This is a genomic window from Prevotella sp. tc2-28 (assembly GCF_900107705.1).
GTDB lineage: Bacteria > Bacteroidota > Bacteroidia > Bacteroidales > Bacteroidaceae > Prevotella.
Genome location: NZ_FNRE01000011.1, coordinates 1 through 57671 on the forward strand (window position 1 = coordinate 1; position 57671 = coordinate 57671).

49 protein-coding genes and 2 tRNA genes (1 of these 51 running past the window's edge) are annotated in these 57671 nt (G+C 49.9%); 24 read left to right on the top strand and 27 right to left on the bottom strand.

Translation table 11 applies throughout. The annotated features are described in order from the left end of the window. The 6 genes from BLU47_RS10310 to BLU47_RS14820 all read left to right on the top strand — a co-directional run. Positions 1 to 278: IS3 family transposase (locus tag BLU47_RS10310; RefSeq protein WP_143025518.1), on the top strand; the 278-nt coding region annotated here is incomplete at its 5' end. Positions 279 to 405: 127 nt separating this feature from the next. Further along, a tRNA-Leu gene (locus BLU47_RS10315) sits at positions 406 to 489 on the top strand. A gap of 504 nt (positions 490 to 993) precedes the next feature. Further along, positions 994 to 1950: a D-2-hydroxyacid dehydrogenase gene (locus BLU47_RS10325; protein ID WP_091962393.1), complete on the top strand. Its 957-nt coding sequence runs from the start codon at positions 994 to 996 to the stop codon at positions 1948 to 1950. A 53-nt stretch (positions 1951 to 2003) separates the two neighbouring features. Continuing rightward, positions 2004 to 3050 carry a TlpA disulfide reductase family protein gene (locus tag BLU47_RS10330; protein WP_091962144.1) on the top strand — a complete coding sequence of 349 codons (1047 nt, stop codon included), beginning with the start codon at positions 2004 to 2006 and terminating at the stop codon, positions 3048 to 3050. Between the two features lie 28 nt (positions 3051 to 3078). Continuing rightward, positions 3079 to 4467: an NAD(P)-dependent oxidoreductase gene (locus tag BLU47_RS10335; protein WP_091962146.1), complete on the top strand. Its 1389-nt coding sequence runs from the start codon at positions 3079 to 3081 to the stop codon at positions 4465 to 4467. Continuing rightward, the gene (locus BLU47_RS14820; RefSeq protein ID WP_176780547.1) at positions 4467 to 6587 is read left to right on the top strand and encodes an AsmA family protein; all 2121 of its coding nucleotides are present in this window, start codon (positions 4467 to 4469) and stop codon (positions 6585 to 6587) included. Before BLU47_RS10335 ends, BLU47_RS14820 begins: the two co-directional genes overlap by 1 nt. Here BLU47_RS14820 and BLU47_RS10345 read toward each other — a convergent pair. After that, positions 6584 to 8131: a YifB family Mg chelatase-like AAA ATPase gene (locus BLU47_RS10345; protein ID WP_091962148.1), complete on the bottom strand. Its 1548-nt coding sequence runs from the start codon at positions 8129 to 8131 to the stop codon at positions 6584 to 6586. The genes BLU47_RS14820 and BLU47_RS10345 overlap by 4 nt on opposite strands. An 87-nt stretch (positions 8132 to 8218) precedes the next feature. Here BLU47_RS10345 and BLU47_RS10350 point away from each other — a divergent pair, with 87 nt between their 5' ends. Together BLU47_RS10350 and BLU47_RS10355 are read left to right on the top strand one after the other, a co-directional pair. Continuing rightward, a complete protein-coding gene (locus BLU47_RS10350) occupies positions 8219 to 9526 on the top strand; it encodes an acetylxylan esterase (RefSeq protein WP_091962150.1) in 1308 nt (435 codons plus the stop codon). Beyond that, positions 9523 to 10236, top strand: a complete 714-nt coding sequence (locus BLU47_RS10355; RefSeq protein WP_369796977.1) for an HAD family hydrolase — start codon at positions 9523 to 9525, stop codon at positions 10234 to 10236. Before BLU47_RS10350 ends, BLU47_RS10355 begins: the two co-directional genes overlap by 4 nt. Here BLU47_RS10355 and BLU47_RS10360 read toward each other — a convergent pair. Beyond that, complete coding sequence (locus BLU47_RS10360) at positions 10195 to 11691, bottom strand: ComEC/Rec2 family competence protein (protein ID WP_091962152.1); 1497 nt, start codon at positions 11689 to 11691, stop codon at positions 10195 to 10197. The two genes, BLU47_RS10355 and BLU47_RS10360, sit on opposite strands and share 42 nt — an antisense overlap. Before the next feature lie 313 nt (positions 11692 to 12004). Between BLU47_RS10360 and rplM the strand changes: the two genes are divergently transcribed. The 4 genes from rplM (at position 12005) to tsf (ending at position 14851) form a co-directional block, all read left to right on the top strand. Further along, positions 12005 to 12472 (top strand): 50S ribosomal protein L13, encoded by a 468-nt coding sequence (gene rplM / locus BLU47_RS10365; RefSeq protein WP_091962154.1) that lies wholly within the window; start codon positions 12005 to 12007, stop codon positions 12470 to 12472. 10 nt (positions 12473 to 12482) lie between these two features. Further along, positions 12483 to 12869 (top strand): 30S ribosomal protein S9, encoded by a 387-nt coding sequence (gene rpsI / locus BLU47_RS10370; RefSeq protein ID WP_091962156.1) that lies wholly within the window; start codon positions 12483 to 12485, stop codon positions 12867 to 12869. A 120-nt stretch (positions 12870 to 12989) separates the two neighbouring features. Further along, a complete protein-coding gene (rpsB, locus tag BLU47_RS10375; RefSeq protein ID WP_091962157.1) occupies positions 12990 to 13814 on the top strand; it encodes a 30S ribosomal protein S2 in 825 nt (274 codons plus the stop codon). 41 nt (positions 13815 to 13855) lie between these two features. Then, entirely contained in the window at positions 13856 to 14851 is a 996-nt protein-coding gene (gene tsf / locus BLU47_RS10380; protein ID WP_091962159.1) for a translation elongation factor Ts, read from the top strand. Positions 14852 to 14943: 92 nt separating this feature from the next. Here the strand turns inward: tsf and BLU47_RS10385 are convergent, their stop codons facing one another. Together BLU47_RS10385 and BLU47_RS10390 are read right to left on the bottom strand one after the other, a co-directional pair. Further along, complete coding sequence (locus BLU47_RS10385; RefSeq protein ID WP_091962162.1) at positions 14944 to 16239, bottom strand: alpha/beta fold hydrolase; 1296 nt, start codon at positions 16237 to 16239, stop codon at positions 14944 to 14946. 26 nt (positions 16240 to 16265) lie between these two features. Continuing rightward, complete coding sequence (locus BLU47_RS10390) at positions 16266 to 17240, bottom strand: transporter (RefSeq protein ID WP_091962165.1); 975 nt, start codon at positions 17238 to 17240, stop codon at positions 16266 to 16268. Between the two features lie 85 nt (positions 17241 to 17325). On the opposite strand from BLU47_RS10390, the gene BLU47_RS10395 reads away from it, so the two are divergent. Further along, positions 17326 to 18225: a cation diffusion facilitator family transporter gene (locus tag BLU47_RS10395; RefSeq protein WP_369796979.1), complete on the top strand. Its 900-nt coding sequence runs from the start codon at positions 17326 to 17328 to the stop codon at positions 18223 to 18225. A 38-nt stretch (positions 18226 to 18263) separates the two neighbouring features. Here BLU47_RS10395 and alaS read toward each other — a convergent pair whose 3' ends face one another. From alaS to BLU47_RS10430, 7 genes are all read right to left on the bottom strand, one after another. Continuing rightward, positions 18264 to 20927 (bottom strand): alanine--tRNA ligase, encoded by a 2664-nt coding sequence (gene alaS / locus BLU47_RS10400; protein WP_091962171.1) that lies wholly within the window; start codon positions 20925 to 20927, stop codon positions 18264 to 18266. 3 nt (positions 20928 to 20930) lie between these two features. Further along, on the bottom strand, positions 20931 to 22661 hold the full coding sequence (locus BLU47_RS10405; RefSeq protein WP_091962175.1) for an acyl-CoA dehydrogenase family protein: 1731 nt from the start codon (positions 22659 to 22661) through the stop codon (positions 20931 to 20933). Positions 22662 to 22665: 4 nt separating this feature from the next. Continuing rightward, positions 22666 to 22854 (bottom strand): hypothetical protein, encoded by a 189-nt coding sequence (locus BLU47_RS10410; protein ID WP_072289292.1) that lies wholly within the window; start codon positions 22852 to 22854, stop codon positions 22666 to 22668. A gap of 1 nt (position 22855) precedes the next feature. Next, positions 22856 to 23878 (bottom strand): electron transfer flavoprotein subunit alpha/FixB family protein, encoded by a 1023-nt coding sequence (locus BLU47_RS10415; protein ID WP_091962178.1) that lies wholly within the window; start codon positions 23876 to 23878, stop codon positions 22856 to 22858. Positions 23879 to 23886: 8 nt separating this feature from the next. After that, positions 23887 to 24759, bottom strand: coding sequence for an electron transfer flavoprotein subunit beta/FixA family protein (locus BLU47_RS10420; RefSeq protein ID WP_091962181.1), 873 nt, complete (start codon positions 24757 to 24759; stop codon positions 23887 to 23889). A 190-nt stretch (positions 24760 to 24949) separates the two neighbouring features. After that, positions 24950 to 25486, bottom strand: a complete 537-nt coding sequence (locus BLU47_RS10425; protein ID WP_143025540.1) for a hypothetical protein — start codon at positions 25484 to 25486, stop codon at positions 24950 to 24952. Positions 25487 to 25515: 29 nt separating this feature from the next. Next, a complete protein-coding gene (locus tag BLU47_RS10430) occupies positions 25516 to 26409 on the bottom strand; it encodes a hypothetical protein (RefSeq protein ID WP_091962186.1) in 894 nt (297 codons plus the stop codon). Positions 26410 to 26630: 221 nt separating this feature from the next. On the opposite strand from BLU47_RS10430, the gene BLU47_RS10435 reads away from it, so the two are divergent. Then, entirely contained in the window at positions 26631 to 26981 is a 351-nt protein-coding gene (locus tag BLU47_RS10435; RefSeq protein ID WP_091962189.1) for a MerR family transcriptional regulator, read from the top strand. A gap of 11 nt (positions 26982 to 26992) precedes the next feature. On the opposite strand, the gene BLU47_RS10440 is transcribed toward BLU47_RS10435, so the two are convergent. The 8 genes from BLU47_RS10440 to BLU47_RS10475 form a co-directional block, all read right to left on the bottom strand. Further along, a complete protein-coding gene (locus BLU47_RS10440; RefSeq protein WP_091962191.1) occupies positions 26993 to 30220 on the bottom strand; it encodes a S41 family peptidase in 3228 nt (1075 codons plus the stop codon). Between the two features lie 10 nt (positions 30221 to 30230). After that, on the bottom strand, positions 30231 to 31217 hold the full coding sequence (locus BLU47_RS10445; RefSeq protein WP_091962194.1) for a pectinesterase family protein: 987 nt from the start codon (positions 31215 to 31217) through the stop codon (positions 30231 to 30233). Between the two features lie 30 nt (positions 31218 to 31247). Next, entirely contained in the window at positions 31248 to 33506 is a 2259-nt protein-coding gene (locus BLU47_RS10450; RefSeq protein ID WP_091962195.1) for a RelA/SpoT family protein, read from the bottom strand. Positions 33507 to 33543: 37 nt separating this feature from the next. Next, complete coding sequence (locus tag BLU47_RS10455) at positions 33544 to 34818, bottom strand: lytic transglycosylase domain-containing protein (protein WP_091962198.1); 1275 nt, start codon at positions 34816 to 34818, stop codon at positions 33544 to 33546. Positions 34819 to 34837: 19 nt separating this feature from the next. Continuing rightward, on the bottom strand, positions 34838 to 35545 hold the full coding sequence (locus BLU47_RS10460) for a DUF5683 domain-containing protein (protein WP_091962200.1): 708 nt from the start codon (positions 35543 to 35545) through the stop codon (positions 34838 to 34840). Continuing rightward, positions 35538 to 36458 carry a ParB/RepB/Spo0J family partition protein gene (locus tag BLU47_RS10465; protein WP_091962203.1) on the bottom strand — a complete coding sequence of 307 codons (921 nt, stop codon included), beginning with the start codon at positions 36456 to 36458 and terminating at the stop codon, positions 35538 to 35540. Before BLU47_RS10465 ends, BLU47_RS10460 begins: the two co-directional genes overlap by 8 nt. An 8-nt stretch (positions 36459 to 36466) precedes the next feature. After that, complete coding sequence (locus BLU47_RS10470) at positions 36467 to 37231, bottom strand: ParA family protein (protein WP_091962205.1); 765 nt, start codon at positions 37229 to 37231, stop codon at positions 36467 to 36469. 81 nt (positions 37232 to 37312) lie between these two features. Then, positions 37313 to 38764 carry an ATP-dependent DNA helicase gene (locus tag BLU47_RS10475; protein ID WP_091962208.1) on the bottom strand — a complete coding sequence of 484 codons (1452 nt, stop codon included), beginning with the start codon at positions 38762 to 38764 and terminating at the stop codon, positions 37313 to 37315. A gap of 856 nt (positions 38765 to 39620) precedes the next feature. Here BLU47_RS10475 and BLU47_RS10485 point away from each other — a divergent pair. Both BLU47_RS10485 and BLU47_RS10490 read left to right on the top strand, forming a co-directional pair. After that, entirely contained in the window at positions 39621 to 40421 is an 801-nt protein-coding gene (locus BLU47_RS10485) for a DUF3822 family protein (protein WP_091962213.1), read from the top strand. A 6-nt stretch (positions 40422 to 40427) separates the two neighbouring features. Further along, positions 40428 to 40979, top strand: a complete 552-nt coding sequence (locus tag BLU47_RS10490) for an RsmD family RNA methyltransferase (RefSeq protein ID WP_091962217.1) — start codon at positions 40428 to 40430, stop codon at positions 40977 to 40979. Here BLU47_RS10490 and cls read toward each other — a convergent pair. The 6 genes from cls to rsfS all read right to left on the bottom strand — a co-directional run bounded on the left by cls (position 40951) and on the right by rsfS (position 48641). Further along, the gene (gene cls / locus BLU47_RS10495) at positions 40951 to 42384 is read right to left on the bottom strand and encodes a cardiolipin synthase (protein ID WP_369796980.1); all 1434 of its coding nucleotides are present in this window, start codon (positions 42382 to 42384) and stop codon (positions 40951 to 40953) included. The genes BLU47_RS10490 and cls overlap by 29 nt on opposite strands. A 10-nt stretch (positions 42385 to 42394) precedes the next feature. Further along, positions 42395 to 44335: a DNA primase gene (gene dnaG, locus BLU47_RS10500; protein WP_091962222.1), complete on the bottom strand. Its 1941-nt coding sequence runs from the start codon at positions 44333 to 44335 to the stop codon at positions 42395 to 42397. Continuing rightward, positions 44336 to 45289 (bottom strand): glycoside hydrolase family 5 protein, encoded by a 954-nt coding sequence (locus tag BLU47_RS10505; protein WP_091962226.1) that lies wholly within the window; start codon positions 45287 to 45289, stop codon positions 44336 to 44338. Between the two features lie 10 nt (positions 45290 to 45299). Then, positions 45300 to 46148, bottom strand: a complete 849-nt coding sequence (locus tag BLU47_RS10510) for a phosphatidate cytidylyltransferase (RefSeq protein WP_091962229.1) — start codon at positions 46146 to 46148, stop codon at positions 45300 to 45302. A gap of 31 nt (positions 46149 to 46179) precedes the next feature. Beyond that, positions 46180 to 48216: an ATP-dependent zinc metalloprotease FtsH gene (gene ftsH / locus BLU47_RS10515; protein WP_176780551.1), complete on the bottom strand. Its 2037-nt coding sequence runs from the start codon at positions 48214 to 48216 to the stop codon at positions 46180 to 46182. A 65-nt stretch (positions 48217 to 48281) separates the two neighbouring features. Beyond that, positions 48282 to 48641 (bottom strand): ribosome silencing factor, encoded by a 360-nt coding sequence (gene rsfS, locus BLU47_RS10520; protein WP_091962234.1) that lies wholly within the window; start codon positions 48639 to 48641, stop codon positions 48282 to 48284. Positions 48642 to 48824: 183 nt separating this feature from the next. Here rsfS and BLU47_RS10525 point away from each other — a divergent pair. After that, positions 48825 to 48898: transfer RNA gene (locus BLU47_RS10525), tRNA-Gln, on the top strand. 35 nt (positions 48899 to 48933) lie between these two features. On the opposite strand, the gene BLU47_RS10530 is transcribed toward BLU47_RS10525, so the two are convergent. Both BLU47_RS10530 and BLU47_RS10535 read right to left on the bottom strand, forming a co-directional pair. After that, on the bottom strand, positions 48934 to 50757 hold the full coding sequence (locus tag BLU47_RS10530) for a DUF349 domain-containing protein (protein ID WP_369796978.1): 1824 nt from the start codon (positions 50755 to 50757) through the stop codon (positions 48934 to 48936). A gap of 101 nt (positions 50758 to 50858) precedes the next feature. Continuing rightward, on the bottom strand, positions 50859 to 51785 hold the full coding sequence (locus BLU47_RS10535) for a magnesium transporter CorA family protein (RefSeq protein ID WP_091962237.1): 927 nt from the start codon (positions 51783 to 51785) through the stop codon (positions 50859 to 50861). Positions 51786 to 52000: 215 nt separating this feature from the next. Between BLU47_RS10535 and BLU47_RS10540 the strand changes: the two genes are divergently transcribed. The 7 genes in view from BLU47_RS10540 to BLU47_RS10570 are tightly spaced (at most 48 nt apart) and all read left to right on the top strand, a layout consistent with a single transcriptional unit that may run on beyond the window. Further along, the gene (locus BLU47_RS10540) at positions 52001 to 53272 is read left to right on the top strand and encodes a DNA recombination protein RmuC (protein ID WP_091962241.1); all 1272 of its coding nucleotides are present in this window, start codon (positions 52001 to 52003) and stop codon (positions 53270 to 53272) included. Continuing rightward, positions 53253 to 53810, top strand: a complete 558-nt coding sequence (locus BLU47_RS10545) for a 4'-phosphopantetheinyl transferase family protein (protein WP_091962244.1) — start codon at positions 53253 to 53255, stop codon at positions 53808 to 53810. The genes BLU47_RS10540 and BLU47_RS10545 overlap by 20 nt, the downstream gene beginning before the upstream one ends. A gap of 48 nt (positions 53811 to 53858) precedes the next feature. Then, on the top strand, positions 53859 to 54731 hold the full coding sequence (locus tag BLU47_RS10550) for a KPN_02809 family neutral zinc metallopeptidase (protein ID WP_091962246.1): 873 nt from the start codon (positions 53859 to 53861) through the stop codon (positions 54729 to 54731). Further along, positions 54718 to 55485 (top strand): 5'/3'-nucleotidase SurE, encoded by a 768-nt coding sequence (surE, locus tag BLU47_RS10555; protein ID WP_091962249.1) that lies wholly within the window; start codon positions 54718 to 54720, stop codon positions 55483 to 55485. Before BLU47_RS10550 ends, surE begins: the two co-directional genes overlap by 14 nt. Then, positions 55482 to 56612: a lipid-A-disaccharide synthase gene (gene lpxB, locus BLU47_RS10560; RefSeq protein ID WP_091962252.1), complete on the top strand. Its 1131-nt coding sequence runs from the start codon at positions 55482 to 55484 to the stop codon at positions 56610 to 56612. Before surE ends, lpxB begins: the two co-directional genes overlap by 4 nt. A gap of 41 nt (positions 56613 to 56653) precedes the next feature. Beyond that, positions 56654 to 57388, top strand: a complete 735-nt coding sequence (locus BLU47_RS10565; protein ID WP_091962255.1) for a nucleoside-specific channel-forming Tsx family protein — start codon at positions 56654 to 56656, stop codon at positions 57386 to 57388. A 39-nt stretch (positions 57389 to 57427) separates the two neighbouring features. Next, positions 57428 to 57671: the 5' portion of a cytidylate kinase-like family protein gene (locus BLU47_RS10570; RefSeq protein ID WP_091962257.1), read on the top strand. Its footprint extends 377 nt past the window's final position; 244 of the gene's 621 nt are visible here — the first part of the coding sequence; its start codon is at positions 57428 to 57430; its stop codon lies off the right edge, out of view.

Below are 57671 nucleotides of genomic sequence, written 5' to 3' on the forward strand. Positions count from 1 at the left end.
GATGGCAGTACCAGCATTACGGATATTGCAGAAAACTACAAAGCCATGATATCATCCAAAGCATGTCAAGGAAAGGGAACTGCTTAGACAATGCTGTGGCTGAGAATTTCTTTGGGATAATGAAGTCGGAACTGCTATATGCAGAAAACTTTGATTCCCCAGAAGAATTTATCAAGGCTTTAGAAGAATATATTGACTATTATAACAATAAAAGAATAAAAATCAAGTTAAATGGTATGAGTCCAGTACAATACAGAATGACTCAATTAAATACGTAAATGTTTAACCCGTCCAACTTCTTGGGGTCACTTCAAAGGTACTTACGCTCGAAAAAATCAAAAAATAAATTTGGTTTTTTGCTCACTTATTCGTACCTTTGCACCCGCATTGTGCAAAGTCTACGTTGCCGCGATGGTGGAATGGTAGACACGAGGGACTTAAAATCCCTTGGCTATTGCAGCTGTGCGGGTTCGAGTCCCGCTCGCGGCACGTTAAGAAAAAAGGATTTGCTTTCGTGGCAAGTCCTTTTTCTTTGTCTTGAACAGGTTGTCATTCTCCTCTGTGTTGCAGTGTTGCAGTGTTGCAGTTCCAAAATAAGTTATATGAAAGTCAAAAATTAACTCTATATTTATATATAAATATAGAAGTATTTTTAGGGTATGGGAATAGCCTTGAGAGAACTGCAACACTGCAACACTGCAACAGCGAGAGCAAAATGAAAAAAATCTGGCAAGTATTCGTGAACCGCAATGAAAGATTCTTACCTTTGTAGTGTCAAATTGAAATAGCGGACAGGCGGTCTTTAAGGGTGAAAATTGCGAGGATTAAATCTAGAAATTGCGCGCATTAATGGTAGCAATAGTTTTCCTTAACAGCACCTTCTGAAAGCGAAACAAGGCGACAACGAGAGTGTTAATAAGATTATTAAGTATGTTTAGCCTATAATCTCGGAAATTTTGTTTATATTTGCAACGGAAACTAATAAGAATGAATATGAAGATAGTGATATTGGACGGGTTTACAGCTAACCCTGGCGACCTTTCATGGGAGCGGCTGGCAGCATTGGGCGAGCTGACGGTTTATGAACGGACAACGGCACAGCAGACCGTGGAAAGAGCTGCAGAGGCTGAGATTGTGCTGACAAACAAGGTATTGTTGAGGCGACAGGAAATAGAACAATTGCCCAAGTTGCGCTATATCGGGGTGTTGGCAACGGGATATAACGTGGTGGACATTGACGCCGCCTGCGAGTGTGGCATTGTGGTGACCAACGTGCCAGCCTACAGTACGGAGAGCGTGGCGCAGATGGTGTTTGCCCACCTGCTGACCGTTACCAACCGCACGGAGCACTATGCACGGCAGAACCGCGAGGGACGCTGGACGTCGAGTCCTGACTTCAGCTATTGGGACACACGGCTGACGGAGCTGGCAGGCAAGACATTCGGCATTGTGGGTCTGGGGAATATCGGCAGCCGTGTGGCTGCTATCGCCAACGCCTTTGGCATGAAGGTGATGGCCTATACCAGCAAGGAGGCCAGCCTGTTGCCACGCTATATCCACAAAGGCACGATGGCAGAAGTGCTGGAGCAGAGCGATGTGGTGAGCCTGCATTGTCCGCTGACTGACAACACCCACCACCTGATTTGTCGCGATACGCTGAAGCTGATGAAACCCACGGCCATCCTGATCAATACGGGGCGCGGTCCGCTGGTTTGCGAGGAAGATGTGGCTGAGGCTTTGAACACAGGCAGTCTCTATGCTTATTGCGCCGATGTGCTCAGCAAGGAGCCTGCCGAGGTGTCGAACCCCTTGCTGAAATGTCCTGCGGCCTACATCACTCCGCATATCGCGTGGGCTACTGAGGAAGCTCGCAGACGACTGGTCGATGTGGCTGTCGGCAATGTCTGCGCCTTCGTTGGCGGGATGCCTCAGAATGTAATTTCGGCTTAATTATTTGGCAATTAGGAAAAGTAGTCGTATCTTTGCAAGATAATTGTGAGGAAATGAGAATAAACGTTTATAGCTTCCGATATGTGGCTTTTCTGCTGGTGGCACTACTGCTGACCGCATGTGGCGCCGACAGTGGTAAGTTTAAGCTGGAAGGCCGTCTGCGCAACATGAACTTAGGCGAGTTCTGGGTGTATAGCACTGACGGAGCCTTATCCGGATTCGACACGATACCCGTGCGCAACGGCCGTTTCTCGTATGAGATAGAATTGCGCGAGCCTGCCACGCTGGTGGTGGTGTTCCCCAACTATTCAGAGCAGCCCGTGTTTGCAGAGCCAGGTGAGAAGGTACACATCAAGGGTGACGCCACTCACCTGAAGGAACTTATCATTGAGGGTACTGACGACAACGAACAAATGACTGAGTTGCGAATGGAACTGAACCAGACCACTCCGCCGGATGTCCCCAAGGTGGTGGGCGAGTTTATCCGTAGCCACTTGGAATCGCCCGCCAGCATCTATCTGCTGCAACGCTACTTTGTGATGTCGCAGACACCTGACTACCAGGAGGCCAGCAAATTGACCAAGCTGCTAATCAAGGAACAACCAGAGAGCGGACAACTGATACTGTTGGAAAAGAACCTGAAGGCATTGCAGGGGGGAGCGCTGAAAAGCAAACTGCCTGCGTTTACGGCAACTGACGTGAAAGGGCGCAAGGTGACGGAGAAAGACCTGAAGGGTAAGGTGAATGTGGTGTCCGTTTGGGCATCGTGGAGCTATAACAGCACAGACATGCAACGACGACTGGTAAATCTGAAGAAGAAATATGGCGACAAACTGGGCGTGGTGAGTATCTGTGTGGATGGAGGACCAAAAGACTGCAAACAGCGTGTGGAGCGCGACTCGGTGAAGTGGTCCACCATCTGCGACGGACGCATGTGGAACACACCGCTGCTGGCTAAGTTCGGACTGGCTGATGTGCCCGCCAACCTGATTGCTGACGAGAAAGGCACCATCGTGGAGCGAAACCTGCAGCCCCAGAAGATGGAGGAACAGATTGACCAACTGATGATGAAGTATAAGGTGAACAGCCTGTTGAAATAGTAAACAAACAAAAACTAAGATACTACCGATGAATCAGAATGAACGCAAGGCTTTCCAGGAAGTCAACGAGAGTTATACCATGGCTGAGGCCATAGCCGAGGCACAGCGATGCCTGCATTGCAAGGTGCCCCAGTGTAAGAAGGGATGTCCTATCAGCAATGATATCCCCGACTGGGTGCATGAGCTGTCAAAGGGCAACATGGGCAACGCCATCAGCATCATCCGCACCAAGAGCAACCTGCCTGCAGTCTGCGGACGCGTCTGTGCCCATGAGAAACAATGCGAGGGAAACTGCGTGCTGGGCAAGAAAGGTCAACCGCTGAACATCGGAAAACTGGAGCGATTCGTGGCAGACTTCGACTCGGAGAATGCGCTCACCCATGAGAATATCGTGGAGAAGACACGCGGTAAGGTGGCTGTCATCGGTGCCGGTCCTTCAGGTATCACGGTGGCTGGCGACCTGTCACGCATGGGCTTTGCCGTTGAGATTTTCGAGATGGAGGCTCAATGTGGCGGTGTGCTTCGCTATGGCATTCCGGAATACCGCCTGCCCAAGGAGGTCGTAGCCCGTGAGATCCGATATATTGAGAAAATGGGTGTTGTCATTCATCGCAAGACACATGTGGGTGTGGAGATTACCGTCGACACCCTCTTTGCCCAAGGCTTTGATGCCGTCTTTATCGGTACAGGACTGAGTAAGCCGAAGTCGTTGGAGATACCCATCTGGCAGAACGGACGCTGCATCTCAGAAGGCGAGGGTGCCACCAAGTGTGCCGACCTGAAGCGCATCCGTCTGGCTACCCACTTCCTGCGACGGGTAGAACTGATCTCCGAAGGATTTATGAAACGCGACGAACTGCCTGTAGACAAAGGTGCCCGTGTATTTGTCATCGGTTGTGGCAATACGGCGATGGACGCCTCACGCACAGCTCTGCGCATAGGAGCCTCCGAGGTTGACATCATCTACCATAAGGGCATTGACAGTATGTCGGCTCTGCGTGCTGAGTATGATGACGCCGTGAAGGAAGGTGTCCGCTTCAACTGGTGGAGTTCCATCCAGGAGATTCATGTGGACGACAACCTGGACATCACGGAAATCGTGCTTGAAACCAAGGAAACTGACAAGGAACCCGTTCGCAGAACGTTGCCTGCCAACAATATCATCATGGCTATTGGTGCCACACCAGCCACGAAGATTGTGCGCACGACTTCTGGATTGGATAACGATGAACATAACTTCCTGATAACCCGTGAGGTACCTTACGGAATGACTACACGCAAGGGCGTCTTTGCCGGTGGTGATGTGGTAGGCCGTCAGGCTACGGTGGTGCATGCTATGCAGGATGCCAAACTGGTGGCTGAGGGTATTGCCCAATATGTTGATGCTGTTAAACTAATTGCTGCCATAGAAGAATAATGAAAAAAGTGCTGATTCGTCTGTTGAAGTGGGTGGGTGGAACATTGCTCGCCGTTGTGCTGCTGTTCGCAGCGGTGGTTTTTGCGTTGAATACAGATATGATGCAGAACCATTTGCTGCAGGAGGCTGTTGTCTTGTTGAAGGAAAAGTTGCAGACGGAGGTCAGCATTGAAAAGATTCATGTGAACTTCTTCAGTCAGGATGTCAGTCTGCTTGGTGTGGAAGTGGAAGACCAGCAGCATCGCAAGATGTTGAAGTTGAATGAGTTGTCTGTTGACCTGGAAATCTGGCGATTGCTGGAGAATGTGGTCAGCGTGAACGACGTGAAGATAAAGGGCGTAGAGGCACGACTTTACAAACCGTCGCCCGACTCGGTAGCCAACTATCAGTTCGTGCTGGATGCCTTCAAATCGAAGAAAAAACATCGTGACAGTACGGCAAAGGATAGTGTGAAGAAACACCGGAAACTGCATGTCGACATCAGCAGGGTATGGCTGGAAAACATCAAGGTTATCTATAACAGCCAAGAGGCCGAACTGGGCTCCCTGTTTTATAAGAAAGGTGAAAATGGACGACAGGTGGCTGAGGTGAGAAACCTGAAGTCACTCTGGGTACAAAAGACCAAGAAGGGACCTGTCGATAACCAATTGCGCATCACTGCACTGAACGTTTTGGACAAGAAAGACTATATGCAACTGAGCGTTGAAGGTCTTAACTGGATGACCAATAACAACAAGCCACGTAAAAACTCCGGAAAGCCAAAGAGGGGATTCTTCGACGTAGGACACTTCAATGTGGATGCTAACATGAACATCCGTCTGGAACATCTGGCGAAAGACAGTATCGTGGCAGTCCTCACCAGTTGTCAAGCGAAAGACCCCATGTCGGGCATCGACATCACCAACCTGAAATTCAGGGTGGAGACAGACAAGAAGGTGGCACATATTAAGGATTTTTCCGTCAGTCTGCCTAACACCACACTGCGTTTTGACAATGCTACCATGCAGTTGCCCAGCAAGAAAGAAGGTCGTAGGTTGGCCTATCAGACCTCGCTCATCAAAGGCCAGACGCTGCTAAAGGATATCTCACGCGTCTTTGCACCCGTCCTGAAGAATTTCTCGGAACCTTTGCAGTTGCAGGTGGTCATGAGTGGCGACGATGAGGGTATGCAGTTCAGGGATGTCAGGGTTAACACGCTGAAGAAGGACCTGACTATCAAGGCAACGGGCTTCATCCGTGGACTGAAGGATAAATACAAGTTGCAAGTACATTTCGATGTCCAGCAGATGGTGGCACAGCGTGGCTCTAAAGAGCGCATTATCAGTCAGTTCCCTGTGAAGAAGTTCATGATGAAGCAATTGCATAACTTGGGTCGCATCGGCTATACGGGCAGCTTCGATGTGCTGTGGAAACGTGAGCAGTTCGCTGGCTTGCTGACCACGCAGACAGGTAATATCAACTTCGACTTCTTCCTCGATGAGAATACGAAATATGTACAAGGAAACGTCCGTACCGATTCCTTTGAGCTAGGCAAGGCAATGGATGTCCCTGGGTTGAAGAAGGTGGCTTGCAAGGCCAGTTTCAAGTTTGACATTTCCAAACCGCGTACAGCCATTATGCGTCGCAAGGTGGGCGGAAAACTGCCGATGGGTGAGGTGAATGCCGAGGTGTATGAGGCCAAGTATAAACTCTTGCATGTGCGGAATACCGTTGCCACCCTCAAGAGTAATGGTGCCATTGCTGAAGGCAACGTGGCTGTAAGGGGTAAGTTCGTCGATATCCTCTGCTCGTTCTCGTTTACCAATACCAATGAGATGCAGAAGATGAAGATTAAGCCTGGCATCAAGTTCCATAAGGCTTCTGACGAGGCGAAGGCTGCAAAGGCAGAACGTAAGGAACAGAAGAAACTGGAGAAGGCTGCTCGCGACTCTGTCAAACAGGTAGAGAAAGCGGCACGGAAAGCGGAGAAGGCTGCTCGTAAGGCAGAAAAAGATGCTGAAAAGGCTGCTCGTAAGGCAGAAAAAGATGCTGAAAAGGCTGCTAGGAAAGCAGCCAAAAAAGCCGAGAAGGAAGCCAGAAAGGCAGCCAAGCAAGCGGCAAAGGAAAATGCTGACGACTAAATGCCTCTTTCTGCCCAATCGCCTCTATCAAGATTACGGTAGCCGATAGCTTCAGCAATATGCTGACTTTGTACTTTCTCAGAACTGTCAAGGTCTGCTATGGTACGGGCCACCTTCAAGATGCGGCTATAAGCACGGGCTGAGAGTTTCAGACGCTCCATCGCCATACGTAGCATGTCGAGGCTTTCTGCGTCGGGTTCCGCAAATTCATGGAGCATCTTCTCACTCATCATCGCATTGCAATGGATGCCTTTGAATGGTTTGAAGCGCTCTTCTTGTATCTTCCGTGCAGCAATAACCCTTTCACGAACTTTCTCACTGGGTTCTCCTGGCTGCATCTGGCTGAGTTGAGCAAACGGCACGGCCTGTATCTCGCAGTGAATATCAATACGGTCGAGTAAGGGACCGGATATTTTATTCATGTAATGTTGTATCTGACCTGGCGTGCACACGCAGTTGTGCGTAGGATCACCATAATACCCACAAGGACAAGGGTTCATGGAAGCAATAAGCATGAACGAACACGGGTATTCCACATTATATTTGGCTCGGCTGATGGTAATTTTGCGGTCTTCCAGGGGTTGGCGCAAAACTTCCAGCACCGAGCGACTCAGCTCGGGCATCTCGTCGAGGAAGAGCACACCATTATGCGCCAGTGAAATCTCACCCGGTTGTGGGTTCGTACCACCTCCTACGAGTGCAACTTGCGAGATGGTATGGTGGGGTGCTCGGAAGGGACGCTGACTGATGAGGCTTGTCTCACGGTCCAACTTGCCTGCCACGCTATGTATCTGCGTGGTTTCCAGACTTTCTGCCAACGATAAAGGTGGAAGAATAGAAGGCAGACGCTTGGCCAGCATTGATTTGCCGCTTCCGGGAGGACCTATCATGATAAGGTTATGTCCGCCTGCTGCAGCTACCTCCAGCGCACGTTTTACGCTTTCTTGTCCGCGAACGTCACTGAAGTCTAATTCGTAGTGATTCTGCTGTTCGTAAAACTCCTTACGGGTATCGATGAATGTAGGCTCTTGCGTCTTTGCACCATTAAAAAACTGTACGACGTCCATCAGTGTGTCCATTCCATACACCTCTAGTTGGTTGACAACAGCTGCTTCGCGGATATTCTGATTTGGTACGATGAGTCCTTTGTATTTCTCTGCACGGGCACGGATTGCAATGGGGAGTGCGCCACGGACAGGCTGGAGGCGTCCGTCCAGTCCCAGTTCACCTACCATCATATATTTGTCAAGCATTTCGCTCTCTACCTTGCCGTTGGCGGCAAGGATTCCGATAGCCAGTGGAAGGTCGTAACTACTGCCTTCCTTCTTGATGTCTGCAGGCGACAGGTTAACGGTAATGTCCATTGTCGGCATCTTAAATCCGTTGTTTGTCAATGCCGCCCTGATGCGGTCGTAACTCTCCTTGACGGCAGTATCAGCCAGTCCTGTCAGGTGAAATTGTACGCCACGCGCCATGCTCACTTCTACTGTGACAGTGGTGACTTCCAGGCCGTTGACGGCAGCACAATAGGTCTTTACTAGCATATTCTTTTGTTGTTTTTCTGTACAAAGGTACAATATTTCCTTGAAAATGATTAACTTTGCAGCAATAAATTATCAAACTACTGAACGATGAAGCGAATATTGTTGTTTTTTGTGTTCCTGTTGTGTGTTGTATTGACACAGGCGGCAGAGAATTATCCTTATCGTAGTGATTATCTTTGGGTCACTGTCCCTGACCATGCCGACTGGCTGTATCAATGTGGTGAGAAGGCTACTGTAGAAGTACAGTTCTATAAGTATGGCGTCCCGCGTAATGGTGTGGTAGAGTGGGAGGTTGGTACGGACTTGCTTCCTGCAGACCAAAAAGGTACGGTCAACTTGAAGAACGGCCGTGCCAAGATTCAGATGGGGACAGCGAAGAAACCGTCGTTCCGAGACCTGAGATTGAAGATGACGCTGGACGGGGTGACCTACGAGCATCATGTAAAAGTAGGATTCTCGGCTGATAAGATCCAGCCGTTTACCAAGGAACCAAAGGATTTCTGGCAGTTCTGGCAACAAAATCTGGAAGAGGCCAAGAAGTTCCCCTTAAACTACACAAAGGAATATGTGAAGGAAATGTCGAACAGCAAAGTGGATGCATGGCGACTGAAAATCAGTCTGGACCGAGAGCGCCATTCGTTTTATGCCTATCTGCTGATGCCGAAAGGAGCCAAACCCGGATCTTGTCCTGTGGTGCTGACACCTCCAGGTGCTGGTGTTAAGCCCATCCGCGATGCAACGACGCGCCGCTTCTATCCCGAGAGTGGCTTTATTCGGATGGCGCTGGATATCCACGGTCTCAATCCGACGCTCAGCGAAGAGGTGTTTGCAGAGATTCGTGCGGCCTTCGACAATAAAGGCAATGCTTATCTGCGACAGGGATTGGAGGACCGTAACCTTTATTATATGAAACATGTCTATTTGGGATTGGTGCGTTGTATTGACCTGTTGACGTCGTTGCCTGAATGGGACGGACGTAATGTTATTATGCAAGGCGGTAGTCAAGGTGGTGCTTTGGCACTAATTGGAACGGCCCTTGACAGTCGTGTTACCCTCTGCGTGGCTAATCATCCGGCGCTTAGCGATATGGCTGCAGGCTCTGCCAACCTGACCAGTGGCTATCCTCATTTTACCAAGGAGAGTGGTGCTTATAGTGATGCTTGCATGAAAACGCTTCCTTATTATGATGTGGTCAACTTTGCCCGCCATATCAAGGTGCCTGTATACATGACGTGGGGATATAACGACAATACGTGTCCGCCAACAACGTCGTATGCCGTATGGAATGTACTCGCAGGTCCCAAAGAATCTCTGCTTACCCCCATCAACGAACATTGGACGAGCGATGCGACGGACCGTGGACAGATGGAATGGATGCGAAAACATTTGAAATGATGAGATTGACCGATAAGGAAATCAAAGTGGTAGCTTTTGATGCTGACGATACACTTTGGGATTGTCAGTCGTGGTTCGACGATGTCGAACGTGAATGTGGCGAATTGTTAAAACCATGGGCTACGCAAGAGGAGGTGACGAAGGGGCTTTTCGCCACTGAGCGCGGTAATATGGAACTGCTCGGTTATGGCACTAAGGCTTTTACCATCTCCTTGGTGGAGAATGCGGTAAAGATGACACATGGAGAAATTACGGGCGACATCGTGTTGAGGCTGATAGAACTGGGGAAGAGTCTGCTGCGTTTTCCTACCAATCCACTACCGGAGGTCAAAGAGACGCTGAAAAGGTTGTATGACGACGGACGTTACCGTCTGGTCGTATTCACAAAAGGAGAGCTGCTCGATCAGGAAAGCAAGTTGAAACGCTCAGGCCTTGCAGGTTTCTTTGAGTATATGGAGACAGTGTCAAATAAGGGTATGGATGAGTATGTCGCTTTGTGTGAACATCTGGGTGTCAGCCCTAACGAGATGGTGATGGTTGGCAACTCCTTCCGTTCTGATATTGCACCGGCGCTGGCCGTTGGTTGCTTCACTATTCATATTCCCTATCATGTGGTGTGGGAGTTGGAAAAGTCAGAAGAATATCCACATGAGCACTTGCAAAAGATATCAGCATTTAGTGAGATTTTGGACATTCTTTCTGTAAAGTGAGCCTATAACCCACATACAGCCTATAAATATATATATAAGGTATAGTTGCAGCGTGGTGAGATGGATGTTTTCTATGCTACTATGTGGTAATATGGCAATATGGCTTAGCAATAGGTTCATTAGCGAGACAATAGTTGATAGAGACATGACTAGCAGTTGTTGCAGACTGCTCCACCAAAATACCACCATACAGGTCAGTGTCAAATAAAGGATGATGGTTGTCAGGGGGACAACTAGGTAGTTGCTGAGTAGGAAGTACGTGGAAAAGCGGCCGAAGTAGTAGGCGACAAGCGGTGCAGTTCCTATTTGTGCAGCTAACGAAACGGTAGTCAACCCCCAGAAGATATTCAGCCACCGGTGACGTTGCAGGACAGGAAGGGGAATAATCGTGGTAAATAACGGGTTAATCAGCACGATTGCCAATACGGCCGCGAAGGAAAGCTGAAATCCAATGTCATAGAGTGCGAAGGGGTTGATGACTAGCATGATAATTGCCGTAAAGGCTAATGTGTTGACTGACATGCGTTCGCGATAGCCCAATGAAAGCAGCGCATAAACTGTTATCATAAAAGCAGCTCGCATAATGCTTGGTGACAAACCGGTGAGAAAGGCAAAAAACCAGATGGCTAGTACGGTTATCATCTGTGACAAAGTACGAAAGCGCCACCATCCAACAAACAACGTGACGACAACATAGATGATCATCAGGTGCATTCCGCTGAGAGCCAGTACATGAGTTGCTCCTACACGGGAGTATATGTCTCTCAGTTCGGTGCCTATCTGTGATTTGTCGCCTAATGTCATAGCTGCAATGATGCCATATACTTGACTGCCTAATTCCCATTGTTGATAGTGTAGCAGTAGTCGATGGCGTAGACGAAGTAGGCGAAGCCTGGCTTTCTCAATCAGGGGAAATCCTTCCAGCGATACAGCTCTTGGCTGCCAATATCCTTTCCGGATAAATGTCTCGCCGGCAAAGTTATGGCATTGCATATAGCGTTGGTAGTCGAAATGGTTTTGTCGCCATTGGTGGATGGGCGTGACCTTCGACAAAATCTGTATGCCCTCTCCGATTGTGATGTGCTCACTGGCCTCGTCTCTGACAATGCGACACTTAATCTTTCGATGATGCTGTGCTGTCAGTGCATCGAATGTAACCACTTTTTCCTTAATGACAGGCTCACTAGTCACCACAACCTCTTGGTAGATAAGCTCTTGGGGCCATTTTGTCTTTAGTTGCTGTCCTCTCATGCTGCTGAGCATCGCTCCTAACACAAGTGTGCAGCCCCATATGCCAACAGTTTGGCAGCGTGGGAATCGGCGTAAAAGACAACTGATGAGCAACAAGGGAGTCAAATAATAGAATCCCTTGCTCCAATTGTCTAAATATCCTCCCAATGTGATACCAATGATGAGGGAGATAGCCAGCGGAAGAAGTGGCGCATGAAGTTTCATGGATGCAAAGGTACAGTTTTTTGATAGATATTTTAGTTAAATAATCATAAAAGTTTTAATTTAAGATATTCTAGTGCACATTATTAAATTGAAAAGCAGTACCTTTGCAGTCCGATTATTGGGGGAGAGACTTAGAATCCTCCGTGGGCCGTGTGTAAATAGTAGTGTCTTTGGCCGGGCATTGCGGTTTGTGAATCATGGTTCAGCACAGACGTTAGACTGCGAGCAGGGCATTAGACTCCCTGTGCGTGGTAAGTGTGTGCATAATAGTGAAAAGAAAATTGTTTTTTAGTAGTAAAATTTAAAAAGAGAAATGAACACTTTAAGTTACAAGACCGTTTCCGTATCAAAGGAAGCTGCTCGTGAGCAGAAGGAATGGGTGGTCATCGATGCTACCGATCAGGTAGTTGGTCGCCTCGCTTCTAAAGTAGCTAAGATTATTCGCGGAAAGTACAAGCCCACCTTCACTCCTAATCAGGATTGTGGTGACAATGTAATCATCATCAATGCCGCTAAGGTGGTTTTCACTGGTAAGAAAGAGACTGATAAGGTTTACACCCGTTACACTGGTTATCCCGGTGGTCAGCGCTTCAATACACCTGCAGAGCTCCGCAAGAAGCCGTTTGGTGTTGAGCGTATCATCAAACACGCCGTTAAGGGTATGCTCCCCAAGGGCCCCCTCGGACGGAGCCTGCTGAACAACCTCTTCATTTATGAGGGTACCGAACACAAGCACGAGGCTCAGAAGCCAAAGGCTATTGATATTAACCAGTATAAATAAATAAGGAACGATGGAACAGATCAATGCAATAGGTCGTCGTAAGAGCTCTGTAGCTCGCGTTTACCTCACCGAAGGAACGGGTAAAATCACGATCAACAAGAAAGACTTGGAAGTATACTTCCCCTCTGCCATCCTGCAGTATGTTGTTAAGCAGCCGCTGAACCTGCTGGAGGTCGCTGAGAAATATGACATCAAGGCCAACCTCGACGGTGGTGGTTTCACTGGACAAAGCCAGGCTCTTCGCCTCGCTATCGCCCGTGCCCTCGTTAAGGTAAATGCCGAAGATAAGAAGAACCTGAAGGATCACGGCTTCTTGACTCGCGACTCTCGTGAGGTTGAGCGTAAGAAGCCCGGACAGCCCAAGGCTCGTCGCCGCTTCCAGTTCAGTAAGCGTTAATCATACTGAACAAGGTTTAGTATCTAAACTGACGGGACTCTGGCTAGTACAACTAGACTACCCGCCGGTTGATCTAACAAAGGATTAAAAAGAAAGTAAACAACAAAAAGAAAAAGAAAAATGGCAAGAACTAATTTTGATCAATTGCTGCAGGCTGGCTGCCACTTTGGCCACCTGAAGCGTAAGTGGAACCCAGCAATGGCTCCCTACATCTATACCGAGCGTAACGGTATTCACATCATTGACCTGCATAAGACTGTAGCAAAGATTGACGAGGCTGCAGACGCACTGAAGCAGATTGCCAAGAGCGGCAAGAAAGTGTTGTTCGTCGCTACTAAAAAACAGACTAAGGAAATCATCGCCGAGAAAGCTCAGAGCGTTGGTATGCCTTACGTCATTGAGCGCTGGCCGGGTGGTATGTTGACCAACTTCCCGACTATCCGCAAGGCCGTTAAGAAAATGGCGAACATAGACAAACTGATGCAGGATGGTACTTACAGCAACCTTTCAAAGCGTGAGTTGCTGCAGGTAACCCGTCAGCGCGCCAAGTTGGAGAAGAACCTCGGTTCTATTGCTGACCTGACCCGTCTGCCTTCAGCCCTTTTCGTTGTTGACGTGATGAAGGAGCAGATTGCCGTTAAGGAAGCTAACCGTCTTGGTATCCCCGTATTTGGTATCGTTGACACCAACTCTGATCCCAAGAATATCGACTTTGTTATCCCCGCTAATGACGATGCCAAGGACAGTGTAGAGGCTATCCTTACCGCTTGCTGCAACGCCATCAACGAAGGTGTTGAGGAACGTAAGGTAGAGAAGGCCGACGAGAAGGCTGCTGACGCTCAGGTTGAGGCAGAGGCTGAAGAGGCAAAGCCCAAGCGCCAGGCTCGCAAGACCCGCAAGGCTGCTGAAGAGGGAACTCCTGTTGCTGAAGAGGCTGCAGAGTAAGATAAGAATTAAAGATTATAGATTAAAAGTTAAAGAATAAAATGGCTATTTCAATTGATGATATCAAGAAGCTTCGCGCTATGACTGGTGCAGGTCTGGCTGATGTAAAGAAGGCTCTGACCGAGGCTGAGGGCGACTTCGATAAGGCAAAAGAACTGCTCCGTGAGCGTGGTCTCGCTATCGCTGCAAAGCGTTCTGACCGTGAGACATCTAATGGTTGTGTTCTCGTAAAGGCTGTTGATGGCTTTGCTGCTATGATTGCCTTGAAGTGTGAGACAGACTTTGTTGCCAACGGTGCTGACTTTATCGCCCTGACTCAGAGCATTCTGGATGCCGCTATTGCCAACAAGTGCAAGGATATTGAGGCTGTTAAGGCTCTCAACATCAATGGCCAGACTGCTCAGGAGGCTGTTACACAGCGTTCTGGTATCACTGGCGAGAAGATGGAACTCGACGGCTACCTCGTGCTCGAGGGAGAGAATATTGAGGTTTACAACCACATGGGCAAGAACACCCTGTGCACCATGGTACAGCTCAACAAGAACGCTGCTGAGGTAGGTCACAAGCTGGCTATGCAGGTTGCTGCCATGAAGCCCGTTGCGCTGAATGCAGAGAGCGTTGACCAGAAGATTCTCGACGAGGAGTACAAGACCGCTGTTGAGAAGACCAAGCTCGAGCAGGTTGAGAAGTACGTAGAGGTTGTTCTGAAGAAGGCTGGCATCAACCCCAACCTCGTTGACTCTGAGGACCATATTGAGAGCAACATGGCTAAGGGCTGGCTCACTCAGGAGCAGGCTGACGAGGCCCGCAAGCTGAAGGAGAGCGCTGCTGCCGAGAAGGCTGCTTCGCTGAACCAGAACATGATAGAGAACATTGCCAAGGGCCGTGTTCAGAAGTTCTTAAAGGAGAACTGCCTGGTTGACCAGGAGTTCCAGTTCGGTGACGGCGACAAGGCTACCGTTTCTCAGTGGCTTGCCCAGCAGGACAAGGAGCTGAAGATTGTAGACTTCAAGCGCTTCACACTGGTTGCTGAGTAATCACATTCAGTAGATAATTATCCAAGCATCCCGATTCACAACAGCGTGAGTCGGGATGCTTTTTTATGCTCGTCATGTGGTGGCACGTTGAACTATTTCAATGCTCGAATCAGGAAGTCGCTCGCGTAGTCGGTGGTGCGGTAGACGTTCTGTCCGAATCCGTGGTCGAAATACTCCTGCAACACGTATTCCGAGCCTTTCCAAAGCTGATGGTAGCGCTCGCCATAGGTGTAAGGAACTACGCGATCGGCATTCCCGTGGATAATTAGGGCTGGCCCCTGGTAATGGGCTGCCGTCTCATAGATAGGCAGTGAGAAGGCTGTCTTGATGTATTTCGCACCGAGTTTCTGACCTGGCCAAAGTTCTACAAACTCTGGAGGGTCCAAGGGGTTGAACTGCTTTCCGAAGACAGAACCGCGGATGGCGTCGTCACGCAGTACGGCAGCAGGCGCCATCAGCACCACGGCACTGATGTCCGTATTCAGTTCTCCAGCCGTCATTGAGGCAACCACTCCACCCTGTGAATGACCAACTAAAGCGATTTTGCCGACGTATGGTAGACGCTTGACAAAGGCAACAACCTTCTTGGCATCTTCTATCTCGTTGGGCACGGTCATGTCCTGGAACTTTCCTTCGCTCTCTCCGTGTCCGTTGAAATCAAAACGGATGCTGGCAATGCCATGCTTCTGAAGAGAATCGGCAACCAACTCAAACAGCGGGCCCTCCTTGCGCCCCCCGAAGCCGTGGCAGAAGACAACCATCGGGCAATGCTCACCCTGCTTCAGGGCAGGCTTCTGAACGATGGCAGCCAGTTTGCCGTGGTCACCGTCTATTGTCACGCGCGTTTTCGTAGGAACAAACCCTGTAGGGCGCAATTCCTTCAGGTACTTGTCCACCTTGTAGGGCAACACCGTAGAAAGCGCCACCTTGCCATCCTTGTCAATGACAACCATTGAGGGAATCCACTTCACCCCATAAGCCTTGGCAATGTCCGTCTCACGGAATTTCTTCAGTTCTGATACCTGCGTATATGTTATGCCAAATAGCTGACACGCTTTCTTCCACGCTGCTACGTCGGTGTCCATGGATATTCCGATGAACTCGACTCCCTGCGGTCCGTATTCCTGATGCATGCGGACTACCTCAGGGGCGTCCTTACGGCAATCCGGGCACCATGAGGCCCAAAAGTCAAGGACAACGGTCTTACCCTTCAGTTTTGATAGTTGGAATGTTTTTCCGTCAATGGTTTTCATCTTAAAGTCTGGCGCCATCGTACCGGGCTTAATCAGGTCGGTGGCATACTTGCCGTCAAAGTCTGGCTCGCCAAACTGAGCGTTAGCAGAAAGGGTTGCAATGAGCAACACCATGCTTAGGAATAGTTTTTTCATCCGTTATAAGTGATTAATTAGACATGTCATGATTGCGCCTTTCGCTGCTCGTAGATTTCAAGGCTGTTGATGATATTCTGCCATAGCACGTAACAGCCGGCACCCACCGAGGCTACAGGATTCAGATACATATAGGCCACCCAGATACTGAGTGCTGTATTCTTCTGGAACAGCGCCTGACCGGCGTTGATTTCCTCGCCCAGCCAACGGCCTATGCCACGACCGATGGCAAATTGTACGAAGCAAAGCAGAAAGGTGGCTATGGCAATGAGCAGGAGCAGCAGGATGGTTGCTTCGCTGTGCACGATATTCTTAACCGTGATGCCCGTAGTGATGCTAAGTGATATCGCCCAGAAATAGAAACTGAGATTGGGCATTGATACTATGCGACGATGTAATCCATAAAGATAGTGCTGAATAAACCATCCTAATACAAGAGGCAGTAGTAACACGATAGATACTTTCTGAAGGATGACAAGAAAAGCTGATAGAAAATCAACGTGAATCACCTGTTCTAGGATGGGGAACACTAAAGGGATAAGTACTGCGGAAACCATTGACGATAATAAGGTGTAGGTGGTCATCGTAGATATGTTGCCTCCTAACTTGCCTGCCACTACAGGAGCGGCAGAAGCTGAAGGCCCAATGATACATGTCAGCACAGCCTCCCATAATAACTTAGAGGTAATTGGGGAAGAGTGGTCGGGGAGAGACTCTACCCAGAAGATGATGCCGATGTTGACCGCTACCATCAACAGCTGAGCGGCTAATATACCAACGTGCCAGCGATGAGGGCGCATTTGGTGATAGTCCACTTTGCAGAATGTAACCAGCAAGGTTAGGAAGACGAACAGCGGGAATATCAAGTCGAATACAGGCCCCAGTGCATCACCTGCTGCATCAAGTCCAGGAACCCAGTAAAACAGCAGGTAGCACGTCGACCCAATGGCAATCGCCACGGGCAGTGTCCAGTCTTTGATAAATTGAATCAATTGTTTCATTTCTTTTCAAGTGCAAAGGTATGAATTATTTTCTAAAACGATATTGTTTTTATGGAAAAAGCAGTATCTTTGCATGACTATATGACTGTTTTCGCATGACATGAATAGGGAAAGAGAAATCTATAAGGTGACGCTGGTTGGCAGCGTTGGCAATGCGATCCTGCTGACGTTTAAGTTTGTTGCGGGTATTGTTGGTAACAGTTCTGCCATGATTGCCGATGCAGTGCATTCTTTGTCCGACTTTGTGACAGATATCTTAGTATTGGTGTTTGTAAGCATCAGCGCCAAGCCTCAGGACCAGTCACATGACTATGGACATGGTAAATTTGAAACCATTGCATCGTTTTTGATAGCCTTGGCATTAATGGCGGCAGCAACGGGCATCGTGGTATCAGGATTCCAGAAGTCCCTGTCGTGGTTAGACGGAAATGAACTTAAGGCTCCTGGTTGGATAGCTTTGTGGGCAGCCTTGCTGTCAATTGCCATTAAAGAATTGCTCTATCAATACACTATGCATAGAGCCCGGAAACTTGACTCACAAGTAATGGTCGCTAATGCCTGGCATCACCGCAGTGACTCCCTTTCATCGATTGGTGCAGCAATTGGTATCGGACTGGCTATTTGGTTGGGACAGCGTTGGACAGTACTTGACCCATTAGCTTCCATAGTTGTGGGACTGATGTTGGTCAAGGTGGCTTATGAACTACTTAAGACGAGTATGGGGGAACTGACAGAGTGTTCGTTGCCCGAAGAAACGGAAAACGAAATAATAGAGATTATTCTGTCGTTCAACGATGTTGGGCAACTGCATAATTTGCGTACTCGTCGTATTGGCAACCGTATCGCTATTGAAGCTCATGTGCGAATGGATGGACAACTCCCTTTATATGTTGTCCATGAACGAGCAACAACGATTGAGCAAAAGTTGAAGGAGCGCTTCGGTCCAACGACGCATGTATCACTCCATATGGAGCCTGTGAAATAAAAAAGCGAGTCATTATGTGGCTCGCTTTTTTGTTCATGTTATAGATTTGCTAATGCTATCACTTTGTCAACGGCTGTGCTAAGACCATCAACATTCTTTCCGCCTGCCTGGGCAAAGTGAGGCTGTCCGCCTCCGCCACCCTGAATCAGTTTGGCAGCCTCGCGTACCATCTGGCCGGCATTCAATCCATGGTCGCTGACCATATCGTCGCTCATCATGATGGAGAGCTGTGGCTTATTGTTCTCGTGCGAACCGATGACGCAGAGCAGTGAGCCGTCGACTGCGGCGCGAATCTTAAAGGTCAGGTCCTTGGCAGCAGCAGGTGACATGGGTAGTACGCTGGTAATGACCTTGACGCCATTCACCTCGCGAGCCTTCTCAACCAGTCGTTGGGCAGCGCGCTCAACAGCCTGAGTCTGGAAACCTTCAATCTCCTTCTTCATGTGATCGTGCTCTTCGATATACTTCTGAATGACACCTTGCAGGTCTTTGGCATTGTTGAAGAATGACTTGATGTTCTTCAGAATGTCCTCCATCTGGTAGAGGCGCTCCTCGCAGTCGCGCCCTGTCGTAGCTTCTATTCGACGTATACCGGCTGCTACACTGCTCTCAGAGAGAATCTTGAAGAATCCGATACGGCCAGTAGAAGTGGCGTGAATACCTCCGCAGAACTCGCATGAAGGACCGAAGCGAACCACGCGAACCTTGTCACCATATTTTTCACCGAAGAGGGCGATGGCGCCGAGTTTTTTAGCTTCATCAAAAGGCACGTCACGGTGTTCGTCGATGTGGATGTCCTGACGAATCATGTCGTTGACCATCCGCTCTACCTGACGTAGTTGTTCGTCAGTGACTTTCTCAAAGTGAGAGAAGTCGAAACGAAGGGTATCGGGACTAACGAATGAACCCTTCTGTTCCACATGGTCGCCCAAGATTTGCTTCAATGAGTAGTCAAGCAGGTGGGTAGCCGTATGGTTGGCAGCTGATGCATTGCGCTTGTCTGTGTCGACGCAGGCCATGAATTCAGCCGCAGGGTCCTTGGGCAGTTGCTTGACGATGTGGACGCTCTGATTGTTCTCACGCTTGGTGTCTACAATCTCCACGGTCTCGTTCTCGTTGACGAGCACACCACAGTCACCTACCTGTCCACCCATTTCACCATAGAAGGGAGTGGCATCGAGCACAAGCTCGTAGAACTCATTCTTCTTTTGGGTTACCTTTCGGTAGCGGAGAATATGACAGTTGTATTCGGTATAGTCGTAGCCTACAAACTGTTGTTCGCCCTGTTCCAGTTCTACCCAATCGCTGTTCTCCACAGCAGCGGCATTACGGGCACGGTCTTTCTGTTTCTGCATCTCTACATTGAACTGCTCCTCGTCGACGGTAAAGCCATTCTCACGACAAATCAGTTCTGTGAGGTCGAGTGGGAAACCATAGGTGTCGAACATACGGAAAGCCTGAACACCATCCAACTGGTCCTTGCCCTGAGCCTTCAGCTCTTCCATTGCCTTATCGAGCAGCGAGATACCTTTGTCGAGGGTGCGAAGGAAGGAATCTTCCTCTTCCTTGATGACCTTGGTAATCAACTGCTGTTGAGCCTTCAGCTCGGGGAAGGCATCGCCCATCTCATGAACGAGGGTGGGGATGAGCTTATAGAGGAAACCGTCTTTCTGACCAAGGAAAGTGTAAGCATAGCGAACGGCACGGCGAAGGATGCGACGAATCACATAACCGGCCTTTGCATTGGAAGGCAACTGTCCGTCGGCAATCGAGAAAGCTACGGCACGCAGATGGTCTGCACAGACACGCATGGCTACGTTGATGTCGTCCTGTTCTTTGCTGATAGGATTCTCTGTTTCTTCCTCAAAGGTGAAATATTTCAGACCAGTGATGTCCTGCTCGGCCTTGATAATAGGTTGGAATACATCGGTATCGTAGTTGGAGTGCTTGCCCTGCATCATGCGAACCAAGCGCTCAAAGCCCATACCGGTATCAATAACGTTCATAGAAAGCTTCTCCAGCGAGCCGTCTGCTTTTCGATTGAACTGCATGAACACCAAATTCCATATCTCAATGACCTGAGGATCATCCTTATTCACGAGTTCACGGCCAGACTTGCCTGAGCCAGCTTTCTGCTCAGGGGTACGGCTGTCAACGTGAATCTCGGAGCAAGGACCGCAGGGACCTGTATCACCCATTTCCCAGAAGTTGTCGTGCTTGTTGCCGTTGATGATATGATCCTCGGGAACATGCTTAGCCCAATATTTGGCAGCCTCGTCATCACGCGGGATATTTTCTTCTGGAGAGCCCTCGAATACGGTGACATACAGGTCGGCAGGATTCAGTTTGAGCACATCAACTAGATACTCCCAAGCCATATCAATGGCACCTTCCTTGAAATAATCGCCGAAACTCCAGTTGCCCAGCATCTCGAACATGGTGTGGTGGTAGGTGTCGTGGCCTACCTCTTCCAAGTCGTTGTGCTTACCGCTGACACGCAGACACTTTTGGGTGTCAGCACGACGACGGGGCTCTGGGTCGCGCGTTCCTAATATGATGTCCTTCCACTGGTTCATACCAGCGTTGGTGAACATCAGCGTGGGGTCGTCCTTGATGACCATCGGTGCAGAAGGCACGATAGCATGCTGCTTCGACTCGAAGAACTTCTTGTACGAGTCGCGAATCTCATTAGCTGTCATCATGGCTTACTCCTCGTTTGCACTTGATTCAGAACGGAAACTCTCAAGGTCTTCTACCTGGAAGACCTTGATATATGCACTCTTTCCGAGAACATCTTCCTCTGTCATGCGGACATAGACGTTGGCACTCTTCTTGAAGAGCTCGGGAGCCTTGCTGGCATCACGGATAATAAGCAGACTCATCACAAGCTCGGCAGTCATATCGTATAGACGACGGGCTAGGAAGTCTTGAGCATCCTGATTCTCCAGTGCCTTCACGTTAGCAAGAGCCTCTTCATAAACGGGGATGAGTTTTTCAACGCGAGCTTTCAGTCCTGCCATACAATCGCAAGTCTGGAGGTTTGCAGCCATCTCCTTGATATTAGCCAACATAGTACCGTTGGTGATATAGCGGATAGCAGCAACCACCTGCAACTGAGTGGTACCTTCGTAGATAGAGAAGATACGAGCATCGCGGAACAGGCGTTGGCTCTTGTACTCCATGATGAAGCCAGAACCACCGTGAATAGAGATGGCGTCGTAGGCATTCTGGTTGGCATACTCAGAGTTCATACCCTTAGCCAGTGGCGTGAAGGCATCAGCTAAGCGCTGATACTTCTTCAACTCCTGCTTCTCCTCGGGAGTGAGTTTGCGGTCGCGCTCGATGTCTTCGAGGCACTTGTAAACATCCACGTAGCAAGCGGTCTCATACAACAGAGAACGACCGGCATCGAGCTTGGCCTTCATGCGAGAGAGCATATCGTAGACAGCAGGGAAGTTGATGATTGCTTCACCAAACTGCTGGCGCTCCTTAGCGTAGGTCAGTCCCTCGTTGTAAGCCTCCTGCTCAACACCTACCGACTGTGCAGCAATACCCAGACGGGCACCGTTCATAAGGGCCATCACATATTTAATCAGACCTAGACGAGTGCTACCGCAGAGTTCTGCTTTTGCATTCTTATAGGTCAGCTCACAGGTGGGTGAGCCGTGAATACCGAGTTTGTGCTCGATGTGACGCACGTCAACACCACCCTGGCGCTTGTCGTAGATGAACATCGACAGACCACGGCCGTCCTTGGTGCCTTCCTCAGAACGAGCCAGCACGAGGTGGATGTCGCTATCACCATTGGTGATGAAACGCTTCACACCATTCAGACGCCAGCAGTTCTCTTTCTCGTCGAAGGTGGCCTTCAGCATCACGCGCTGCAGGTCTGAACCGGCATCGGGCTCAGTGAGGTCCATCGACATGCCCTCACCAGCGCAAACACGGGGGATATACTTCTGGCGCTGCTCCTCTGAACCGAACTCATAGAGCGTATCGATACAGCTCTGCAGGCTCCAGATGTTCTGGAAACCGGCATCGGCAGCCGAAATCATCTCGCTCAGCATAGAGAACACTGCGTTAGGCAGATTCAGACCGCCGTAACGGCGAGGCATCGAGACACCCCAAAGACCAGCCTTACGGGTGGCATCGAGGTTCTCGTAGGTCTTAGAGGCGTAGATCATACGACCGTTCTCAAGGTGCGGACCTTCCAGGTCAACAGCCTCAGAGTTTGGCTCGATGATGTTGGCTGCCACGTCGCCAGTGATGTCGAGAATCTGCTTGTAGTTCTCGATGGCATCGCCCAGATCAACGGGGGCGTAGTCATATTCTTTCGCATCAGCGAAACCCTTTTCTTTCAGCTCAACGATACGAGCCATCAGGGGGTGGTTCAAGTAGAACCCGATCTCAGGATGATCGCTATAATAATTAGCCATAATATTATTCTTTGTTTTCTTGATTCTTCTTATAAATTCTTCCTCCTATTCTTGTGCCGGCTACTGTACCACAAATAAAAGCACAGAAGTTCACTAAAGCAGCAACTTTAAAATTGCCTTCCGTACTAAGGTAATAGGATACAGCAAGCAGTACAATAGCACAAAAAAGAAGGAAATATTCTAATGCTTTCATCTTACTTCGAGTTCTGCTTATAGTACTTAATCAGCTTCGGTACGACCTCTTCAACTGTGCCAACAATCACGTAGTCAGCAATACGATTGATAGGTGCATCGGGGTCACTGTTTACACTGATGATGATACCAGAGTCCTGCATACCGGCGATGTGCTGAATCTGTCCAGAGATACCGCAGGCGATGTACACCTTCGGATGAACGGTGACACCCGTCTGACCAATCTGACGATCGTGGTCGAGCCAGCCTGCATCAACGGCAGCACGAGAACCGCCAACCTCACCATGAAGCACCTTTGCCAACTGGAACAGCATGTCAAAATTCTCTTTCGAACCCATACCGTAACCACCAGCCACCACGATGGGCGCACCCTTCAGGTTGTGCTTAGCAGCCTCTACGTGGTGGTCGAGTACCTTCACGACGAAAGCCTCAGGACTAACATACTTAGAAACCTCGGGGTAAACAACCTCCTTCTTGCACTCGCCCTCATAGAGAGCCTTCTGCATCACACCACTACGAACGGTTGCCATCTGTGGACGATGGTCGGGGTTCACGATGGTAGCTACGATGTTACCACCGAAAGCCGGACGAATCTGATAGAGCAGGTTCTCATATACCTTATTATTCTTTTTGTCTTCGAAAGGTCCAATCTCCAGCTCAGTGCAGTCAGCAGTCAGACCAGAAGTCAGCGATGATGACACACGAGGACCAAGGTCGCGACCGATGACAGTAGCACCCATCAGACAGATCTGTGGCTGCTCCTCCTTGAAGAGGTTAACCAAGATATCGGTGTGGGGAGCTGAGGTGTAAGGGAACAGGTCCTTAGCGTCGAAAACAAACAGCTTGTCAACACCGTAAGGCAGAATCTGATCCTCCACCTTGCCCTTAATGCCTGTTCCAGCAACAATGGCGTGGAGCTCTACCTTCAGTTCATTGGCGAGCTTGCGACCTTTGGTCAGCAGCTCCTGAGATACTTCTTGTACCTGAGTACCTTCTATTTCGCAATATACAAATACGTTGTTCATATCTCTTTTTAACCAATAATCTTCTCGTCCAACAATTCTTTGATCATTCCCTCGATATCAGCATCAGAAGCCGTCAAAGTCTTCGACTCCTTAGCCTGGAACACGATGTTCTTGATGGCCTTCACCTTGGTGGGTGAGCCACTAAGACCACACTGGTTCACATCGCCGTCCACATCAGCCACGCTCCACTGGTTCAGATTCAGTTCGGGGCGCTCCTCATACAAATAGTCGTATGGCGTACCCTCAGCAGGACGTTCCATCGGACAGGTAGCACGCTTGTACTTCATCACCAGTTTCGCGTTCTGGGGACGACAGGGAACTGCACTACCATTCACGGTAATCACTACTGGCAGAGGAGCCTCTACAGTCTCCACACCACCGTCGATGACACGCTTGATAGTAGCCTTTCCATCCTTGACTGAGAGTACTTCCTCAGCGTATGTTACCTGGTTAAGACCTAACTTCTGAGCTACCTGAGGACCTACTTGAGCAGTGTCACCGTCAATAGCTTGGCGACCTCCTATCACGATATCTACATCGCCAATCTTCTTGATGGCAGTAGCTAGTGCGTAGGAGGTTGCAAGGGTATCAGCACCGGCAAACAAACGGTCGGTGAGCAACCAGCCTGTATCTGCGCCACGATAAAGTCCCTGACGGATGATTTCACCTGCACGTGGAGGACCCATCGTGAGGATTCCTACTGTTGAGCCTGGATTCTGCTCCTTCAAGCGAAGAGCCTGTTCCAGGGCGTTCAAATCTTCTGGATTGAAGATAGCGGGTAGAGCAGCACGATTTACCGTTCCTTCGGCAGTCATAGCATCCTTACCCACATTACGGGTGTCTGGCACTTGCTTGGCCAACACAACAATCTTTAAAGCCATAATTATTAATTAAATAATGTGTATTCTTTTCTGAAAAGCGGTGCAAAGGTACGTTTTTTTGCGCACACAGCCAAACAAAATGCACAAAAACAACATGTTTGTGCACAAAACATGCGGTTTGTGCAAAAAAATACTGTCCACTCTGAAAACATCAGTATGAACAGTATTTAGTAAACAGTTATATACGAGCTTATGCAGCTTTCTTAGTCTTTTTGGTTGTTTCTGCTTTCTTGATAAAGCGTCCTTTCTCATCACGAGCTGGGGTGGCCTTCTTGGTTTCTACCTTTTTAGTGTCAGCCTTTTTGATGAAACGACCTTTTTCGTCTCGAGCAGGAGTGGTCTTTTTAGCCTCAGTCTTCTTTGCCTCGGTCTTCTTCGTTGCAGTCTTCTTGCTTTCAGTCTTCTTAGCCTCTACCTTCTTAGTATCAGTCTTCTTAATGAAGCGTCCCTTCTCGTCACGTGCAGGTGTATTCGTCTTCTTAGTAGTAGTTGTTGCCTTCTTGGTAGCAGCTGCAGTGCCGTAGCAGCGCGTACACTCGTGGCGTCCCATCTTCTTGGCTTCTGCAGGGGTAGTACTCTTGACGTCTTTTGAATTGGTCAGATAGCTACATGACTTACTCTTGTGATAGGCTACGGCTCCGTCACCAGTTGAAATGTAAACGGTCTGTGCACTGGCAGAAACAGCCATTGCAACTAGAGCAATGAGTGATAACAGAATTTTTTTCATAACTTGTAAAATTAATGGTTATAAATAATCTATTTTACTGTAAAATCAAATCCGAAGGGATGTTCCTTAAACGATTCACTGCCCAGGCCGCCTTTGTAGAAGAAGCAGTATTCGCCTGGTTCCAGTTCCTTGGGGAAGGTTACCTCGAAGGTGTTGTTGTTAATCTCGTTGATTTCGAAATCAATGATGTTGCGGTTTGAAGCGTTTGTGCCTTCAAATCCTAAAACACTGTACGACATCTTGTCGGGGAATAGACGGCGTCCGCCCTTACCGTTTTTCTTAGGCTCTTTCACCTGCATCTTGATGCACTGGAACTCGTTGGGGTTCTGTATCGAACTCATCACAATTTGGTACCAGTTGTCGGCGCCCTGTTGGAAGCTCTCATTTTCTTTCTTGGGGAAGAAGAAACGGAATACCGGATGACGTCCGTTCTCGCCTTCCATTTGTAGCTTTGAAGTGGCACCAGGCAGCATCAGCTTTTGGACGTCCTTTCCTGATGACATCAATGCAACGGCACCAGCTGCAGTAGCAGCGGCAACACCATCTGAAGGCTTGTTTCCTGATATGGCAGAACCAGCAATCAGTGCACCTGCTCCCATCAAGGCTATAGTACCCAGGTTAAAGCCCTTCGATTCCTTCTCAAACTGCGTGCGGAACATTTTCTTAGGCTTTCCTCCTCCTGTCGGGTTCCACCAAAGTATACCCTCATAGCCAAAGTCGGTCTTGGCAACCTTTTGGATGAATGTGGTAAGTGAAGGTTCTGCACCAGCCGCTTTCAGTTGGCGCATGAAGTCTATGCTATAGGTGATTTTCCGTTCGGTACTATTCTCAATGGCACCAATGATTTCTTCTGAAGAAAATCCTTCCTTAAGCAGTTCCAGAACTGTTTCGTTAGTCATCGCCTCGTTTTGAGCTGAAGCCATTAGCGCTATTACTGCCATGCAGGCAGTCATTAAAATTCTTTTGATTCTGAGTTTCATTGTTCTATTAGTTTAGGTAATAATATTATTTGTTTGTTTGCAAAAGTACAAATAGTTTCCCGATTCTCCAAATGTAGAAAGTAATTTTTTTGCAAAATATGTTTTTTTATTTTGTTTTTTCCGTTCTTCTTTGTATCTTTGCAGCCATAAGATGTATTTGTACTATGGCATTGAATCTGAATAAGAATCTCAAGCTCTATTATTCCATCAAGGAAGTTGCTGACATGTTTGGGGTCAACGAGAGCACATTGCGTTATTGGGAGCAGGAGTTTCCTTACTTGAAACCCAAGACCAGCGGACCCTCCAAGATACGTCAGTATCAGGAGAAAGACATTGAGCAGATTCGCCTGATACATAATCTTGTGAAGGTACGGGGCTTTAAGTTGGCTGCTGCAAAGAAGATTATCAACAGCAACAGGGATGGAGCCGACAAGAAAGCAGAAGTGCTTACCAAGTTGATAAGCATACGCGCAGAGCTTCAAGCCTTAAAAAAACAAATGGACTACCTTGAGTAGCCCATTTGTTTTTATTTCGCCTTCATCATCTCCTTGATAGCAGCTTCTAACTGGCGGTCATGTCCGTTGATGTAATCTTCTGGAGTGTTAAAGACCTCGATGTCTGGGAACAACTCTTGGTTTTCCATGAACTGGTTGTTCTTGTCCCATTTACCGACTTGCGGGATACCGAAGACCAAAGTGCGGTCCATCAGCGTCTCCCACCAAACAGAGGTCGCCGTACCGGCAACGGGTGTACCGATTAGTTTGCCGATGCCCAGTTCACGGTATACCCAGGGGAATCCGGAACCGTTGCTGTAGCAGTCTTCATTCATTAGCACGCATGAGGGCTTTACCCACTTGTTGAACGGGTCACGTCCTACATATTTGTTATTAGGTACGAAGCGGTGGTATTCGCGTCCGCTCAGCAAGGTACACAAGTCATCGTGCAGCCATCCGCCACCATTGCCACGCTCATCCACGATGACGGCGTCCCTGTTGCGGTTTTCGTCGCTCAGCAGTTCGCTGTATACATTGCGGAAGTTCTCACTATTCATCGCCTTTACGTGAACATAAGCCAATCGTCCGCCAGACAGACTGTCAACCAGTTTGCGGTTTCGGTCTACCCAACGCTTGTACAGCAACTCGTCAAGATTAGTCTGTGATACCGGTTTGATGACGATGTCGTTGCGTTTCCCGTCCTTGGGATTGTATACTGTGACGTGGATACGCTTTCCTGCCTTGCCGTCAAGCATATAGTAGTAGTCCTTGCCTTTCTTGATGTCCTGACCATCAATTTTCTCGATGATGCATCCTGCGGTGACACCGGTGTTACGCACGGCAAATGGTCCACGTTTGATGACCTCTTCGATACGCAGGCCATCACCCTCGTAGGCTTGGTCGATAAACACGCCAAGGTGGGCAGTCTTAAGTGCAGCTCCAGTGGGATAGTAGCGGGCACCAGTGTGAGAACCATTCAGTTCACCCAGCATTTCGCTCAGCATGTCGCGGAAGTCGTAATTATTGTTGATGTAAGGCAAGAAACGCTCATAATTCTTACGGTAGCCTACCCAGTCGATGCCATGTATCGTGGAATCGTAGAATTTCTCCTTAACCTGTCTCCATACGTGGTCGAATAGGTATTGGCGCTCCTGATAAGGACGACGGTCGAAGGGTGCTTCGAACACAATCGCTTCCGACTTGTTCTTTGCGAGGTCTATTTTTTTGATACCTCTTGAGCAGAGGTAGAGCGTTTTGAACTTGCTATCCGTCTGCATGGTACTGTTTCCGACGTTTTTCAGCACCAATTCTGTTTTGTCCTCTAGCAGGTCGTGTTTCCAAAGGTCGTATCCGTCTTCGAACGAAGCCTGATAGTAAAGTGTGTCGCCCTTGGGACTCAGTACTGCATCTCCTAGATGACTAGAGTTAACCGTCAGGCGTACGATGCGGTCTCGGCAGTTATCCAGGTCGAACACCAATTTTGCAGGTTCCTTCTTGGCGGGTTCTGTTTTCTTTTTCTTCTTGTCGGCAGACTTTTTGTCCTTGTTTTCTGTGTCCTTTGCTTTCTTCGCCTCTTTGGCTGCCTCGTCGTATAAAGCCTTTTCCTCCTTGTTCATTTGGAAACGCTCGTAGGCATCCAGGTCGAAGAACATGAGGTAGACATCTTCCTCGGCACCCCAGCTACCATGACTGCGATAACCTGCACGGTCGCTGGTAAAGAGCATGCCCTTGCCGCCCAAGGCCCATTTGCCGTAACCGTTGCTGTAACCGCTGTTTGTCAGATTGTAAGGTGCTTTCTTCCCTGATGCGTCAACCAGTGCGATGTCAGGGCTGTGCCAACCGCCGTTGCCGATATAGCTCGACAACAGCCAATGACTGTCAGGACTCCATTCAAACCAGAGGTCGCCGTCGCTGTATGAATAGTTGTACTTCCCGTCCAGTACGGTGCGTACCTGTTTGGTGGCGACATTGAGAATACGCAGGTCTGCACGGTTCTCGAAGAAGGCAATCTCCTTGCCGTCTGGACTGTATTTAGGTTGCATCGACACACGGTCCGTCTTTGTCAGCTGTTCCTCTTTTAGGTCGGTAGCATATGCAAACTGTTTCTCACCCTTGTTCTGGATGGTCGTCTGATACAGTTGCCAAACTCCGTTACGCTCAGAGGCGTATGCCAGAGTGCGTCCGTTGGGTGCGAAACTGAGGTTACGCTCCTGCTCTGGTGTGTTGGTGACACGCTTGGTTGTCTTGTAGTCGAGTGAGGTAACATAGACGTCGCCGTGCATGATGAAAGCAATCTCCTTGCCATTTGGCGACAGGCATATCTCGGTGGCACCTGTCGTTTCCACTAGACGTATGAGGTCCTTGTCGCTACGGTCAGCTGTTATTGTGATGCTGACCTTCTGCTCCTTTCCGTTCGTCAACGTGTATATTTCACCATTATATCCGTAGCAAAGCGTCCCGTTCTTGGCAGCAGTCAGATAGCGGACGGGGTTTTGCTGATGGTGTGTCAGCTGTTGTGCTCCCGAACCGTCGATGTTGCGTTTCCATACGTTGAAGGTGCCGTCCTGTTCACTTAGGTAGTAGAACGACTGGCCGTCGGCAGCCCATACCGGGTTACGGTCCTCACCGCGGAACTTGGTCAGTTGTGTAAACTGTTCACCTCTCTTCAGCCAGATATCACGTGTGATAGCCGACTGGTGGTGCTTGCGGAACGGATCCTCATAGCCTTTGTAATCGTGGTAGAGCACATCTCCACGACTGTTGATGCTAATGTCCTCCATGGTGATAACCGAGAACAGCCGTGGGCGTTCTCCCTTGGTGCTGACTTCATAAACTTGGGGGAAGCTGCGTGGGATAACGATAGCTTGTGCCGTAGGTATCAGCTTCGTTTTGAACAACACATGTTCATTATCCTTGAAGGCCAAAGGCAGTTCGTCGTTGCTGTGGGTGGTCAGTCGGGTCGGGTTTCCTCCATTCCGGTTTATCAGGTAGACGTCAAAGCTTCCTTCGCGCGTAGAAGCGAAGGCGATGTTTTGGCCGTCAGGGCTCCAGATAGGGTAGGCATCATAAGCGGGGTTGGTTGTTAACTGCCGAGCTTCGCCTCCCGAGGCAGCTACGGTATAGATGTCTCCTTGATAGGAGAACGCAATGGTCTGTCCGTCAGGTGAGATGGCACTGAAGCGCATCCATAATGGGTTCTCCTGTGCGCTGACGTTTAATAAGGCAACACATGCAAGTGCGGTCAATAGTTGTTTTCTCATATGTTAGTTTTTATGGGTTCCATGTGTCATTGATGCTGAACACAGCCTCTCGTGTAATCTTCATAGCCTCCTTCTTGGTTAGTTGTCGGCCCCATGCTACGCGCTTGCTGGTGTCTGCGCCTTCGCCGCGGTTGTTGTACTCCATATAGCGACAAGTCTTGTCAGCGCCCTCGCGCCATTTGTGCCATCCCTCTGGAGCGATGCCGCGAGGCAGTTCGCAGTTCATGAACAGTGTGTATCCGTAGTCGCGCCAGGGACGTCCGAGGAAAACCTTGTTCACCTTTTGGTTGATGGTGATGCGGCAGTTGTTGAAGATGTATCCGTAAGGCACATCCTTGGGCGTTGAGGCTGCTGTGATGTATGAATTCGCCTTACAAAAGATGTCACAGTTCTCAAACCATGCCGTCGAGGGTCCGAATATGAAGTCGGTTGTTCCTTCGATGTAGCAATGGTCGAAGAATAGACGTGTCTTGGCATTGCCAGTATAGATGGTATCCTGATGTCCTAGGAATCGGCAGTTGATGAATGTCAGCCTGTCGCCTTCGGTGTGTAATGCAACAGCCTGTCCTAGTCGTGCTGAGTTGTTTTCTATGGTGATGTTCTTCAGGGTGATCTTGCTTCCTTCTATCTTCAGTGTGAAGGTGCGGAAGGTTCCTATCTTCTGAGAAGGTCCTTGCGCGGTGAGTGGTGAGATGTCCGCCTTGATATTGGCGTGATCGTCCCATGTGATGATGGTGTTGTCACGGTCTTCACCGCATATCTCTATATTGGTGAGCCACTGTGGTATGATGAGTTTCTCCTTGTAGGTGCCTTTCTTGACATAGATGACCTTATGGTACTCCATAAAGGCGCGGCATACCTCGATGGCGTCGCTGATGTTACGGAATTGTCCGGTGCCGTCTCGGCTGACCACAAGGGTATCCGGGTTGTCGTAGCTAGCGGCTTGTGCGCTCACAAATCCCATGAGGGCACAAATAAAGCAGATAAGATTTTTCATTGTAGGTAGTTTGTCGTTTTTATAATTGGATTACATAATCTGTGTTACATCCTGTAGTCCGTCGACACCCTTCAGTTGGTTGATAATCTCCTTGACATCCTCGCGGTCGTGAACGCGAAGTTCGATGGTTCCGTCGAAGACGCCGTCCTCACTGTCGATGGTCAGTTTGTGGATGTTGACATTCATCTGCTTCGAGATGATGCGCGACAAGTCGAGTAGCATGCCTACGCGGTCGATGCCTTGCAGACGGATGGTAGCGTCGAAGTATAGTTTCTTGTGCATGTCCCATTTGGCATCGAGGATGCGGTTGCCGAAACTAGCCTTTAGCTTGGCGGCTACGGGACAGCTGCGCTTGTGTATTTCTATCTGGTGCTTGCCGTCAATGAATCCCAGGACGTCGTCGCCGGGGATGGGGTGACAGCAGTGTTTGAACTTATATTGTCTGATGTTCTCGTCACTGATGTAGATAGGTTTCTTACGATTGAACTTCTCCGGTACGACGAACAACTCCTGTTGTTCCGGTTCTTTCTTTTGCTTGTTTCGACCAAGGAAGGGAACAAGTTTGCGCCATCCGCCATTCTTCGTGTTCTTGCCCTGCAACTCGTCGATATCCTTTTCGCCCAGCAGGATGGTTTTCTCAGCCAGTCCGATGAAGAAGTCCTCCCGGTTACGACTCTCATGGAATTCCGTCAGCTGGTCGGCCGCATTGATTTGGTCGGCGATGTTGTTCTTCTTCAGGAATTCATCGAGCATCTCCTCGCCTTTCTTCTGAAGTTCCCGGCTGTTTTTGCGCAGGATGGCCTGTATCTTCGCTTTTGCCTTTGCCGTGCTCACGAAATTAATCCATGAGGGCTGTACGTGTTGCGAGTTTGAAGTCAGGATTTCCACCTGGTCGCCACTTTGCAGCTTATGGCTCAGCGGAACCAGCTTATGGTTCACCTTGGCTCCGATACAGTGGGAGCCCAGGAAAGTGTGTATGCTAAAGGCGAAGTCGAGTGCCGTACATCCGGTAGGCATTGTCTTGATTTCGCCCTTGGGGGTGAATACAAAGATTTCCGAGGCGAAGAGGTTCAGCTTGATGGCATCCAGGAAGTCCATTGCGTCCGGCTGTGGGTCGTCCAGAATCTCCTTGATGGTGCGCAGCCAATCGTTCAGTTCGTTCTCGTCCTCCGTATATTCTACGTCCTCGCCTTCCTTATATTTCCAATGGGCGGCAAAACCCTGTTCGGCTATCTCGTCCATTCGGTCTGAGCGTATCTGCACCTCTATCCAACGTCCTTGTTTTGACATGAGGGTGACGTGCAGGGCCTGGTATCCGTTGGCTTTCGGGTGGTTCAGCCAGTCGCGCAGCCGGTCAGGATGGCTCTTGTATATCTTCGAGATGGCGACGTAGATATTGAAGCATTCGTTGACCTCCTCCTCGCGTTTCTCTGGTGTGAAGATGATGCGTACGGCCAGTATGTCGTATATCTCGTCGAAAGTGACGTGCTTGTTTTGCATCTTGTTCCAGATGGAATAAGGTGTTTTCACGCGCTCCTTGATTTCGTATTTGATGCCCATCTGCTTCAGCGACTCCTCGATGGGTGCGGTGAACTGGTCGAACAGTTCATGACGTGACGCCTCCGTGTCTGCCAGCTTGGCTTTAATGCTGGCATATTCCTCAGGATGCTCGTAGTGGAAACTTAGGTTCTCCAGCTCCGACTTAATCTTGTAGAGTCCTAGTCGGTTGGCGAGTGGTGCATAAATATATAAGGTCTCACCGGCTATCTTATATTGCTTGTTAGCAGGCTGCGACTGGAGCGTGCGCATGTTGTGCAGGCGGTCGCAAATCTTGATGAGGATGACGCGAATGTCGTCGCTCATAGTAAGCAGCAGTTTCTTGAAATTCTCTGCTTGTGCTGAGGCTTGCTCACCGAAGATGCCACCACTGATTTTGGTTAGTCCATCGACAATCTGTGCCACTTTCGGACCGAATATGTTGCTGATGTCCTCGGTGGTGTAGTCGGTGTCTTCCACTACGTCGTGCAACAGGGCTGCACAAATACTTGTAGAGCCCAGTCCTACCTCTTCGCAAGCAATCTGGGCGACGGCGATGGGGTGCATGATATAGGGCTCGCCCGAAAGACGGCGCACACCTTTGTGTGCCTGTTTGGCAAAGTTGAACGCCTTGGTAATGATGTCAACTTTCTTGCGGTGGCGTGATGCCATATAGTTGTCCAACAGGCGCTGGAAGGCGTCGTTTATCAGTTTCTCATCATCTGCTTCGTGCATCATCTGCTCGTCGTCCATAGTCTTTTCTCCTATACCTTTATATATAATGGTGTCCTTATCTGCGTCTTCTCGAGCGGCGTCCCTTGCTGCGACGCTTACTCGTCGTGGCGCGTTTCTTGCTGGCGCGTGTTGCCCGGCGCTTGCTGGCTCGTGATCCTCGCTTGCCTTTCTTATAGCTGCGTTTGCTCTTGTGGTAGTAGGTGGGTACGTCGTCATTCACTTCCACCTCGGTACGCTTGTTCAGCAGTTCGTCAACCTTGTATGTGTAGACAGAGTCTTCCGCATCGATGAATTTCCCGACCTCCGACTGAGGGAGTCTCAGTGGTGACGGTTCGGTGGCACCCGGTATGATGTCGCGTCGGTACATAGGGTTCAACGACCGCAGCAGATCAATGTTGATGCCCACCACATTGGCAACCTGTTCCAGATGCATGGTCCTGTTCACCATCACGGTGTCGGTCTTGGCAGGCAGACGTGTGGTCATCGGACAGATGTTATGCATGGAGTAGTAGGTCATGATGTAGTTGGCTGCGATGAAGGCGGGTACATAGCCACGTGTCTCCTTGGGCAAGTAGGGGTAAATCTGCCAATAGTCCTTCTCGCCGTTGGTGCGATGGATGGCCTTGTTGATATTTTCTGGTCCGCAGTTATAGGCAGCAATGACCAAGTTCCAGTCGCCGAATATTCTATAGAGGTCTTTCAGGTAGCGTGCTGCGGCGTATGAAGCCTTTACGGGGTCCCTTCTTTCGTCGACCAGCGAGTTGACTTGCAGGCCATACTGCTTGCCGGTTGTCAGCATGAACTGCCACAGTCCAGTGGCCCCCACGCGGCTGACTGCCTTTGGGTTCAGTGCCGACTCGATGATAGGCAGGTATTTCAGTTCCAGTGGCAACTGATAAGCCTCCAGCGCCTCCTCGAAGATGGGCATGTAGAAGTTGGATGCTCCCAGCATATAGCTGATGGAGTGGCGCAGGCGTCCGCTGTATCGGTCGATGAATTTCTGTACGACTTCGTTATAGGCCATCTCCATCATGTTGGGCAGACGGCTCAGTCGGTCGATGTATTCCTCTTTCGTGTAGACGGGGTTTACGTCGCGCATGTTGCAGTCGCTGGGCTCGTCCAGATAGGTCTTTGCCATATAGAGGTTCAGCAGGCTGTCAAGGTCGTAGGTCATGGCCTCCGGGAATTCGATGACTTCCTGTCGGCCTTTCTGGTCGGTCACGGTAATCTCGTCGTCTATTGTCTCGTCCTCTTCGGCAGTGTTCACCTGAGCTGTTGTGCTGACGGTGAGCATCAGGGCGATAATCGTGCTGATAGTCTTTATCTTCATTTTTCTACTTTACTTGTGTTTAGAAATTCAGGCTGCAGTTGAAACCCAGTGACTGGGCTTGCAGCGGGTTTCCTCCACCGTGGTTTGGAATGACCGCGGGTGATATTTTCAGGCTGAGGTCCTTCGAGATGTCAAATACCGACAGTTCGGCATCCACGTAGGCGTCGATAACGGAAAGTGCGTAGACGCCAATCATGACGAAGAAGCTCAGGTCGCGCCATCTGCGGTATTTGTCCTTTCGGCTTTTGAAGATTTGCTTATAGCGTTCTTCGTTGCTTTCGTCGATTTTCACGCCCAGGTGCAGGAATCTGTTGTAGCTGGCGGTGTTGGGGTCGTCGTCCATGATGTCGATATAGGCCTGCGAGTAGTCTTTGTACATCATGTTGTTCCACGTCAGTGCGTAGATACATCCCACGAATCCGCCGTAGATGATGGGCAGTTTCCAGTATTTCCTGTTGTATATCTGTCCGGCTCCGGGCAGTACCAGTGCGAGCCATAGTGCACGCTGTGGATTAGGTTTCCAGGTGTTCCAGTCGCGTTTGGGTTTGATTTTTTTTCCTTTCATGACGACCACCGACGCCGAGTCACCCTCAGTTATCACGGTGTCACCGAGGAGTTGCTTGGAGTCGGCTTTGGCTAACGAGTCCATTACGGCCAAGTCTTCCGTCTGCGCCTGACAACAGGTGGCAACCAGAAACATGATGATGCTGATGATCCACTTACCCATTCGCTCCGTCCAGCGCGTTCATGATGCGCTCCAGTTGTTCCTCGTTGTCAAATTGAATACTGATTTTTCCCTTCCCTTTAGGTGAGCAGGTCATCTGGACCTTAGCCTGGAAGAACTGAGCCAGCCGGTCGCGCAACAGGTTGTATTCCTCGGGCAGTTTGTCTTTGACGGATATCTTGCCGGTGGCGGTTTTCACTTCCTCGCCGTTCTTCAGTGCCTGTACCAGTTCCTCCACCTTGCGGACGGAGTATTGGTTCTGCAGGATTTCCTTGAACAGCTTGATTTGCTGCGAGGGACTGTCGATGGCCAGCAGTGCCCGGGCGTGTCCCATCTCTATCTCGTGGTTCTTCAGGGCTATCTGAACTTGTGCGGGCAACTTCAGCAGTCGCATGTAGTTGGTCACGGCGGCGCGGCTTTTTCCCACACGTTCTGATATCTTGGCCTGTGTCATGCCGGTCTCGTCTGCCAGGTGTTGGTAGGCGAGTGCTATCTCGATGGCGTTCAGGTCCTCACGCTGTATGTTCTCCACGAGTGCCATCTCCATCACGCCTTGGTCTTCAACGGTGACGATGTAGGCGGGGATCTTGGTCAGTCCGGCAATCTGTGAGGCTCTCCATCGGCGCTCACCGGCTATGATCTGGTATTTCTGTCCGTCCACCTTGCGGAGGGTGATGGGCTGTATGATGCCCAGTTCGCGGATGCTGGTGGCCAGTTCCTGCAGGGCCTCGGCGTCAAACTCACGGCGTGGCTGGTTGGGGTTGGGCTCTATCTGTGCGATGTCTATCTCGTTCAGGTTCGACGAGCCTTCGGTCTTCACCTCGCTGTGGGTGTCGATGAGTGCGTCGAGTCCGCGTCCGATGTCGTCGAGTCCGCGTCCCAGCACGCTGCGGTCGTATTTCTTCTTTACTGCCATTTGTTTTCTTAGCTGTTCTTGTTGATGATTTCCTTGGCGAGAGCCAGGTGGTTCTTTGAACCCGTAGAGTCGGCGTCATACAGGATGACGGGCAGTCCGTGCGAGGGGCTTTCCGACAGTTTGACGTTGCGCTGGATGACGGTTTTGAAGACGAGTTCCTGGAAGTGTCGTTTCACCTCGTCGTAGATTTGGTTGGCCAGTCTGAGGCGCGAGTCGTACATGGTCAGCAGGAAACCTTCTATCTCCAGCTTGGGGTTCAGTTTTGTCTTGATGATTTTGATGGTGTTGAGCAACTTCGAGATGCCTTCAAGTGCAAAGTATTCGCACTGCACGGGGATGATGACGGAGTCGGAAGCCGTCAGTGCGTTGACCGTGATGAGGCCCAGCGAGGGCGAGCAGTCGATGAGAATGTAGTCGTATTCGTCGCGCAGTGGCTTTAGAATCTCGGCTAATACCTGTTCGCGCTTGTCCAGGTTCAGCATTTCTATCTCGGCGCCTACCAGGTCGATGTGGCTGGGTATGATGTCCAGTCCGTCAATGTCGGTAGTGTATATGGCATCGTGAACGTCGGCTTTATCAATAATACACTCGTATAGCGAGCATTCTACCTCCTGGATGTTGACGCCCAGTCCGCTCGAAGCGTTGGCTTGCGGGTCGGCATCAATGACCAGCACCGTCTTCTCGAGTGTGGCCAGCGATGCAGCCAGGTTGATGGTCGTCGTCGTCTTGCCGACGCCTCCCTTCTGGTTTGCTAAAGCTATAATCTTTCCCATAATCTATCCTTGTTTGCTTATATAATAGGTTGCAAAGGTACGGATAAAATATGAGAACGGGGCATAAATTAAGAAATATTATCATTTGGTAGGCCAGTTGACCAGGTAGAGCTGTTCGGTGGCTCGGGTGAAGGCGGTGTAGAGCCAGTGGATGTAGTCAGCTGACAGCATGTCGTCGGTCATGTATCCCTGGTCTACGTATACGTGTGCCCACTGTCCGCCCTGCGCCTTGTGGCAGGTGGCAGCGTATCCGAACTTGATCTGCAGGGCATTGTAGTGTCGGTCTTCGCGCAGTTTCTTCAGCCGGTCGGGCTTCAGGGGAATGTCCGCATAATCTTCCATCACCTGGTTGTACAGCTGCGTCTGCTGCTGGTGCGTGAGTGCGGGTGCCTCTGAGGTCAGCGTGTCCAGCAGCACGGTGGCGGTCAGTTCGTAGTCGTCGTAGTCGGGGAAGGTCATGGTGACCTCGGCGAATCGGAAGCCGTAGAGTTGCTCCACGTGGCGCACTCGGCGGACTATGGCGCGGTCGCCGTTGGCGATGTAACCTAAGCCCCCTAAGTTAGGGGACAAAGACGTCCAGTAGTAGTTGTTCTTGACAATCATCAGCAGGTCGCCGGAGCACAGTTCCTCCTCCCTGCCCAGCACCATGTTGCGGATGCCCTGGTTGTAGATGTTGGCGCGCTTGTTGGAGCGCGTGATGACCATCGTCTCGTCCGTACCCACGTGGCTGTAGCTGGAGGCGAGCGATTCGATGAGCTCGTCGCCGGGCATGCGTCGGATGTCGCTGAAGCCTTCGAAGCGGACGGCGGGCATCTGCATGGGGCCGTCGTGGGTAATCAGCTGGCGTATCATGGTGGCGTTCCACAGGATGCCCGACTCCTGGCTCTGGCGTAGCACCTCGTTCAGGTCGCACTCGTGAACGTGCAACCCATAGCTTCGCATGATGTCGGTCTGCAGGGCGGGACTCTCCTCCTCGCCGACGGGGGGCAGCTGGGCGGTGTCGCCGATGAGCATCATGCGGCAATTCCGGCCGTTCTTGCGTCCCTCTGGTAGCAAGCGTCCTTCGGCCGAGCGATAGACGAACTGTATCAGGTCGTCGAGCAATTGTCCGTTGGCGAAGGGCGTGTCGCCGACGGTGGTCGCATTGGCCACCATCGACGCCTCGTCGACGATGAACAGCGTGTCCTGTGCCGTGTTGTAATTGAGGTTGAACGCGCCCTCCATCGACTTCTGGCGGTAGATGCGGCGGTGGATGGTGTACGCCGGGTGCCCGGCATAAAGGGAAAAGACCTTGGCGGCGCGCCCCGTGGGAGCCAGCAGCACGATTTTCTGCTGCAGCGAGCACAATGCGCGCACCAAAGCCGCCGCCAGCGTGGTCTTGCCCGTACCTGCCGAGCCCCGCAGAATCATCAGCGACTGCTCGTGACGGTCGGTCATAAACTGGGTGAAAACCTCGATGGCACGCTCCTGCTCGGCGGTAGGTGCGAAGCCAAAGGCATTCCGGATGCGATATGTCAGTTCGTCAACGATCATGGCGCTTGCAAAAGTAGGCCATTCTTTCCAATTATCCAAATATCTCCGTTGAAAATTTAGTCCGTCCCGACGGACTGCCAGTCCGAACGGCTCGGACTGAGAGTCCGAAGCCTACGGACTAATTGCAACTATTAAGACTAAAAGTTGTAGCACCATAACTCAGGGCTATTTTCCAATAAGCGTTCCTTATTTGCGCCAGAAAAAAAGTTTTTTCGATTTTACCCTCCCTTCCTCCCTTTTTCACTCGGAATCCTTTTATTTACTGGGGTTCACGGACGGGAGGGATGTTTGTTTTCCCTCCCGTCTCCCTCCCGTCCAGGGTCCCTTGTTTTCAAAATGTGAGGGAGCGAACCCTAAAAAGGGAGGGTAACGGGAGGGACAATCATTCTCCCTCCCGTGCCTCAAACGCCCTGTACATCGGCATTTGAGAGGGGTGACGGGAGGAAGGGAGGGTAAAATAGCAATCCCTTGTTTTTTGTTGAGTTTCCCATCTTCGTCGATACTATCTCGACTTCCTATATCGGATGTCAGTCACTGAAGTGAACCTTTCAGTTGTGTCCAACTTTTTGGGTTCACTTCAGCGACAAAGATAACTAATATCTTTCAAATCACAATAATCTTAACGTCTTGGAAAAGCAAGTTTTGACAATTTTTATATTTTTCGGCGAATCCCTTGATTTGCAGCGTTTGCAAAAAGTAACGGGAAATATTGGAAGTGTCGGGGGAAATGATTACCTTTGCACGCGTAATGATAAGTAATAGTAAGACAAACATGATTCTCGCGCTTGTGGCGCTGGCACTGGCGGTGCTTTGCGTGATGAGTATTGTGAAGTAATCAGGTAAACAGGTAAGACACATGACTGACAATGCAACCAATTCCACACGGCGACTTGTGATTAGGATAAGCAAGAACAGCCTGTCGTTCTCCACAACGGAGGGCGAAGAGGTGAAGTATGTGCCGTATGCACTGAACAGCAGTATATCGATAGCCGCCAACATGCGCGAGGCGCTGCGCACGGTGGAGATGCTGCGGCAGCCGTACCACAGGGTGCTGGTGATGGTCGACGCACCGGTGCTGATGGTGCCCGCCGAGGAGTTCGACGAGTCGGCGGTGGACGAGCAGTATCGCCACACCTTCACTCGCGTGGAGCAGCGGGTGGTCATGTACACGGTGCTGGCCGACCTGAACGCGGTGGCGGTGTTCGCCATGCCGAAAGACCTGCGCATGGTGCTGACCGACGCCTTCGAATCGGTGCGCTTCGTGGCTGCCCTGACGCCGCTGTGGAACCACCTGAACAAGCGCAGCTATACCGGACAGCGCGGCAAGCTGTTTGCCTATTTCCACGAGAAGCACCTCGACGTGTGCAGCTTTGTCCAGAACCGATTCCGCTTCTGCAACAGCTACGAGGTGAGCGGCGCGAGCGATGCGATATACTACATGCTGGCGGTATGGAAACAGCTGGGACTGTCGGCAGACCACGACGAGCTGTTCCTGACGGGCGACATCGTGGAGCGCGATGAGCTGAAAGAGGAGCTGGACCAGTTCATCAAGCGCATCTTCATCGTCAACCCCGTGGGCGAGTTCAACCGCGCCAGCGTAGCACAAATCAAGGGCATCCCCTACGACCTGGTGACACTTTACGTGAAAGGACTTTAAGACACCATGAGAATCATTACAGGACGATACAAAGGCAGGCATTTCGACATTCCGCGCACGTTCAAGGCGCGCCCCACCACCGACTTTGCCAAGGAAAACATCTTCAACGTGCTGACGCAGTATGTGGACTTCGACGGAGCCACGGCGCTCGACCTCTTCTCCGGCACCGGCAGCATCTCGCTCGAACTCTTGTCACGCGGATGCCAGCAGGTGGTGAGCGTCGAAATGGACCGTGACCATCACCGCTTCATACAGGACTGTCTGAAGAAGCTCGATACCAAGGCGTGCATCCCCATCCGCGGCGATGTGTTCCGATTCCTGAAAAGCTGTAGGCAGCAGTATGACTTCATCTTTGCCGACCCGCCATACGCACTGAAGGAACTGCCCGAGATTCCCGACCTCGTCATCGGCAGGCAGTTGCTGAAGGACGGCGGCATCTTCGTCTTTGAACACGGCAAAGACTACGATTTCTCCAACCATCCGCACTTCCTGGAGCACCGCAGCTATGGCAGCGTGAATTTCTCGCTGTTCACAGCAGCGGAGAGACCAGTCGGATAACACTCTCACCCAACCGCTTGATGAACCTGGGATTCAGCCGTTGCGGAATCTCATGCAGCGGCGTGCTCATCGACTGGTCGTCGAGGAAAATCTTCTTCATGCGCAGTGCCGTTCCCTCGTCGTAGATGAAGACGTTGGCTTCGAAATTGTTCTCGAAGGAACGGAAGTCGACATTCGTGGAACCGCAGGAAGACAACGAGTCGTCGCACACAATCAGCTTGGAATGGATGAACCCCGCATGATAGAGGTAGATGTGGGCTCCGGCATGATGCAACTCGCGCAGATAGGAGCGTGAGGCCCAGTCGGCGAAACGCGCATCGGAGTGCTTCGGACAGATGATACGCACGTCGACACCACCCAGCGCGGCGGTCTTCAGCGCGAAGAGCACGGGGTCGTTGGGCAGGAAGTAAGGCGTCTCGATATACAGGTAGCGACGGGCAGCAAGTACGGTGCGCACGAAGCCTTGCATGATTTCAGGATAGGATGACGTCGGACCGCTGGTGACAACCTGTGCGATGCAGTTGTTGGAGACACCCGTCAGCGCGGGGTAGTAGCTGCGGTCGGTGATGAGCGTGCGGTCGACGAAGTACCAGTCGACGAGGAACGTGCGCTGCAGACTGTACACCACGCCGCCCGTCAGCCGCAGCATGGTGTCGCGCCAAGGCTGTCGGCCCGTCCCCTTCACATAGCGCAGGGCGATGTTCATGCCACCGATGTAGCCCACCTGTCCGTCGATGACAATCAGTTTGCGGTGGTTGCGGTAGTTGGCCTTGCTGGTGAACGTGGGGAAATGCACGGGCAGGTAAGGCACCACCTCGACACCGTTGCGGCGCATGGACTCGAAGAACGAGCGGTCTACCTTCCAGCAACCCACATCGTCGTAGATGACACGCACCTCGACACCCTCCTTGGCTTTCTCAGCCAGCGCGTCGGCAACAAGGCGTCCCAGCGCATCGTCCTCGATGATGTACATGTCGATATGGATGTGGTGGCGCGCCTGGCGGATGTCCTTCAGCAACTCGGGGAAGAAGGCGTAGCCGTCGGTCATGATGTCGACGGTGTTGTCCTTGAACGGCAGCGACATGCTCTGGTTGACAAACAGGTCGACGAGTTGCCGGTAGTGGTCGGGCACGCGGAAGTCGTGCTGTTCGACAAAGCTGAGCATGGAGCGCTTGGAAAGCTGGTCGAGCGAGCGCTGGCTGACGAGTCGCTCGCGCCGGTGGTTGACGCCGAAGAAGAGGTAGAGGATGATGCCGACGATGGGTACGAAGAAGATGACCAGCGCCCACGCCATCGTCTTCGCCGGTTGGCGGTTGTCCATGATGACGTGGATAATCGTCAGGGCAATGAGTATCCACGAGAGGGTGGCACCTATGATGTAGAGTAGACCGTGCATATGGGCTATGGGCAGTTAGCTATGATACAATGACATCGGAACCCAGTCGGCGAGCCAGTTCGTTGCGCAGCGTCTGCGCATCTTGATAGGCCGTCATCAGCTCCTTGATGCGCTGCATGTCGCTTCCCGCCTCCTTCAGTTGTCGCTGCAGGACCTTCAACTGCTGGCTGACAATGTCCATGCGGAAGTCGAGAATGAGGTGGGTGATGCGCTGACGCAGCTGTGCCTCGCCCTCGTTCAGTGCGAAGTTGCGGCTCAGCTGATGGGACTCGATGCCGATGCTGGCAGCCAGTTGGCTGATTTGTGGGTCGGGATGCTGCATGAAGTAACGCTCCGACTCGAAACCGGGGTCGGCGGAGTGGGCTACGGCTTCCTGCAGAATGCGGTTGTAGCGGTCGTCGCTGAAGGTGAGACCGTCGCTGCCTAGGTCGTAGTCGATGTATTGCGCCACGTTGAGGTCGATGAATTGGCCGTCTTCGGTTTCCATCCCGCTGAAGATGACCTCGTTGCCGTGACGGATGATGTTCTTGACGAGCAGGCGCTCCACCTCCTTGTCCTTGGGGGTCAGTCCGGTCATCGACAAATCGGCGGTCGGCTGTGGCGCTTCTTGCTCCCGTTCCTGTTCGCGGGCGATGCGCTTCTCTGCCTCCTCGCGTTCGCCGGCAATGTATTTGTTGGTCTGCGAGATGAGGGTGCGCTCGTCAACGTCGAGCCGTTGCGAGCAGTCCTTGATATACGCTGTGCGCACCATCGGGTCGGGGATGACGGCGATGGAGCGTATGATGTTGTTGATGGCTTCGGCCTTCTTGATGGGATCGCTGACTCCTTTCAGCAACAGGTCGGTCTTGAACTGGATGAAGTCGGTCTGATGGCTGTCGATATACTCCTTGAACTCCTGTGCCGTATGCTTGCGACTGAACGAGTCGGGATCGTCGCCGTCGGGCAACAGCAGCACCTTGACATTCATCGCTTCTGCCAGCAGCATGTCGGTACCGCGCATGGCGGCATGGATGCCTGCCTCGTCGCCGTCGTAGAGCAGCACGATGTTCTGCGTGAAGCGCCGCAACAGCTTGATCTGGTGGATGGAAAGGGCGGTGCCGGAGTTGGCGACTACGTTCTCCAGACCGCACTGGTGCATGGCGATGACGTCGGTATAGCCCTCGACCATGTAGACGCAATCTTCCTTGACGATGGCTTTCTTGGCCTGGTAGATGCCGTAGAGCTCGCGCTCCTTATGGTATAACTCGGAGTCGGGGGAGTTGACGTATTTCTGCTGTACGCCCTTGGTGGCTGCGTCCAACTTACGTCCACCGAAGGCCACGACCTTGCCGCTGACGTTCATCCAGGGAAAGATGGCGCGGCCGGCAAAGCGGTCGTAGATGCCTCGCTCGTTCTGAATGGCAAGTCCTGTCTTTATCAGAAACTCGTCCTTGTAGCCCTTGCGCTTGGCTTCGTTGCACAGGGCATCGCGCTTGGTAAGTGCAAAACCCAGCTGGAACTTGTTGATGATATCGTCGCGGATGCCTCGGCTGCGGAAATACTGCTTGCCAATGGCCTGGCCGTCGACGTCGTTCAGCAATATCTCATGAAAATACTGGCAGGCCCATTCGTTGACCACAAACATGGACTCACGTTCTGACTGCTCACGCTTCTCGTCGTCGGTAAGCTCGCGCTCCTGAATATCGATGTTGTATTTCTTGGCTAGCCAGCGCAATGCTTCTGGATAGGTAATCTGCTCGTGTTTCATGAGGAAATTGACGGCATTGCCACCCTCACCACATGAGAAACACTTGCATATCTGACGGGCTGGTGACACCATGAACGACGGTGTCTTGTCATCGTGAAACGGACACAGACCTTTGTAGTTAACGCCCGACTTGCGGAGGTTAACAAATTCGCCGACCACATCCACGATGTTGACAGCGTCCATAATCTTGTCTACGGTCGCCCTGTCTATCATCTATCGGTTGTACTTCTTCAAAAGTCCCTTCACCAGCTTGCCGTATTCTTTGATAACGTCGTCAGACCACGGACCGGTGGCTGTGGCACGCGGAAGCAGCATGGAGCACGACTCGTTCTTGTCGCTGATGCTCCAGCACACCCAACTGATGCCCAGGCGCTCGCACATCTGTATCCACTGCTCTTCGCTCTCGGGGTCTATCTTGCCGTCGCCACTGGCTTCGGTGGCACCGCTCTCGGAGATGAAGACGGGGATGCCTTTCTTGACAGCTGCCTCGGTGCGCTCACGCAGGTATTCGCCATGGGTGGCTGCATAGAAATGAACGGTATACATGATGTTGCTGAAACCCTCGAGCGGGCTCTCGGCAACGAGGTGGATGTCCTGATCCCAATGCGGACAGCCTACCAATACGATGTTGTCGGCGTCGTATTTGCGAATCTCACCAATCACCTCGGTGGCATATTTCTTCAGGTCTGCCCAGGTGTCTTCCACGGGCTCGTTGTAAATCTCGTAGATGACGTGTGGGTACTTGCCGTATTTCTTGGCCATCTGGCCGAAGAATTGCTTGGCTTCCTTGGTCTGCAGAACGTGAGAGTGCCAGTCGATGATGACATAGACGTCGTTCTTGATGGCTGACTCAATGACGGGCGTGATGCACTGCATGGCAAACTTGGGATTCTCCAGATAGTTGTCTTCGATGAGGATGCCCATGGCTGCACGAACCACGCTGGCATGCCAGTCGTTATGAAGTGTCTGGACGACTTTCTTGTTATAAAAACGTGGCCAAAGGTTGTGCCATCCCAGGCTGACGCCACGCAGGATGACGGGACGTCCCTGTTGGTCGCAGAGCTGTGCGCCATTGACTTGCAGTTGACCGTATTTTTTTACGGGAGCTTGTGCCTGAGCGGTGGCAAGGAACAGGCAGGAGAGAATAATGGTCAGTAGTGTCTTCATTGTATGCAATTTAAAAAAGTGATAACGTGTAAAGGTAGACAACGGCAGCAGGGATGGCCAGCAACGAGGAATCGAAACGGTCGAGCATTCCACCGTGACCCGGAAGAATGTTGCCGGAGTCCTTGATGCCTAGCGTGCGCTTGAAGAGACTCTCCACCAAGTCGCCCCAGGTACCGAACACGACGACAACGAGTCCCAGTCCTAGCCATTGCGGTGTGGTGAGCATCGAACCGTCGAGGTAGTAGCTGATGGCATAGGCTGCAGCCAATACGAACACGGCGCCTCCGACGGATCCCTCCCAGGACTTGCCCGGACTGATGCGTGGGAAAAGCTTGTGACGACCTAATAACGAACCGACACAGTAGGCTCCGGAGTCGTTAACCCACAGAAAGACGAAAACGGACAGGGGCAACAGGGTGTTGAAAGTCACCAGCCCGTTGTTGGTTGCCGTGAACGCCAATACGTTTAGCAACGAGAAGGGCAGGGCGATGTATAGCTGCGAGAACATGGTGTAGGCCCAGTCTTGTATGGGGTCGGCTTGCTTCAGGTAAAGCTCGGCAACCAGCAGGTAGATGATGGTGACCAGATAGGGAATGAATACCACCGACTTGGCACTGCCACCGTACAGGTCGCTGCAGAAATAGGTCATTGAGAAGAAGAAATAGATGCCTGCCACCGTGCAGATGAACCGGTTGACGGTAACATCTTCGCGTTCGTTCACCAGACCAGTGAACTCCCAGATGGTCAACCCTGTCACAATACTGAACAACAGCACCATCGCCTCCGGACGTAGGAACGAGGCGACGATGGCTGCCACAAAGATAATGCCTGTAAAGGTACGTACGATAAAATTCTTCATATCGTTTTGGTTTTAGTTATGTCTTAGGGAACTATGCGTTCTCGGGGGCTTCTGACTCTTTTGAATCTCCTTTGTCTTCTGAGCTTTCTTTGTTTTCTGAGTCTTCCGCCTGTTTCGCTTCTAATTCCTTGGCTCTCCGCTCAGCCATAGCCTCGGCTTCTGCACGTTGCTGAGCTTCCAACAGTTCCTCGGCACGACTGGTCCAAGGGCGCTTGCCAAAGATTTTCTCTACATCGTCGGCAAAGATGACCTCGCGCTCTACCAGCAATTGAGCCAGTTGGGCGTGACCTTCTTTGTGCTCCTGCAGTATCTGCTTGGCGCGCTCGTATTGCTCATTGACCATCTTCAGTACTTCATCGTCCATAATCTTGGCGGTGGTCTCTGAATAGGGCTTCTGGAACGAGTATTCCTGCTGATTATAATAGCAGAGGTTAGGCAACTTATCGCTCATGCCGGCATAGGCCACCATACCATAGGCTTGTTTGGTAGTGCGTTCCAGGTCATTCATGGCTCCTGTGGAGATGTGGCCGATGAACAGTTCTTCGGCAGCACGGCCACCTAACAGCGAGCACATCTCGTCGAGCATGGCCTCCTTGGTCTGCAACACACGCTCCTCAGGGAGATACCATGCGGCACCTAAGGCTCGTCCGCGAGGTACAATGCTTACCTTGACCAACGGGTTGGCAAACTCGGTAAACCATGATATCGTTGCGTGTCCGGCCTCGTGGATGGCTATCGACCTCTTTTCCTGTTCGGTCATGACCTTTGTCTTCTTCTCCAATCCACCGATGATGCGGTCTACGGCATCCAGGAAATCTTGCTTGCCTACTGCTTCACGGTTATGACGGGCGGCTATCAATGCTGCCTCATTGCAGACGTTGGCAATGTCTGCACCCGAGAAACCTGGTGTCTGACGTGCTAGGAAATCGATGTCAAGACCTTGTTCCAACTTAAGGGGTTTCAGGTGGACGTAGAAGATTTCCTTACGCTCGTTCAGATCAGGCAAGTCAACGTGTATCTGACGGTCGAAACGACCTGCACGCATCAGTGCAGAATCGAGCATATCGGCTCGGTTGGTTGCAGCCAAAGTGATGATACCACTGTTGGTGCCGAATCCGTCCATCTCCGTCAGCAGTGCGTTCAAGGTGTTCTCTCGCTCGTCATTGCCACCCATAGCGGGATTCTTTGAGCGGGCACGTCCTACCGCATCAATCTCGTCAATGAAGATGATGCATGGGGCTTTGGTTTTGGCTTTTTCGAATAGGTCGCGAACACGACTGGCACCTACACCGACGAACATCTCAACGAAGTCGGAACCCGACATCGAGAAAAAGGGCACTCCTGCCTCTCCGGCTACGGCCTTGGCAAGAAGTGTCTTACCTGTTCCCGGAGGACCTACCAATAGGGCTCCCTTGGGTATCTTTCCGCCTAATTCGGTGTATTTCTGAGGATTCTTCAGGAAGTCTACGATTTCCTGCATCTCCTGCTTGGCTCCTGCCTGTCCGGCAACATCCTTGAAGGTAATACCCAAGTCGCCCCCCTTCTCGTACATCTGGGCTTTCGACTTGCCGACATTAAAGATGCCGCCTCCGCCCATGCCGACACCACCGCCACCCATGCGGCGCATGATGAACATCCACACGAGGATGATGCCACCAAAGAAAAGGATATTCATGATGAGCGAGTTAAAGAATTCTCCGTCCTTGGAATTATCGTATAAGAACTTACCAGTGAACTTCTTCTCCTCACGGGCTTTGTTGACAAATTGCTCTACTTGGTCGGCAGAACCGATGGCTACGGTCACGCTAGGCGACTTGCCCGTCTGCTGGACTCCCTGGTGGAAAACATCGCGGATGTGCTCTGCCTTGACATACATCTGCAGTGTGTTGTCGTATTTGTTGACTACAATCTTCTCGGCATACCCTTTCATGACCATTGTCTTGAAGTCGGAGTAACCTGTCTCTGTCTTCACACTTGATTTCTCGCTACCTTGTGTGAAGTAGAGCATAATCAGTGCGATGATGACCAAACCATAAATCCAATTCATGTTGAATCGCGGCATGTTCATCTGGGGCTTGTTATTATTGTTATTCTGTTGCACGTTTGTTTTCGTTTATTTAATCATACAATTCTTTAGTCTAGGTCAGGGATGCGTGTCAACTTGGCATCGTCCCAAAGATGCTCCAAATCATAATATTCACGCACGTCAGGAAGGAAAATATGCACCAGGACATCGCCATAGTCCATGGCTACCCATTGGGCATTCTCCAATCCTGCAACCTTCGAAGGTTTCTCGTTGAGTTCGTTGCGGGCAAGGTCGCCAATTGATTCGGTGATGGCTTCAACCTGGGCAGGTGATGAACCTTGACAGATAATGAAATAGTTACAAATGGCACCATCGATGCCGTTCAAGTTGGCTACCACAATATTGGCACCCTTTTTCTCTTGTATTCCTCTTGTTATGGTTTCTACGAGTGTTGTTGTTTGTTCCATTAATTATATATAAAGATATGTGTAATTGACGTACAAAGATACATGTAATAATTCGAAAAGGGGAAAGAAAATAGAAAATTTTGGAGTTTTTTATAAAAAAATCCGATTTTTTTTTGTTGTTTCAGAAAAATACACTACCTTTGCACCCGCAATTCGACAAGAGGTTGATAGCAAACAAGGCATTGGGGTATGGTGTAATGGTAACACTGCAGATTCTGGTCCTGCCTTTCCTGGTTCGAGTCCGGGTACCCCAACCAAAAGAAAAAGGCTTCCAATTTGGAAGCCTTTCTCTTTATGCTTTGTTCTCGGCATCAATAGCCTTTATTTTTTCACGAACCAGTTGTACTTCGTCTTTTAACTTCTGCACCTTACGATTCATCTCGTCAATCAGCGAATTGCCTTTTTTTGAGGAAGCGTTAAGGAAACCGAGGTTATTCTCATAGGTCTGAACCTCGCTCTTTAACTGCTCATATTGGCGCATTAGACGTGCACGTTCATTGTCGAGTGCATTCTCACCACGCTCAGCTACTTGCTTGAGGTTGTCCTTGAACTTCGTCAAACGGCGCTTTGCTACAGTGATATTCAGATCTTTGTAGAGTTTGTCGAGCACGGCATGGTACTCTTCATAAAGCTTGTCTTTCTCCTTGAATGGTACGTGACCGATAGTCTGGTACTCTTCTACAAGTTTCTGTACACGCTCCTGCAGGTTTTCACCTTGTTCCTCGGCAATGGCCTTGAGGCGGGCAATGACGTCGCGTTTCTTCTCCAGATTTTGGCGCTCCTCGCTATGCTGGTCGGCTCCTGCGGCATTGCGGGCATCGAAGAATTTGTTGCAGGCTCCAAGGAACTCTTCCCATAGTTGGTCACCAATCTTCTTGGGCACAGTGCCTATCGTTTTCCATTCCTTTTGCAGGTTGATAAACTTGTCGCTAGTTGATTTCCAGTCGGTAGAGTCTTGTAGGGCTTTGGCTTTCTCGATGAGTGCGCGTTTCTTGTCGGCATTTTCCTTAAAGGTGTCCTTCAGTCCACGGAAGAACTGAGCCTTACGAGAGAAGAAATCGTCACAAGCACTGCGGAAGCGTTCGAAAATTTTGACGTTCATCTTTTGAGGAGCAAAACCAATGGCTTTCCACTCACTTTGTATTTCGATAATCTGCTTGGTATGGCGCTCCCAGTCGGCACTTCCCTTATTTTCCTCGGCAACGATGGCTTCCACCTTTTCGCATAAAGCGGTTTTCTTCACAAGGTTTTCTTCTTCCTTGGCGCGTAACGTCTCGAAATGCTGTTGATGGCGCTTGTTGATGACGGTTGATGCTGCCTTGAAACGATTCCATATCTCTTCGCGTATCTCTTTGGCAACAGGACCTGTCTCACGGTATTCTTGATGCAACTTTTGTAATTGATGGAAAGCGCTGATGATGTCAGTCTCCTCTGCAAGTTTCTCAGCAGCTTCGCAGAGTTTGGTCTTCAGTTCCAGATTCTTTTTGAAATCGTATTCGCGGGCTTCACTGTTCAACTTCAGCAGATCGTAGAATTGCTCAACATACAACTGATAGTTGCGCCATAGCTCATTGGCACGCTCGGCAGGCACGTTCTTAATCTCGCGCCATTCGTCTTGCAATGCTTTGAACTCCTTGTATGACTTGTTGGCCTCTTCGGGAGAGGTCACCATAGCCTTGATTTTCTCGATGATGTCGAGCTTCTTCTGCAGATTTTCCTGCTTCTCTTGTTCTTGCTCTCTGAACAGTTTCTGACGTTTTTCCTTGATAATACCCATTTCGGCCTTGAAAGCTTCTTCCTCGGAATCGGGCTTAATCTGATATTGTTCTGGGTCGCCGCCCCCTTCTGTGTATTCCTTGAACTCGGCCTCGCGCTCAGCCAAATGCATCTTATAGAATACCGTCTTTAGGTAATCTACTTCGTCTTTCTTGGGTGACTCGTCGCTGTGGGCGATTTCACGCACACGCTCCAACACCTCTTTCTTGGTTTGATACTGCTTGCGCTCGGGTTCTTCTACTGCGGTTTCTGACTGACCGGCCTCAACTGCTGCGGTTTCCGTTACGTCTTGTTCCATGTTCTGCTCCTCGATGGGAGCTTTTTCTTGAGAGTCCATCATCTAAACAAATTTAGTGAATGATTATGGTTAGTACACAAATATTTGGGCTTCAAAATTAAATAAAAAAACTTGAATGACCTAATTTTTTTCAAGAAAAGTGACTAAATGAGTCGTTTGTGGCGGAAAATTAGCAGTGAAACGACAGAAATAGCTACCGAAAGGATGATAGCAATGACGAATCCAATCGGACTGTTCTCCATGCCATTGATGAGGTTCATGCCGAAAAAAGAGGCTACCAATGTGGGCAACATCAGGATGATAGTGACCGAGGTCAGCGTTCGCATGATGGTATTCATGTTGTTGTTGATGATACTCTGGTAGGTATCCATCGTTGATTCTAAAATGTTCGAGTAGATGCTAGTCGTTTCACGGGCCTGTGTCATCTCGATGGTTACGTCTTCGATGAGATCGGCGTCTAATTCGTCAATCTGTAACTTGAACTTCAACTTCGAGAGTAGTGTTTCGTTGCCTCGAATAGATGTATTGAAATAGGTCAGCGAGTCTTGAAGGCGCGATAGTCCAATCAGTGACTCGTTGTTTACCTCGCGGTCTAAATTACGCTTGGCTTTCTCGATGAGCATCGATATTTGTTTCAAGCGTTTCAGGTACCAGACGGCACTTGATAAGAACAAGCGGAAAATCATATCCACATAGTCGGTAAATCCTTCACCGCGTTTCTGCTGGTACGATACGAAATCAATCATCATGTTCGTCTCGTAGTAACATACAGTGATGGTTATGTCACGCTTGTGTATGATACCTAAAGGCACGGTTGTGTAGGGGGTCCTGGAACGAACTTCCTTGACGTAGGGAATACGCAAGATGATGAGCATCCAACCGTCGTCGTATTCGTAACGGGCACGCTCATCGGTATCGCTGATGTCAGAGAGGAAATAGTCGGGAATCTGGTATTCTTCTTCCAACAACTGCTGGTCTTCTTCAGTAGGACACGTCACCTGTATCCAACAATTAGGCTGCCACTCATTGAGTTGGGTGAGCCCACCTTGGGTGTTCCAAAAAGTCTTCATTTGCTAATCCTTTTTCTTGAATAAACGGTCTTAGCGGCAAAGGGATTAGCAGCCTTGCCACTTCAATCCCCCCGCCTTACGAATTGTAATTATCCGCCGGGTAGTCGTCCATTTTCTTGTTAATAATTTGGTTATTCGGCTGCAAAGATACGAATAAGCGAGCAAAAAACAAAAAAAATATGAGAATAATGTTTTTTTTTCGTAATTTTGCACCCATGGTGACTGTATTATATATAATAATAGGTGTGGTCATAGGTGCGGTAATCGTCTATGTACTGATGAACACAAAGGTGTCAGCCTTGCATGTTGAATTGGCTCGTAAGGATACAGAGATGACTATGCTGGAACATCAGCATAGTGAGGAAGCTCGGTTGTTGCAACAACAACGTAATGAGGAGGTGAAATTGCGTGAACAGCAGTTCAATGAGCAGTTGAAGACGACCAAGGAGCAGTTGCACGTACTGGCTCAACAGTTGATGGATGCCCAAGCAAAGCGTTTGAAAGAGGAGAATACCGAGAGTATGGGGCATATCACCCAGCCACTGAAGGATGCTATCAGTGAGATGCGAAAGGCTATCAGTGACAACATCAAGGACCATACGGAACAGTCGGCTTCTCTTCGTGAACAATTACGACTTATGATGGAGTCTAACCGTCAGATTGGCGAGAAAGCAGAATCACTGGCCAATGTGCTGCGTCGTGACAATAAGGTGAGTGGCAACATGGGGGAAATTATCTTGGGTGATTTGTTGGCTTCGCAAGGACTTACTGAAGGAATTCACTTTGAAGTGCAAGCACGCTTGCGCGATGACCAAGGACGTCCGCTGAAGAACGATGATACTGGACGTGAGATGCAGCCGGATGTTATCTTGCACTATCCTCAAGGACAGGATGTGATAATAGACTCCAAGGTATCTTTGGTCGCTTATCAGCGCTATGTTAATGCAGAACAGCCTGAGGAGAAGGAACGAGCCTTGCAGGAGCATATTAAATCGGTGCGTCAGCATGTGACGGAGCTTTCGCGTAAGGACTATTCCAAATACATCAAGGCTCCACGCGAAAGTGTTGATTTTGTTATTATGTTTGTACCCTTTGAATCGTCGCTGCAATTGGCTTTGGTCAACGATCCGACGCTGTGGCGTGATGCCTTTGAACGTAAGGTGTTCATCACTGGTGAACAGAACCTGCTGGGTATTCTTCACATGATACATATTGCTTGGGTTCAGAATCAACAAGCCGAGAACCAGGAGAAAGTGTTCGACATCGCTGAGCAGTTGTTGGACCGCATAGGTGACTTTGTACAACGATACAATAAGGTGGGTGAACAGTTGGATCAGGCCCGCAAGTCGTTCGAATATTCTACTAATAAGTTGATGGAGGGACGGCAGAGCGTGGTTCAAAAAGCCAACGAACTGAAAGCTCTTGGAGCGAAAGAGAATCCTAATCGTAGAATACCAAAGACAGGAGATGGTCTATTGGAACAATGATTTAGCAAACTTTGATTGGGAGGCAGCACTACCGCTGCTTTCTGAACAACGTCGCCAGCAAGTGCTTAAATACAAGTATGAACTGGGACGGAAGACGTGCGCGGCAGCCTATCTGTTGCTATGTGAAGGACTGCGCAAGGAATATGGTATCACGGATCTTCCTGTCTTTGGATATGGTGAACACGGAAAACCCTTTCTGGAAGGATTGCCTGATATCCATTTCAATATTAGTCATTGCCGAGAGACCGTGGTGTGTGCCATTGCAAGAAGACCAGTAGGGATTGATGTAGAGTCTATCCATTCTTTCAGAGAAAGTTTGGTAGCTTATACGATGAATGAGAAGGAGGTGGAACAAATCAAACGGGCCGAGCGTTCTGACGTGGAGTTTATCCGCCTGTGGACCATGAAAGAAGCCGTGCTGAAGTTGACAGGCGAAGGTATCAGTAGGGATTTGAAAACTGTGTTGATAGGTAAGGAAAAGATAGAGACATCAGTCAATATTGAGAAAAATTACATCAGTTCTATCATTTTTGGCTGAAAAATTGTATCTTTGCAGACAGAATAAAACTCATAAAACAATAAGACTATGAATTTAGAAGGAAGACGCGAAAGTTCAAATGTGGAAGATCGCCGAGGAATGAGCGGTGGTAAGAAAATCGGCCTAGCAGGTATCGGTGGTGTTTTAATCGCTATGGCGATGGCTTATTTTACTGGTGGTAATCCTTTGGAGGCAGGTCTTCAAGCTGCTCAACAGTCGTTTGGAGAGAACACCGAAGTTGTAGAGGGACAGCGTGAGTTTACCGAAGAGGAACAGGAACTAGCTAAGTTCTCTACTCAGATCTTGGCAGGTACGGAAGATGTTTGGGAGGGTATCTTCGAAGAGAACGGAATGAAATATGAGGTACCTACAATGGTGCTCTATACTGATGGTACGCAAACAGCCTGCGGACAAGGCTCTGCTGCGATGGGCCCTTTTTACTGTTCTGGCGATCAGAAATTATACATAGACTTGTCGTTTTTTACTACGATGAAGCATAAATTGGGCGCAGACGGTGATTTTGCCTATGCTTATGTCATAGCCCATGAGGTTGGCCATCATGTAGAGTATCTGACTGGCATTTTGCAGGATGCCCATGCAAAGATGGCCAAAATGTCGCAAACGGATGCAAACAAGATGTCTGTGAGACTGGAGCTGCTAGCTGATTTCTATGCTGGTGTGTGGGCTCATCATGATAATGAGCGCTTTGGCTCTTTGGAAGATGGAGATATTGAAGAGGCCATCAAGTGTGCACAGGTCATAGGCGATGACTATCTGCAGAAAAAAGCCCGTGGCTACGCAGTACCGGAATCTTTCAATCATGGAACGTCCAAGCAGCGTATGAAGTGGTTTAAACGTGGCTTGGAGACTGGTGATGTGTCACAGGGTAACACATTCGAATGCTCTGATGAAGAACTTTAAGCCACTGATATTGATATCTAATGACGACGGTTATCATGCCAAGGGCATTAACTGTTTGATAGAATGGGTGCGTGACTTCGGTGATGTTATTGTCTGTGCACCTGAACGGGCTCGTAGTGGTTTCGCGTGTGCTTTCTCTGCTACCACCCCTCTAACGATGAAATTACGTCGTAAAATGGAAGGGGTTGAGGTCTGGTCGTGCAGTGGAACCCCTGTTGACTGTGTGAAGATGGCGCTGGAAGAACTCTGTCCTCGCAAACCTGATTTGGTTATTGGGGGAATCAATCATGGCGATAATGCTTCAGTGAACACGCATTATAGTGGAACGATGGGTGTCACGATGGAAGGATGTATGAAGTATATACCTTCTGTTGCTTTCTCTCTCTGCGACCATCGTGACGATGCCGATTTCGAACCTATGCGCCCGTATGTTTGCCAGATGGTACAACGTGTATTGAAAGAGGGCTTGCCTCAAGGGGTTTGTTTGAACGTTAATTTCCCGTTGACTCCTGAATTTAAAGGTGTCAAGCTATGCCGTATGGCAAAGGGTACATGGGGCAATGAAGTGACGAAATGCCGCCATCCACGAGGCTACGACTATTGGTGGATGGTGGGTTCCTATACGAATGACGAGCCCGAAGCAGAAGATACAGACAATTGGGCCTTGAATCATGGATATGTTGCTATCACTCCTACTCAGATAGACGTTACTGCTTATGAGATGTTAGATAAGATGAAAGATTGGGAACAATGAGATACTATTTGATAGCAGGCGAGGCGAGTGGTGATTTGCATGCCTCACACTTGATGCTGGCATTGAGAAAGCAAGACCCTCAGGCGGAGTTCCGCTTCTTTGGGGGCGACCTGATGACTGTTGTGGGAGGGCAACGCGTGCGTCATTATCGCGAACTGGCATACATGGGATTCATCCCGGTGCTGCTACACTTGCCTACTATTCTTCGTAACATGAAGATGTGCAAGCAGGACATCAGCCAATGGAAGCCTGATGCGGTAATTCTCATCGACTATCCTGGCTTTAACCTGAAAATTGCCCAGTATGTAAAGGCTCATCGTATCTGTCCTGTCTATTATTATATATCGCCCAAGATATGGGCTTGGAAGGAGTACCGCATCAAGAATATCAAACGAGATGTTGACGAGCTGTTCTCCATTCTGCCTTTTGAAGTAGATTTCTTTGAATGTAAACATCATTATCCTATCCACTATGTGGGAAATCCAACCGTTCAAGAGGTGCGAGAGTTCTTGGAAAAAGATACTCAGCGTTGTTCCCATCTTAATAAACCTGTCATCGCATTACTTGCGGGCAGTCGGCAACAAGAAATTAAGGACAATCTACCTGCAATGCTCTCCGCTACGGCTCATCTTACGGATCAATACAATTTGGTTTTAGCAGGGGCACCTTCTGTTGACGCGTCTTATTATGAGCCTTTCTTGGAAGGAAGTGCTGTTCAACTTGTAAGCAACCAGACCTATCAGTTGCTCTCGCAGGCTACTGCCGCATTGGTGACCAGTGGAACTGCTACGCTTGAAACCTGTATGTTCAGTGTTCCTCAGGTTGTATGCTATAAGACTCCACTGCCCCTTATAACTGGTTTCCTAAAGCGCCGCCTGTTGAAAGTGCCCTACGTGTCGCTAGTTAATCTCATCGCTAGACGTGAGGTGGTGCCCGAACTGGTTGCCGATTCCTTCAGTGTCGACAATATACGCCGTGAACTAGAATCCCTGCTGCCCGGTGGCAGTCAGCGTGAACGGATGCTTTCTGATTATGAAGAGGTTCATCGTCTGCTAGGTGAAAGTCATGCTGCAGACGAAGCTGCTTCCATTATGGTTAATCAATTAAAATATCAAAAAACGCTATGATAAAAGTATTTCCTATTGTAGAATTGAATAATTATGAGAAAATGAAAAAAGTTATTTTATCTATTGTTTGCCTGGCTTTCGGTATGACAGTCAGTGCACAGAACATCCAGTTACATTATGATTTAGGCCATTCTTTCTATGGCGATTTAAATGGTCGTCCCAACGTCACAACTACCATTGAGATGTTTAAACCAGACAAGTGGGGCTCTACGTTTTTATTTACTGATATCGATTATTTCAGTGATGGCGCAGCAGGTGCATATTGGGAAATCTCACGTGAGTTCAACTTGACGCATAATAAGCGATGGGCGCTCCACTTGGAGTATGATGGTGGCGCAACAACCATTGAGCATACTGGCATAGGTAACCGTTTCCAGCATGCCTTCCTCGGAGGTGGAGCCTGGAATTGGGCATCTAAGGACTTTTCAAAGACCTTCTCTTTGCAGGCTATGTATAAGTACTATTTCAAAGGTACTAATCGCGGCGCTTTCAATGGTTTCCAGTTTACTGCCGTATGGGGCGATACCTTTGCTAACGGATTATGTACCTTTTCTGGTTTCCTTGATGTGTGGTACGACAAGGATGTAAAAGGAAAACTGATTACCCTTTCAGAGCCTCAGTTTTGGGTTAATTTGAATGCCTTGAAGGGAATGGAAGGCATTAATGTCAGTGTAGGTACCGAGGTGGAAATCAGCAATAACTTTGTCTTCAACAACGAGGGTAGCAACAACAAGTTCTACGCGATACCCACTATCGCTGCTAAGTGGACATTCTGATAGTTTTTTATATCATGTAATTATAACAAATCAACAACTATGAACAAGGAAGAGAAATTTGTTATCACCATCAGCCGACAGTTCGGAACAGGTGGACACGAGATTGGTGTGGAATTGGCACGAAGACTCGGTGTGAAACTGCTTGATAAGCAGATTCTGAACGAGGTGGCTTCCCGCTTCAATGCTGTCGAGGAAGCCGTGGAACATATCGAAGCGCGCAATCCGCTGTGGCGTGACGATTTCACCAACTTCTACCGTAACTACATGACGAGCAATCAGTACA

Coding starts and splice junctions, on each gene's coding strand:
- rplM (WP_091962154.1), top strand. CDS start 12,005: ATGAACACTTTAAGTTACAAGACCGTTTCCGTATCAAAGGAAGCTGCT.
- BLU47_RS10420 (WP_091962181.1), bottom strand. CDS start 24,759: ATGGCTTTAAAGATTGTTGTGTTGGCCAAGCAAGTGCCAGACACCCGT.
- rpsI (WP_091962156.1), top strand. CDS start 12,483: ATGGAACAGATCAATGCAATAGGTCGTCGTAAGAGCTCTGTAGCTCGC.
- alaS (WP_091962171.1), bottom strand. CDS start 20,927: ATGATGACAGCTAATGAGATTCGCGACTCGTACAAGAAGTTCTTCGAG.
- BLU47_RS10485 (WP_091962213.1), top strand. CDS start 39,621: ATGACTGACAATGCAACCAATTCCACACGGCGACTTGTGATTAGGATA.
- BLU47_RS10490 (WP_091962217.1), top strand. CDS start 40,428: ATGAGAATCATTACAGGACGATACAAAGGCAGGCATTTCGACATTCCG.
- BLU47_RS10355 (WP_369796977.1), top strand. CDS start 9,523: ATGATGAGATTGACCGATAAGGAAATCAAAGTGGTAGCTTTTGATGCT.
- BLU47_RS10550 (WP_091962246.1), top strand. CDS start 53,859: ATGAATTTAGAAGGAAGACGCGAAAGTTCAAATGTGGAAGATCGCCGA.
- BLU47_RS10565 (WP_091962255.1), top strand. CDS start 56,654: ATGAAAAAAGTTATTTTATCTATTGTTTGCCTGGCTTTCGGTATGACA.
- BLU47_RS10505 (WP_091962226.1), bottom strand. CDS start 45,289: ATGAAGACACTACTGACCATTATTCTCTCCTGCCTGTTCCTTGCCACC.
- BLU47_RS10545 (WP_091962244.1), top strand. CDS start 53,253: ATGGTCTATTGGAACAATGATTTAGCAAACTTTGATTGGGAGGCAGCA.
- lpxB (WP_091962252.1), top strand. CDS start 55,482: ATGAGATACTATTTGATAGCAGGCGAGGCGAGTGGTGATTTGCATGCC.
- rsfS (WP_091962234.1), bottom strand. CDS start 48,641: ATGGAACAAACAACAACACTCGTAGAAACCATAACAAGAGGAATACAA.
- BLU47_RS10345 (WP_091962148.1), bottom strand. CDS start 8,131: ATGCTAGTAAAGACCTATTGTGCTGCCGTCAACGGCCTGGAAGTCACC.
- BLU47_RS10535 (WP_091962237.1), bottom strand. CDS start 51,785: ATGAAGACTTTTTGGAACACCCAAGGTGGGCTCACCCAACTCAATGAG.
- BLU47_RS10465 (WP_091962203.1), bottom strand. CDS start 36,458: ATGGCAGTAAAGAAGAAATACGACCGCAGCGTGCTGGGACGCGGACTC.
- BLU47_RS10455 (WP_091962198.1), bottom strand. CDS start 34,818: ATGAAGATAAAGACTATCAGCACGATTATCGCCCTGATGCTCACCGTC.
- BLU47_RS10440 (WP_091962191.1), bottom strand. CDS start 30,220: ATGAGAAAACAACTATTGACCGCACTTGCATGTGTTGCCTTATTAAAC.
- tsf (WP_091962159.1), top strand. CDS start 13,856: ATGGCTATTTCAATTGATGATATCAAGAAGCTTCGCGCTATGACTGGT.
- BLU47_RS10540 (WP_091962241.1), top strand. CDS start 52,001: ATGGTGACTGTATTATATATAATAATAGGTGTGGTCATAGGTGCGGTA.
- BLU47_RS10335 (WP_091962146.1), top strand. CDS start 3,079: ATGAATCAGAATGAACGCAAGGCTTTCCAGGAAGTCAACGAGAGTTAT.
- rpsB (WP_091962157.1), top strand. CDS start 12,990: ATGGCAAGAACTAATTTTGATCAATTGCTGCAGGCTGGCTGCCACTTT.
- BLU47_RS10405 (WP_091962175.1), bottom strand. CDS start 22,661: ATGGCTAATTATTATAGCGATCATCCTGAGATCGGGTTCTACTTGAAC.
- BLU47_RS10445 (WP_091962194.1), bottom strand. CDS start 31,217: ATGAAAAATCTTATCTGCTTTATTTGTGCCCTCATGGGATTTGTGAGC.
- BLU47_RS10325 (WP_091962393.1), top strand. CDS start 994: ATGAAGATAGTGATATTGGACGGGTTTACAGCTAACCCTGGCGACCTT.
- BLU47_RS10385 (WP_091962162.1), bottom strand. CDS start 16,239: ATGAAAAAACTATTCCTAAGCATGGTGTTGCTCATTGCAACCCTTTCT.
- BLU47_RS14820 (WP_176780547.1), top strand. CDS start 4,467: ATGAAAAAAGTGCTGATTCGTCTGTTGAAGTGGGTGGGTGGAACATTG.
- ftsH (WP_176780551.1), bottom strand. CDS start 48,216: ATGAACATGCCGCGATTCAACATGAATTGGATTTATGGTTTGGTCATC.
- BLU47_RS10360 (WP_091962152.1), bottom strand. CDS start 11,691: ATGAAACTTCATGCGCCACTTCTTCCGCTGGCTATCTCCCTCATCATT.
- dnaG (WP_091962222.1), bottom strand. CDS start 44,335: ATGATAGACAGGGCGACCGTAGACAAGATTATGGACGCTGTCAACATC.
- BLU47_RS10460 (WP_091962200.1), bottom strand. CDS start 35,545: ATGGGTAAGTGGATCATCAGCATCATCATGTTTCTGGTTGCCACCTGT.
- BLU47_RS10530 (WP_369796978.1), bottom strand. CDS start 50,757: ATGATGGACTCTCAAGAAAAAGCTCCCATCGAGGAGCAGAACATGGAA.
- BLU47_RS10450 (WP_091962195.1), bottom strand. CDS start 33,506: ATGGACGACGAGCAGATGATGCACGAAGCAGATGATGAGAAACTGATA.
- BLU47_RS10435 (WP_091962189.1), top strand. CDS start 26,631: ATGGCATTGAATCTGAATAAGAATCTCAAGCTCTATTATTCCATCAAG.
- BLU47_RS10430 (WP_091962186.1), bottom strand. CDS start 26,409: ATGGCTTCAGCTCAAAACGAGGCGATGACTAACGAAACAGTTCTGGAA.
- BLU47_RS10470 (WP_091962205.1), bottom strand. CDS start 37,231: ATGGGAAAGATTATAGCTTTAGCAAACCAGAAGGGAGGCGTCGGCAAG.
- BLU47_RS10410 (WP_072289292.1), bottom strand. CDS start 22,854: ATGAAAGCATTAGAATATTTCCTTCTTTTTTGTGCTATTGTACTGCTT.
- BLU47_RS10415 (WP_091962178.1), bottom strand. CDS start 23,878: ATGAACAACGTATTTGTATATTGCGAAATAGAAGGTACTCAGGTACAA.
- BLU47_RS10390 (WP_091962165.1), bottom strand. CDS start 17,240: ATGAAACAATTGATTCAATTTATCAAAGACTGGACACTGCCCGTGGCG.
- BLU47_RS10510 (WP_091962229.1), bottom strand. CDS start 46,148: ATGAAGAATTTTATCGTACGTACCTTTACAGGCATTATCTTTGTGGCA.
- BLU47_RS10350 (WP_091962150.1), top strand. CDS start 8,219: ATGAAGCGAATATTGTTGTTTTTTGTGTTCCTGTTGTGTGTTGTATTG.
- BLU47_RS10425 (WP_143025540.1), bottom strand. CDS start 25,486: ATGAAAAAAATTCTGTTATCACTCATTGCTCTAGTTGCAATGGCTGTT.
- BLU47_RS10475 (WP_091962208.1), bottom strand. CDS start 38,764: ATGATCGTTGACGAACTGACATATCGCATCCGGAATGCCTTTGGCTTC.
- BLU47_RS10330 (WP_091962144.1), top strand. CDS start 2,004: ATGAGAATAAACGTTTATAGCTTCCGATATGTGGCTTTTCTGCTGGTG.
- surE (WP_091962249.1), top strand. CDS start 54,718: ATGAAGAACTTTAAGCCACTGATATTGATATCTAATGACGACGGTTAT.